Below are 57,671 nucleotides of genomic sequence, written 5' to 3'. Positions count from 1 at the left end.
TCACGCGCTTGTGGCCGGAGGTCAGCGTGCCCCCTGAGGAATGCGAAGAAGCAGTGGTGGCCATGGAGGTCTCCGGGTTTTAGAAGCTGTACTTCACGGATGTCTGGATGCGCTTGAGGTCGCCGGACCGGTCGTCTTCGAGATCGCGGCGGCCCCAGGTAAGTTCTGCACCCAGGTCGAGCTTGGGGAACGGGGAATAGATCAGGTTGGCGTGCCAGGACTGCGACCGCTCGGTCACGCCGTAGCCGGTGTACTGCGGGTCGTTGTCCAGCAGCGCGGCCGAATACATCAGATTGCCGCGCAGCTGCGGCGAGAACAGGTGGCGCCAGGCGACGTAGCCGCCATAGGCGTTTTCGACATGCAGATCGGCGTCTGCATCGAGCACGGTGTCCGGCGCCAGGCCCAGGGCCATGTAACGGCCGACGCCCTTGCCGCCATTGACCTGGAAGCGCAGGTCGTCGCGCTTGCCCATGTTGAGCTTGCCCGACACGCTCAGCGCGCCGCCGCTCTTGTCCTGGTCCAGGTACTTGAACTGCCGCAACAGGCCCGCCACGCTGAAACTGCCCCAGTCGCCCTTGGTCGCCCACTTGGCAGTCAGGTCCGGCAGCGCGTTGTCGCCGGAGTTGGAGCGCGCACCCGTCAAATAGGCGCTCATGGTGGTCTGCGGATTCTCCAGGGACATGGAGAAGCCCCCGTTGGTATAGCGCAGCTGTGCCTGGCGCACGAAGATCACGCCATCGGTGGGCCCAAGGAAGTCCACCGCGTCCGGCAGCGCCTCGGGGGCCATGAAGTTGGTCCAGGTCTGGCCGGCCAGCCAGTGGTTCCAGCTGACGTAGGCATGACGCAGGGTCAGCGCATAGGTGTTGGTCGAGGTCTCGTTGCCGGCCAGCGTGTTGCTGCCGCCACCGAACATGTCCGCCTCGATGTACGCCTTAAGCTTGTCGCCGTTCTCGGTGACGGTATCCATCGAGACGTTGAAGCGCGAGAACTGCGCGTGGAAGTCGGTGTAGCCATCGCCGCCGTCCGCGCCGGCACCGCCCACCGGAATGGAGGCCGGGACGTAGAACAGGCGGCCAGCCGAGCCGTCGGTGATGCGGCCATCGGAGGTGTCGGTGTACATGCCATCGAACTTGATGAAGCCACCGAAGGTGAAGGTGGTGTTCGGCATCGCGCCGGAGACGATGGACTGGGACTGAATCGGCGCCTTGCCGGCTGGGGCCGTGGCCACCGAGGTGCGTACCTGGTCGATCTGGGTCTGGGCCTGGGTGACCTGGCCCTGGGTCTGGGTCAACTGCGACTGCTGCTGTTGCTGCGCATTGAGCAGCGCCTGGACCTGTGCCTCGAGCTGGGCCACACGGGCCTCCAGTTCCTTTTCTTTCTTGGTGTCAGCCAATGCAACGCCAGGCAGCAGCAAGGCGATCGTCAACGCAGCCGTCAGCGGCCGGCGCGACATCGAAGCGATGCGTGTGGTCATGTCCCTTCTCTCCCAGGAAGTCCGCGTCGTACACGGTTGGAACGTCCTTTCCCCGAGGACGTGGGCGCAGACTGCGCGTGCCCCATGACCGCAACCATTCGTCTTTGGTCGAAACGCGTCTCACTTTAAGACCAAGGTCTAACGGGCTTGCTGCGTTGCGCAAACCACTGATCGGTCAAACTTGTGGACGACGAAAAGGCTGGCCGGACCCCACCCCGGCTTGTCCATATCCACCGTGTTGAGAAGGAGGTAGTTCCATGTCCGATCTGTACCCCGTCGATCCCGCATTCGCCAAGCAGGCGCTGGTGGATGCCGACACGTATGCGCGGGATTACCGCGCCTCGGTCGAGGATCCGGAGGCATTCTGGTCCAAGGCCGCCCAGCGGCTGGACTGGATGAAGCAGCCCACTCAGATCAAGGACGTGAGCTACGACCTGGAAGACTTCCGCATCAAGTGGTTCGCCGATGGCGAGCTCAACGCCAGCGTCAACTGCCTGGACCGGCAGCTGGACAAGCATGGCGACAAAGTCGCGCTGCTGTTCGAGCCGGACAGTCCGGATTCGGAAAGCTACGGCGTCACCTATCGCGAGCTGCACGCACGCGTATGCAAGCTGGCCAACGCGCTGCGCAGCCTGGGCGTGGTCAAGGGCGACCGGGTCACCATCTATTTGCCGATGATCCCCGATGCGGCCGTGGCGATGCTGGCCTGCGCGCGCATCGGCGCGGTGCACTCGGTGGTGTTCGGCGGCTTTGCGCCCAACTCCATCGCCGACCGGGTGATTGACTGCGGCAGCAAGCTGATCATCACCGCCGACGAGGGCCTGCGCGGCTCCAAGAAGATCCCGCTGAAAAGCAACGTCGATGCCGCGCTCAAGCTGCCGGGCACCAACAGCGTGGAGACCGTCTTGGTGGTCAAGCACACCGGCGGTGCGGTGGACATGCAGGCCCCGCGCGACCGCTGGTTCCATGACGTGGTCGACAGCCAGCCGGCGACTTGCGAGCCGGAGCGCATGAACGCCGAGGACCCGCTGTTCATCCTGTACACCTCCGGCTCGACCGGCAAGCCCAAGGGCGTGCTGCACACCACCGGCGGCTATCTGCTGTGGGCGGCGTACACGCACGAGGTGGTGTTCGACCTCAAGCCCGACGACATCTACTGGTGCACGGCCGACGTGGGCTGGGTCACCGGCCACAGCTACATCGTCTACGGACCACTGGCCAATGGCGCCACCTCGCTGATCTTCGAGGGCGTGCCCAACTACCCGGACAACTCGCGTTTCTGGCAGGTCGTGGACAAGCACCAGGTCACCCTGTTCTACACCGCACCGACCGCGATCCGCGCCCTGATGCGCGACGGCGAAGCGCCGGTCAAGAAGACCTCGCGCAAGTCGCTACGCCTGCTGGGCACGGTCGGCGAGCCGATCAACCCGGAAGCCTGGCGCTGGTACTACGAGGTGGTCGGCGACAGTCGCTGCCCGATCGTGGACACCTGGTGGCAGACCGAGACCGGCGGCCACATGATCACCCCGCTGCCCGGCGCCACCGCGCTCAAGCCCGGCTCGGCCACAGTGCCGTTCTTCGGCGTGCAGCCGGCGCTGGTCGATGCCAATGGCGCCGAGCTGGAGGGCGAGGCCGAGGGCAACCTGGTGATCAAGGACTCCTGGCCGGGCCAGATGCGCACGGTCTACGGTGACCACCAGCGCTTCATCGATACCTACTTCCGCACCTATCCGGGCACCTACTTCACCGGTGACGGCTGCCGCCGCGATGCCGACGGCTACTACTGGATCACCGGGCGGGTGGACGATGTGATCAATGTCTCCGGCCACCGCATCGGCACGGCCGAGGTGGAAAGCGCCCTGGTCTCCCACCCCAAGGTGGCCGAGGCGGCCGTGGTGGGCTTCCCGCACGACATCAAGGGCCAGGGCATCTACGCCTACGTCACCCTGGTGGCCGGCGAGCAGCCCAGCGAGGACCTGCACAAGGCGTTGATCGCCCACGTGCGCAAGGAAATCGGGCCGATCGCCTCGCCCGACCACCTGCAGTGGGCGCCGGGCCTGCCCAAGACCCGCTCGGGCAAGATCATGCGTCGCATCCTGCGCAAGATCGCCGAGAACGCACCGGATCAGCTGGGCGACACCTCGACCCTGGCCGATCCTTCGGTGGTGGATTCGCTGGTGTCCGAGCGCAAGGTCCAGTAGGAGGCATGGGCACCGTGGCCAGTGACGCGTCGAAAGCCGATCGCCTGGTCTGGCACTATGCCAGCCGGGCCACGTACGAATCCCCGGCGCATGCGCGCGACGGGGAGACGCACCGGCACGACCCCCACACCACGATCCCCGCTTCCATGACCACACTGCTGATTGCCGACGACCATCCTCTGTTCCGGGAAGCCCTGCGCGGCGCCGTCCAGCGCGTGCTGCCCGGCGTGCACCTGCACGAGGCCGACAGCGTCGATGCGCTGTACACCCTGGTGGAGGCCAACCCCGATGCGGACCTGCTGCTGCTGGACCTCAACATGCCCGGCGCACACGGCTTCAACGCCCTGGTCCACCTGCGCGCCCTGCACCCGCAACTGCCGGTAGTGGTGGTGTCCGCGCGCGAGGAGCCGGCGGTCATGCGCCGGGCGCTGGACCACGGCGCGATGGGCTTCATCCCCAAGTCGGTCGATTCGGACACCATCGGCGAGGCCATCGGCCAGGTGCTCGATGGGGAGCGCTGGGCGCCGGAGGAGGCGCACAACGCGCCGGCCATCGGCCGCGATGAACACGAAGTCGCCCAGCGCCTGCGCGACCTGACGCCCCAGCAGTTCCGCGTGCTGCAGATGCTGGGCGCCGGCCGATTGAACAAGCAGATCGCCTACGACCTGGGCGTGTCCGAAGCCACCATCAAGGCGCACGTCACCGCAATCCTGCGCAAGCTGGGCGTCACCAATCGCACCCAGGCTGTGCTGATGGCCGGGCGCCTGTCGGTGGATCCCGATGGCCTGATCCCGCCCCCGGAAGACCAGGAATAAGCGTTCCTCGGTGGGAGCCGCCATGGCGGCGGCGATGATGCCCTCCCGGAAACGCCCTTCGCCGCCGTGGCGGCTCCCACGAGATCTGTGGCATGGATGATGCCGCCACCTACGCCGCACTGATCGACGAGGCCTTCGCCGACTACCACGCGCGCTATGCGCGCATCACCCCGTGCTTTGCGGGTACAGAGGCCGGGAACACGCCTGTGGGAGCCGCCATGGCGGCGATGACGCCTTCCCGGAAACGCTCTTCGCCGCCGTGGCGGCTCCCACGAGGTCTGTGGCATGGATGATGCCGCCACCTACGCCGCGCTGATCGACGAGGCCTTCGCCGACTACCACGCGCGCTTTGCGCACATCACCGGGCGCGCGAAGCTGCGCTTTGCGCAGCGCGACTGGAATGGCGCGCGCGACGATGCGGTCGAGCGCATCGCGCTCTACGACGCCTGTGTGGACGAATGCCGGCTGCGCCTGCAGGCGGTGATGGGCCCGCGCGCATTCGACCGCACGCTATGGCATGCCATCCGCGAGCGCTACGCGACCCTGATCGACGCGCAGATCGACCGCGAGTTGTACAAGACCTTCTACAACACGCTGACCCGGCGCTTCTTCCGCACCCAGGGCGTGGATGCGCAGGTGGAGTTTGTGGCGCTGGACATCGCGCCCACCGAGGCCATCACCCATCCGGTCGCGCGGCACAACTATCTGGTCTCGCAGACCCGGCCGGTGGACACCTTCGCCCGGCTGCTGGGCGACTACGTGTTCGCCGTGCCCTATGCGCACCAGGCGCGCTGCGCGGCCGCCATCGCCGTACGCCTGCACGACGATCTGGCCGGCTGGGGTGAGCCGGTGCGCGCGGTGGAGCTGCTGGACACGGTGTTCTATCGCGAACGCCGCGCCTACCTGGTCGGCCGGGTGCTGGGCGAGACGCGCTTTGCGCCGTGCATGATCGCGCTGATCCACGACGAGGCCGGCCTGCGCGTGGACGCGGTGCTGACCCGGCGCGCGGACGTGGCCCAGCTGTTCGGCATCTCGCGCAGCTACTTCCACGCCGACCTGCCCACGGTCGGCGATGCGGTGGTGTTCCTGCGCACCTTGCTGCCGCACAAGCCCATCGACGAGCTGTACACCGTGCTGGGCCGCGCCAAGCAGGGCAAGACCGAGCGCTTCCGCACCTTCTACCATCACTTCGGCGATCACCCCGGCGAGCAGCTGGTGCAGGCCGAGGGCACACCCGGGCTGGTGATGGCGGTGTTCACCCTGCCCAGCTATCCGTTGGTGTTCAAGCTGATCCGCGACCGCTTCGCCGAGACCAAGCAGGTCACCCGGCAGGAAGTGCAGGAGCGCTATGCGCTGGTGTTCAACCGCGACCGGGTGGGGCGCCTGCTCGACGCGCAGCCGTATCGCGCGCTGCGCTTCCCGGTCGCGCGCTTTGCCCCGGCGCTGCTGGCCGAACTACGCGACACCTGTGCTGGCAGCCTGACCTTCGAAGGGGACGATGTGATCATCGCCCTGTGCTACGTGCAGCGCCGGCTGCGCCCGCTCAACCTGTACCTGCGCGAGCAGCCGGCCGAGGCCGCCCGCGCGGCGGCGCTGGACTACGGTCAAGCCATCGTGGACATGGCCCGCAACAACATCTTTCCTGGCGACATGCTGTTGAAGAACTTCGGCGTCTCGCGCCACGGCCGGGTGGTGTTCTACGACTACGACGAGGTGCGGCTTATCACCGACTGCCAGTTCCGCGACTGGCCCCAGGCGCAGAGCTATGAGGAGCAGATGGCCGACGAGCCCTGGTTCCATGTCGCCCCGGGCGACGTGTTCCCCGAGCGCTTCGCCCAGTTCATGGGCTTGCCCGCCGCGCTGGCCCAGGCCGTGCGCGCGGTGCATGGGCAGCTGTTCGATCCGGCCTGGTGGCGCGAATTGCAAGCCGCGCTGGCGCAGGACCGCTATCCCGACACCCCTCCCTATCCGCCCTCGCTGCGCGTAGCCTGAACGCCGCGCACACCTGCCATACACCGCCACAAAAAAGTGATTGACGCCTTTCGGATGCAGGCACAGACTGCCGCCCGCCCGGCGCAGCCACAGCGTGTCGGTTCCTTTGGTGAAGCCCCCTTCCTCATGCCCAGCGACCCTTCCAGTCGATCTTGTCTGCCGTCAACGGTGGCTGCGCGCTGAGTCCTGATCGGGTTCGGCCAGGCGGCCGTTGCGGCTGCCCAACCAGGCCGTTCCGATGAACCTGAAGCACTTCTCCTTCAAGACCACCGACGCGGTGGCCGCCCAGTTGGACGCGCTGCGTCCGCTCAACACCGCCGACGTGGTCGAGCGGCTCAACAAGCTCAAACCCGCCCTGGCCGACGCGACCTTCGCCCGCCTGTCCGACACGCGCGCGATCAATGTGCTCGAGGCGCCCGAGCTGCTGCGCGGCCCGCAGCTGCTGCAGGCCCTGCAGCGCCCGCGCCGGGCGCGCGTGCTCGAAGGCATGGCCGACGACCGCGCCGCCGACCTAGTCCAGGCGCTGGAGTTGACCGACCAGGCCGCAGCCCTGGCCGACCTGGCCGCGCGCGCGCCGGCCAGTGCGCACGCGGTGCAGAAGCTGATGCGCTACCGCCCGCGCACCGCCGGCGCGCTGATGACCACCGAGTACGTCGGGGTACCGGCCGACTGGACCGTGGCCCAGACCCTGGACCACGTGCGCGAGGTCGAGCGCAAGCGCGAGACCGTGTACGCCATCTACGTGCTGGCTCCCGGCAGCGACGTCCTGCAGCAGGTCGTGACCCTGCGCCGGCTGATCACCGGCCAGCCTGCCGACAACATCCTCACCGTGGCCCAGGTCAATCCGCCGGTCACCGTCTCGCCGCTGACCGACCAGCAGGAAGTCGCGCGCCTGATCCGCCGCCACGATCTGCTCTCGCTGGCCGTGGTTGATGAACAACGCCGCATGCTGGGCATCGTCACCGTGGACGACATCATCGACACGATGATGGAGGAAGGCACCGAGGACGCGCACAAGTTCGGCGGCCTGGAGGCGCTGGACGCGCCGTACATGCAGATCGGCTTCTGGCGGATGATCCGCAAGCGCGCGGGCTGGCTGTGCGCGCTGTTCCTGGGCGAGATGCTCACCGCCAGCGCGATGCAGCACTTCGAGGGCGAACTGGACAAGGCGCTGGTGCTGACCTTGTTCATCCCGCTGATCATGAGCTCCGGCGGCAACTCCGGTTCGCAGGCGACCTCGCTGCTGATCCGCGCCCTGGCCCTGGGCGAGCTGCGCCTGCGCGACTGGTGGAGGGTGGCCCTGCGCGAGCTGCCCACCGGCATGCTGCTCGGCGCGATCCTGGGCGTGATCGCCATCCTGCGCGTGGTGGCCTGGCAGCGGCTGGGAATCTACGACTACGGCCCGCACTGGCCGCTGGTGGCCCTGACCGTGGGTGCGGCGCTGGTGGGCATCGTGACCTTCGGCTCGCTGGCCGGCTCGATGCTGCCGTTCGCGCTGCAGCGGCTGCGCTTCGACCCGGCCAGCGCCTCGGCGCCGTTCGTAGCCACGCTGGTGGATGTCACCGGGCTGGTCATCTACTTCAGCATCGCCCTGCTGATCCTGAGCGGGACGCTGTTGTAGGCGAACCACCGTCGGTGGAGATGGGAGCCGCGATGGGAGCCGCCATGGCGGCGATGGGGCGCTACCGGTCAAGCTCCTCGCCGCCATGGCGGCTCCCACGGATGCGCTGGGCCGCCCTCGCACCGGCTTATGGGACGCCAGCGATCGGCCGCCTGATCTCAACCTCCAGCCCCGTCGTTCCCGCGTTCGCGGGAACGACGGTAAAAGTTTCGCTGGCTGGGCCTGTGGACGGGATTGCGCAGCGCGCTCGATCGCTTTGAGTGGGAGTCGCCATGGCGGCGATGAGGCGTTACCGATCAAGCCCCTCGCCGCCATGGCGGCTCCCACCGCGGCTAGCGGGGTTCTAACGAGTTCTACCAGGCCTGCGCTCGCGTAGCGCGTCATGCGAGGGCATCGCCCCGCCGTGTAACGTGTGGGGCGATGTCCCGCTTCCAGATCGCCGCTGCCATCGCATGAGCACCTACCGCCTCAAGTCCGTGTTCGCGCCGACCTCGATCGCCATCGTCGGCGGCAGCCCGCGCGATCGCTCGGCCGGGCGGGCGGTGGTGCGCAACCTGCGCGCGGCGGGGTTCCCGGGACGGATCGCCTGGATCAATGCGCGCTACAAGCGCATCGACGAGGTGGACACCGTCCCGCGGCTGTCGGACCTGGACTACGTGCCGGACCTGGTGATCGTCACCGCGCCGGCGCGGACCGTACCCAAGGTCGTGGCCACTGCGGCCGAGCGCGGCGTGGCCGCCGCGATCATCCTCACCGCCGGCCTGGGCCACGGCCCCGGTTCGCTGGCCGAAGCCACCGAGCGTGCCGCGCGCGCGCATGGCCTGCGCCTCCTCGGGCCGCATTGCCTGGGCGTGATCGCCCCGCACGCCAGGCTCAACGCCAGCATCGCCGCACACACCCCACTGCCCGGCGACCTGGCGCTGATTTCCGAGTCCTCGGCCATTGCCGCGGCGCTGGTGGAATGGGGCGTCGCACATCAGGTCGGGTTCTCCGCGGTGGTTTCGCTCGGCGACGCGCTGGATGTGGACTTCAGCGACCTGCTGGACCATTTCGCCACCGACTACCGCACCCGCGCGATCCTGCTCTACGTCGAATCCATCCGCGACGCGCGCAAGTTCATGTCCGCCGCGCGTGCGGCCGCGCGCGGCAAGCCGGTGGTGGTGGTCAAGTCCGGACGTGGGCGCGAAACGGGCGGCACGACCCACACCCAGGCCCTGGCCCGCCCCGACGCGGTCTACGACGCCGCCTTCCGACGCGCCGGCCTGCTGCGCGTGGGCGCGCTGGACGAGCTGTTCGCCGCCGCCCAGACCCTGGGTCGACTGGGCACCTTTCCTGGCCGGCGCCTGGCGATCCTGTCCAACGGCGGCGGCGTGGGCGCCCTGGCCCGCGACCAGCTCGGCGCCCTCGGTGGCACCCTGGCCGGGCTGTCGGAGGCCACCGTGGCGCGCCTGGACCAGGCCCTGCCGGACTGGTCGCGCGAGAACCCGGTGGACATCGTGGTCGACGCCGACGGTGAGCGCTACGCGGCCGCGGTCGAGGCCTTGCTCGCCGACGCGGAGAACGACGCGGTGCTGGTGGTCAACGTCCCCACCGCCTTCACCTCCTCGGCCGATGCGGCGCAGGCGCTGACCCAGGTCGTGGGCCAGCGCCCCCGCCACAGCCGGGCCAAGCCGGTGCTGGCCGTGTGGCTGGGCGGTGGCGAGGCCGCCCTGACCACGCTCAACGCCGCGCACATTCCCAACTATGCGACCGAAGCCGACGCGGTGGCCGGCTTCATGCACCTGGTGCGCTATCGCGAGGCCCAGACCGCGCTGATGGAGACGCCGCCCAGCCTGCCGCAGGATTTCGTGGTGGATGTCGGCGCCGCCCGCGCCATCGTCGAGGCGGCGCTGGCCGATGGCCGTCAGTGGCTGGACCCGATTGCCGCCACCGGCGTGCTGCGCGCCTACGGCATCCCCACCGCGCGTATCTGGGCCGCGCCCGACGCCGAGGCCGCGGTGAAGCTGGCCCAGCCATTGCTGGACGAAGGCCTGCCGGTCGCGGTCAAGGTGCTCTCGGCGGACATCCCCCACAAGTCCGACGTGGACGGGGTGCGCCTGAACCTGGTCTCGGCCGAGGCGGTGCATGCGGCCACCACCGCGCTGATCGAGCGCGCGCGCCGGCTGCGCCCGGAGGCGCGCATCGACGGCGTTGTGGTCCAGCCCACGGTGCTGCGCCCCAAGTCGCGCGAGCTGATCGCCGGCATCGCCGACGATGCGGTGTTCGGCCCGGTGATCGTGTTCGGCCGCGGTGGCACGGCGGTGGAGGTGATCGACGATGTGGCCCTGGCCCTGCCGCCACTGGATCTACGCCTGGCCCACGAGCTGATCGGCCGCACCCGGGTCTCGCGCATCCTCAAGGCCTACCGTGACGTGCCCGCCGCCGACGAGCGTGCCGTGGCACTGGTCCTGGTCAAGCTGGCCCAGCTGGCCGCCGACATTCCCGAGATCCGCGAGTTGGACATCAATCCGCTGCTGGCCGACGCCAGCGGCGTGGTCGCGGTGGACGCGCGCATCGCCGTGGCGCCCTCGCGCCAACTGCACAAGGGTCGCGGGCATCCGCGTCTGTCGATCTTCCCCTATCCCAAGGAATGGGAGCGCCACATCACCCTGTCCGACGGCAGCGAGGCCTTTGTGCGGCCGGTGCGGCCGGAGGACGACGCGCTGTTCCGCGCGTTCTTCGCCCGGGTCACCGACGAGGACCTGCGCCTGCGCTTCTTCCAGTCTGTCAAGCATTTCAGCCACGAGTTCATCGCGCGCCTGACCCAGCTGGACTACGCACGTTCCATCGCCCTGGTGGCCATCGACCCGGGCAACGGCGAGATGCTCGGCGCGGTACGCCTGCTGGCCGACGCCGACTACGACCGCGGCGAGTACGGCATCCTGATCCGCTCGGACCTCAAGGGCGCCGGCCTGGGCTGGCAGCTGATGCGGATCATGATCGACTACGCGCACTGGCAGGGGCTGCGTCAGGTCGAGGGCCAGGTCCTGCGCGAGAACCGCACCATGCTGGCCATGTGCCGGCAGCTGGGCTTCACCCTCAAGCCCGACCCGGACGATGCCTCCATCACCAACGTGACCCTGCCGATCCAAGCCGCCCGGGGGGAGCCCTGAGCGGCAAAACGGGCCCGGGGTCACCTTCCGGGCACTGGCCCCTGTCGCGGTGCATCAACCGCGCGTTAGGCTCGACCCATGCGCCGTCGGCGCGGGCTGGGCAACAGGGGGCGTGACGTGGTGCGGGTCGCAATCGTAGGCTCTGATCTCCAAACCGAAGTGGCGCTGATGCGCCGCCTGCAGCGCATTGCCGCCCTGCCCGCCAACGGCCTGACGCTGGTCCACGACCTGGACGCCTGCGATCTGCTGGTACTGCGCGAGGTGCCGGCGGCGCTACCGAACGACACGCGCCTGGCCCAGGCACGGTCCGACCGACCGCTGTGGCTGGTCGATGCCGGCGGACGCTTGTCCGACCCGAGCCAGGGAACGGCACCCCTGCACGAGCAAGCGATCCGGCAGGTGCTGCAGACCCTGCATGCCCCGCATGCCGAGACCGGCCGCACCCCGGCCGGCCCCACGCGCCCCTTCGCCGAGCAGATCCGCGAGCAACTCCGCGCCCGGTCCGCGCAGGCGGTGCTGTCCCTGGATGGCGTGGACGTGCTGCATCTGGATTTCGTCGCGGGCCAGGCCATACCACTGCACAGCGCGCGCCAGGCGGTGGACATCGTGCCGGGATTGCTCGGGCCGGGCTTCGACCGGCTGCTGCTGCGGGCGACATCGATCGCACCGGCCGATCAGGATCCAAGCATGGCGCTGACCCCGCTGCTGTGGCAGACGGCGCTGCGCATGCGCATGGTGCCGCAGCTGATCGCGCCGCTGACCGAGTCCACCGCGCTGCGCATGCGCCAGTGGCCGGACTTCCGCGTACTGGCCCATCGCCATGACGACTTCCGGCTGTGCACGCTGCTGCTGAAGCAGGCCAGTACCGCCAGCGAGGCGGCGGCACAGCTGAAGATGGATACCGGCGCGGCACGCGCCTTCTTCAACGCCGCCTACCTCAGCGGCCACGCCGTGCTGGAGGGCGAGGCGGACGCGCTTGGCGATGCCGCGGCCGATGCGCCCATGCCCCCGCCGCCCACCACCACGCGCCTGTCGCGGCTATGGCAGCGCCTGCGCGGCGGTGCCCGCCGTCGCGCCAGCGACTGAGCGCTCGGCTGCGCAGTGCAGGGTGCTGATGGCGGCTTGCCGAACGGCGCAGCAGCGGCGCGGTTGGTCTCGTTGGGCATGCCGACGGTAGAGACGTGGCGGGCGTAGGCAAATGGCAAGAAGCGCCTGACGCCATGCCCCCGGCGGGAAAGCGCCGCCGGCGTCTGCAGACATGCTTCTGCAACCCGCTGCAGCGACGCGACGCCACCCCAGCTCACGACACCTGACCGCCCCAGGCATTCACTTTGGTCTACTTCCACCGGCGGGCGCTTGGCGGGACATTTCGTTTCCGTCCAGCTCGGGAGCATCGCCTTGAACATCTCCGCCTTGTCGCGCTGGAGCGGGCTCTTGCTGCTCCTCGCCTCGACCTGGGCCGCGCATGCCGCGGATGTGCCCGACCCGCGCGTGCCGCTCAATGGCGTGCAGGTGCCGCTGTCGGCCTATGCCTCGCCCGAGGCGCGCGAGCGCCTCCAGGCCATGCTCGATGCGCACGCGCGCGGCGAGGGCCCCGGCAAGGACATCGCCGCGGCGCGCGCGTTCTACGACGCGCAGAACAGCGACCGCGTCGCGCGCATGCGCAAGCGATGGCCGGTGCGCACCAGCGAGGCGCGCTTCGACGGCGTGCTGGCCGACGTGGCCGAGCCGGCCGACGGCATCGCGCCGGCCAACAAGGCGCGTGTGCTGATCAACCTGCATGGGGGCGCATTCCTGTGGGGCGCGCGCAGCGGTGCGCTGGCCGAGGCCATTCCCATCGCCGGCGTCGGCAGGATCAAGGTGGTCTCGGTGGATTACCGTCAGGGGCCGGAGCACCGCTTCCCGGCGGCCAGCGAGGATGTGGAAACCGTCTACCGCGCGCTGCTGCGCGACCATCGCCCGCAGGACATCGGGATCTACGGTTGCTCGGCCGGCGGCTATCTCACCGCGCAGGTGGTGGCGCGCCTGATTTCGAAGAAACTGCCGCTGCCCGGTGCGGTCGGCACCTTCTGTGGATCGGTGGCCGCGCCCGATGGCGACTCCATCTACACCTCGGCCGCGCTGGAAGGGCAGCAGGTGCCGGCCGGGCCGCCCAGGCTCTCGGACTATCCCTATTTCCGCGGCGCCGACCTGTCCGATCCGCTGGTGTTTCCAGCCAATTCGCCGGCCATGCTCGCCCACTTTCCGCCCACGCTGCTGATCAGCGGCAGCCGCGACTTCGCGCTCAGCTCGGTGCTGCACAGCCACGCACTGCTCGACGCGGCCGGCGTGGACGCCGAGCTGCACGTGTGGGACGGCATGTGGCATGCGTTCTTCGTCGATCCCGAGCTGCCCGAGTCGCGCCAGGCGTACGCGGTGATCTGGCGTTTCTTCGACCGTCATCTTGGCCACGCATCGGTCGCTGGCCGCCAGGCGCGCTAGGACTTGCCCGTCGCGCCGAACGATGGGTATGGGAACTACCGGCGCATGGGACCAGTTGCCGCAGGGCGCCCGGGACGCGCAGCTGCCGGCCCATCCCGGGCAGCGCCAGGTTGGCGCCGAGCCTGCCCGTCATTGTGCCGGCGCACACCGCCTCGGCCAGCGTGGGTTTAACGCGCGGCTGCTAGCGTGGGCGGGTGATCCTTGCCGGCCCACTGGTCAGACGGCCCTCACCGCGCAACGGACACGCACTACAAGGTCCGCCGCCATGAAATCCATCGCCGTTGCCTCCCTGTTGCTGCTCTGCGCCCCGCTTGCCGCGCTGGCCCAGACCCAGCCGCTGAATCTCAAGCTCAAGGACGACACGCGCTTTTCCGGCGCGGGCGATCCGCCAGGCACCTACTACGGCGACCACAGCGGCCCGGCCGTGGAAGCCGACCCAGCCAGACCCGCTTCGGAACTGGACGATGGCAAGGCCCACCTGCATGGCGCGTTCACCACCGGGGTCGGGTATTCCAAGGGTTACGGCAGCAGCACCTACAACGCCGCCGACCTCAGCGTGGCCAAGGCCTTCACCAGCGACGAAGGCCGTACCAGCGTCATGCGCATGGACATCCACGTCAGCAAAAGCGACGGTCCCTTCGGCGGCGGCCCCTATGAGGGCTACTACGGGCGGCCTTACCCGGGCCCGCGCTCGGCCTCGGGCGCGGCGATGCGCTGGTCGGCGCAAGACGAGTCCCCGTGACAATGTGGACAGATCGGCCCCGATCTGAACGCCCCGCTCAGCCTGGGCGTTGACCCAGCGCGCGCCGCGCCGCGACAATCGATGACAGAAGGGGAGTAGCTCCCACGCGCTGAGATCGTCATGACGGGCCCTGTGCCCCGGTCCAGCGGCAACCGCGCCGTGATCCACGGCCGGCTGTGAGCGAGACCTTCGCCGCAACGGCGAAGGTGTGTGCCCCGGAACTTCCCCTTGGAAGACCTCCTCCGCGCAGACTGGCGCCCTCGCGTTCCCCCTTGGCTTACGCGTGGAGAAACGACATGCAGACGATTGCAAACCCCTGGCTCTGGGGCGGATTCGTGGTGGTGGTGATCGCCGCCCTGCTGGCCGACCTGGTGCTGATGCGCCACGGCGGGCCGCACAAGGTCACCTTCAAGGAGGCGGTGTGGTGGTCGCTGGGCTGGGTCGCCCTGGCGTTGGCCTTCAACGGCGGGCTGTGGTGGTACCTGCGCGAGACGATGGATATCGCCAGTGCCAACCGCATCGGCCTGGAGTTCCTGACCGGCTACCTGGTCGAGAAGTCGCTGGCGGTGGACAACATCTTCGTCTTCCTGATGGTGATGAGCTACTTCGCCGTGCCCGAGGAGCAGCGCCAGCGCGTGCTGGTGATCGGCGTGCTGGGCGCCATCGTGCTGCGCGCGATCATGATCTTCGCCGGCGCGGCGCTACTCAACCAGTTCCACTGGCTGCTGTACGTGTTCGGCGCGTTCCTGCTGTTCACCGGCATCAAGATGTGGTTCTCGGCCGGCAGTGAGCCGGACCTGGAAACCAATCCGGCGCTGAAATTCATGCGCAAGCACCTGCGCCTGACCGATGGCTACGAAGGCAACGCGCTGTCGGTCGTACGCGATGGCCGGCGCTGGTTCACCCCGATGTTCGCGGTGCTGATCCTGATCGCGGTGACCGATGTGATCTTCGCGGTGGACTCGATCCCGGCGATCTTCGCCATCACCACCGACCCGTTCATCGTGCTGACCTCCAATGTGTTCGCGGTGCTGGGCCTGCGCGCGATGTTCTTCCTGCTGGCCGGCATGGCCGACCGCTTCCACCTGCTGCCCTACGGGCTGGCGGTGATCCTGGTCTACATCGGCACCAAGATGCTGGTCATCGACCTGATCAAGATCCCGGTGCTGGTCTCGCTGGGCGTGGTGTTCGGCATCCTGGCCATCACCGTGTGGCTGAGCCTGGCACGGCCGCCGAAGCCAGCATCGGAAAACTGAAAGCGGGTTTGATGCACACGCATCGCGTTGCGACGTTCCATGGACGGGAACGTCGCAACGCTTGTTTTCGGCCCAGGTTGCCGCCATCGAAGCGGGCATGGACGCCTACCATCCCGATGATCCGCGCCACGATGCGGCTGCCCAGGCGCGTGCCGACCGGCGGCGCCTGCTGCGTGCGTTCAATGCGGCGCTGGCCTTCGTGGCGTTGCTGGTCCTGGCGTACTCGGCGCAAGGCAGCTTCGACTGGCGCCCCTATGCCATCGCGCCGCACAGCGCGCAGGGGCTGATCGGCATCCTTACCGCGCCGCTGCTGCATGGCTCGGTCGAACACATCACCTCCAATGCGATTGCCCTGCTCATGCTGGGCACGCTGGCGGGTAGCGTGTATCCCAAGGCCACCTTGCGCGCGATTCCGTTGTTGTGGCTGGGCGCGGGCCTGGGGGCATGGTGGCTGGGCCAGGCCGGGACGCGCCATCTGGGCGCCAGCGGCCTGGGTCACGGGCTGATGTTCCTGGTGATCGGGTTGGGGGTGCTGCGCCGCGACCGCGCCGCGATCGCCACCGGCTTCATCGCCTTCCTGTTCTATGGCGGCATGCTGTTGACGGTGCTGCCGCGCGAACCGGGGGTGTCCTGGCAGGCCCATCTGGGGGGCGCGGTGGCCGGGCTGCTGGCGGCCTGGTGGTTCCGTCGCGCCGACCCACCCCTGCCCCGCAAGCGCTACAGCTGGGAGCTGGAGGAAGAACAGGTGCTGGCTGACGAGGCCGACATGCTGGAACCGCCCTCGCCACGCGACGTGCCCGTGCTGTGGGAACGCCCGACACCGCCGCGTGGCGTGGTGCTGCCGTTTCCTGCGCCGACCACGCCGCGGCACGCGCCGGATGACAGACCACCGCGGCTGGACTGACCTGGCTTGGCAGACTGCGTTCAACCCGCGCACGATGCGGGCCGCATCTTCCTGTCGCGCAAAGCGCGTCTCAATCCATATTGGGGATTCGACTGCTTTCCGGGCGGCTCATCGGCAAGGCTCCAGCGGAGCAAGCTCCGCTCTCCATGACATGCGATGGCAGGAACCTGTCAGGAAGCGCACAACACCCTCTAGACTTGCCGGCGTGCTTCTTGCCGGTCTTTGACGATGATGCTCCGCTACCTGGGCTGGATTGCGGCCCTGCTGATCCTGGTCCTCAGCGTGATGCTGGCGATGCATTGGCCAGGATGGTGGTGGGTCGCCGCCATTGCCGCCGCGCCCAGCGTGCTGGGACTGGTCGACGTACTGCAGCGGAACAGCACCTTGCGCCGCAACTATCCGGTGTTGGCCCATTTCCGCTATGGACTGGAGTCGATCGGGCCGGAGATCCGCCAGTACTTCGTGCAGAGCGACCTGGACGATGTGCCGTTCTCGCGCCAGCAGCGCGCGCTGGTCTATCGCCGGGCCAAGAACGTCATGGACGTGGTGCCCTTCGGCACGCTGCGCAGCACTTACGCCCCGGAATACGAATGGATCAACCATTCGCTGGCCACCACCGACGTGCATCACCACGACTTCCGCGTGACCATCGGCGCGGGCCGACCCAAGCCGTACTCGGCCAGCGTGTTCAACATTTCGGCGATGAGCTTTGGCGCGCTGTCGGCCAACGCGATCCGCGCGCTCAACACCGGCGCGGCGCGTGGCGGCTTCTACCATGACACCGGGGAAGGAGCGATCTCGCCCTACCACCGCGAAGGCGGTGGCGACCTGGTGTGGGAGATCGGCTCGGGCTACTTCGGCTGCCGCGACGCGCACGGCCAGTTCGACGCGGAGAAGTTCACCGCCAATGCCACCCTCGAACAGGTGCGCATGATCGAGATCAAGCTCTCCCAGGGGGCCAAGCCCGGCCACGGCGGGGTGCTGCCGGCGGCCAAGGTGACCCAGGAAATCGCGGACACGCGTGGCGTCGCGATCGGCCAGGACTGCGTGTCGCCCTCACGTCACTCGGCGTTTTCCACGCCGCTGGAGCTGCTGCAGTTCGTCTCGCGCCTGCGCGAGCTGTCCGGTGGCAAACCGGTGGGCTTCAAGCTGGCCATCGGCCACCCCTGGGAGTGGTTCGGCATCGCCAAGGCCATGCACGAAAGTGGCCTGCTGCCGGATTTCATCGTGGTCGACGGGGCCGAGGGCGGCACCGGTGCGGCACCGATGGAGTTCGTCGACCACATGGGCGTGCCGATGCAGGAAGCGCTCATGCTGGTCCACAACACCTTGGTGGGCCTGTCGCTGCGCGAGCAGGTCAAGGTCGGCGCGGCCGGCAAGGTCACCAGCGCCTTCGACATCGCCCGGACCCTGGCCATGGGCGCGGACTGGTGCAACGCCGCGCGCGGCTTCATGTTCTCGCTGGGCTGCATCCAGTCGCTGAGCTGTCACACCGATCGCTGCCCGACCGGGGTGGCCACGCAGAACCCCGCGCGCTGGCGCCACCTGGACGTGCCGGACAAGGCCACGCGCGTGCACCAGTACCACACCAACACCTTGCGCGCGCTGGCCGAACTGCTGGGGGCGGCCGGGCTGGAAGACCCTGCCGAACTGGGCCCGGAGCACATCGTGCGTCGCGTCTCGGCCGTGGAGATCCGCGCGCTGTCGTCGCTGTACCGTTTCCTGGCGCCCGGCGATCTGCTGGGCGGCAACCTGCCCGAACACTCGGTGTTCCAGCAGTTCTGGCCCGATGCGCGCGCCGACTCGTTCCAGGCCCCGGCCCGCATCCGCGACCTGCGCCTGAGCAAGTCGCGTTGAACCCATCGACCTCCCTCCCGGCACGCTCGTTGTCCCTGCCCCGCCAACCCTCGCCCCACCACCGGAGATCCCCCCTGTGACCGCAGCCTTGCGCGCGGCCGTGCTGGCCGTTGTCCTGATCGCCCTGTCCGCCTGCACCAGCACGCCGCCGCCGTCGGCCCCGGCACGACCGATCAAGTTGATCGGCTATGTGACCAATGGCAAGACCCTGCCGCCGATCAGCGCGCGCAAGCTGGACGTGATCAATTTCGCCTTCGCCGTGGTCGATGCGCAGCATCGCGTGCACCTGCCCGATGCCGACGGCCCCCGCACGCTGGACGGGCTGGTCAAGCTGCGCGGCGACAACCCCGAGCTGAAGATCGTGCTGTCCATCGGCGGCTGGAGCGCGGGACATTTCTCCGAGGCGGCCGCCACGGCGCAGTCACGCCAGGTGTTCACCGACACGGCCATGGCCCTGCTGCGCGCCCATGACCTGGACGGCCTGGACATCGACTGGGAGTACCCAACCCTGGACGATGCCGGCATCAGCGCCAGCCCCGACGACACCGCCAACTTCGCCGCGTTGCTGGGCCGGCTGCGCGAGGCGCTGGACGCCGAAGGGCGCGCGCGCGGGCGCCACTACGTACTGAGCATCGCCGCGGCCGAGGGCCGCTTCGCCTCCGGCCTTGACCTGCCGCGGATCACGCCGCTGCTGGACTGGATCAACCTGATGACCTACGACTTCCACGGCAGCCTGACCCCGACCACCGGCCACGCCGCGGGCCTGGGCGCCTCGACGCTGGACCCGGCCCATGCGCGCAACGGCATCGCCGCGGTGCAGGACTTCCTCGATGCCGGCGTGCCGGCCGCCAAGCTCAACGTGGGCATGGCGTTCTACGGGCGCCGCTTCGGCGAGGTGGAGCCGGCCCAGCACGGGCTCTACCAGCGCTTCGCCAGCGATGGCGGCTTCATATCCTACCGGGAGATCGTGCAGGGCCGGCTGACCGAACACGGGTTCACTCGCTACTGGGATCCGGACGCACAGGCGGCGTGGCTGTGGAACCCAACCACCCGGCAGATGATCAGCTACGACGACCCACAGGCGCTGCGCGCCAAGGTGCGCTACGTGCGCGCGCATGGCCTGGGCGGGCTGATGTACTGGGACTACCGCGAGGACGACGGCGAGGCCCTGCTGGACGTGGTCCGCCAGGCCATCGACCAGCCGGCACCGTAACAGCGGGGCGCTCGTCAAGGGCGGCCTCGGCCTCACGCCCCCCTGAACGGAGGCCCGGTAGGGTAGGCCGCCGCCCGGCCGCTCCCGGAGCCCCCTTTGGCCCTTTTCGAAACCCTGGTCGTGTTGCTGTTTGGCGCCGCGCTGCTTTCGCAGCTGGCGCGGCGACTTGGCCTGCCCTATCCGACCCTGGTCGCGGTCGCCGGCACCGCGGCCGCGGCGCTGCCATGGGTGCCGCAAGTGGGCATCGACCCGCGCCTGGCCCTGGTGCTGTTCATCGCGCCTGCGCTGCTATCGGCCGCCTATGACACCTCGCCCCACGAGCTGCGGCACAACTGGTTGCCGCTGACGGCACTGGCGGTGTTCGCCGTGCTGCTGACCACCTTGGCAGTCGCTGCGGTCGCCGTGCATCTGGCCCAGCTGCCGTTGGCCGCGGCGATCGCGCTGGGTGCGGTGGTGGCGCCACCGGATGCCGCCGCCGCGCAGGCGGTGCTGGGCCGGATGAACCTGCCGCGCCGCACGATGGTGATCCTGCAGGGGGAAAGCCTGTTCAACGACGCCATCGCGCTGGTGCTGTTCGGTGGCGCGGTGGCGGTGATGCAGGGCACTGAGCATCCGGTGCTGTTCGGCGCCACCCTGCTGCTGGAAGTCCCTGGCGGCGTGTTGCTGGGCCTGGCGGTGGGCTGGGTGTATGCGCGGGCGGGCCGGCTGTGGTCGGGCAGCCAGAGCGCGACGATCTTCGAGTTCACCGGCACGTTCCTGGTGTGGATGGCCGCCGATCGGCTGCACGTCTCGCCGGTGCTGGCGGTGGTGGCCTACGCGATGCTGCTGGCGCGCTCGGCGCCGCAGCGCCAGCGCGTGCGCGACCGCATGCACTCCTATCCCATCTGGGATTCGGCGGTGTTCGTGCTCAACGTCATCGCCTTCCTGCTGATCGGCCTGCAGGCCCGCGGCATCGTCGCCGACCTGCCACGCCCGCAGCTGTGGAAGGCGCTGGGCACGGCCGGGGCGGTGCTCGGCGCGGTGGTCGCCGTGCGACTGGTGTGGGTGCTGGTCTATCCGGCCCTGCTGCGACGTTTGATCCGCGGCCATACCGACGAAGGACACGGCAAGACCCGGGTGCGGCTGGTGGTCGCCTGGTCAGGCATGCGCGGCGTGCTGACCCTGGCCACCGCGTTGTCGCTGCCGCATGCGTTCCCTGGCCGCGACCTGATCGTGCTGTGCGCCCTGGCCGTGGTCTTGGGCACGGTGATCCTGCAGGGGGCCACGCTGGGCGCGCTGATCCGCTGGCTGCGGATCCCGGGCGACTCCACCACCGATCGCGCCATCGATCAGGCGCGCACGCACATGGAACAGGCCGGGCGAGAGGAACTCGAACGCATGGTCGCCGACCACAAACATCCAGAAGCCCTGCGGCGGGTGCGCGAGTGGTACCGCACCCGTCCCGACCCGGCCGAAATCACCGCCAAGCGGACCCTGGTCCAGGCCGAGCGCCGTGCACTGAACGACCTGCATGCGCGAGGCGACCTGCCGGAAGACGCCTTCCAGTCGCTGCAACAGGAATTGGACCTGCGCGAGCTGAGCCTGTCCGAGCCCGGCGCGCGCCGGATCGAGGAGGTCTGAAGGCCGAACGCCGCGCGATCGCGGCGCCTGGACCCTCAGTTATAGACTTCCTCGATTTCGCTCACCTTGCCATCGTGGAAGATGATCTGGATGGTCTTGCGCAGCTGGTAGTACTCCCAGCGCTCGCCGACGTTGGCGCTGTAGTCGTTCTCCAGCTGGACCACGCGATCCGGCTTGCCAGCCACCTGCATCACCCGGCCCGCACCGTCGCCGGTGGTGACCAGCTTGTTGCCGAAACGCACGCTGCCCTGCGCCATCGCCGCGCCGGCCAACAGGCACAGCGCCAAACCCAGCAGCCTCCTGTTCATTGCGCATCTCCCTGCGATGTGTCGTGACCGGACCATCATGCGCCAGATCTCGCCGCAGAACCACGCCGGCAACGGGCGAGGTCCGGCGCGATTCCACCTGGCCGGATCAGGCCTTGGCCGGCAGCGCGGGCGCGGCGGTCGGCCGGCCCAGCGGGTCCAGGGCGATCATCACGAAACGGCCGCGCGTGCACAGCTTGCGCTCGCCGCTCAGCAGGTCCTCGGTGATCACTTCCACGTCCACGTTCATCGAGCTGCGGCCGACCTTGACGATGGTTGCGATGACCTCCACCAGGTCGCCCTTGCGGATGGGCTGGTTGAAGTCCACCTGCTCAGAGCGCGCGGTGACCACCGTGGTGCGCGCATAGCGCGAGGCCACGATGAAGGCGGCCATGTCCATCCAGGCCAGCGCCTGGCCACCGAACAGGGTCCCCAGATGATTGGTGTGGTCGGGAAAGACCATGTGCAGCAGGCGGGCTTCGGTCGGGCGCGGCTCGCCAGCGGGGACTTCGGACATCGGTGGGGCTCCTGGTGGGGTGGGACGCCCCATTGTCACCCAGGCTCAGCTGGCGCAGGCCTAGGCCGGCGCGGCGGCCGTGCCCGCCGGAGCCACCAGCACGCGGTTTCGACCTTGGCGCTTGGCCCGGTAAAGCGCGTCGTCGGCGCGCCGCAACAGGTCGGTCGGCGACTCGCCCGGCTCCAGCCAGGCCACGCCGACCGAGCAGGTCACCGTCAGGCTCCGCCCATCGATGGCCAGCGGACGCGCGCCGACTGCGTCGTGCAAGGCCTGCAGGCGCTGCGACGCAGGGGCCACCAGGCCGGGCATGACCGCGAGCAGTTCTTCGCCGCCATAGCGCCCGATCGTGTCCGACCCGCGCATGTTGCGCGCCAGGCGATCGGCCACGCCGGAGAGCACCGCGTCGCCGACCAGATGGCCATGGGTGTCGTTGACCAGCTTGAAGTGGTCCAGGTCCAGCAGCGCGATCGCCAGCGGCAGGCCCGCGCTGTGCGCACGCGCAGCCTCCAGCGCCAGCTGTTCGAGAATGGAGGTGCGGTTGCGCAGTCCGGTCAGGCCATCGTGGGTGGCCTGCTCGTGCAGGGCGGCGCGAGCCAGTTCCAGCGCGCGCTTGTCGGCCTCCAACTCGGCGGTACGCGCGGCCACCAGGCGCTCCAGGGCGCGCTTGCGCGCCATGATCGCGCGCATGCGCCAGTGCCAGACCGCCGCGATCACCCCGGCAAACAGCGCCAGCCACACGAGCAGCGCCGGCGCGCTGCGCCACCATGGCGGGCGCAGCTTGAAGGCAAAACTCGCCACCGGGGACTGCGTGCGGCGGGCCAGGTCGATCGCCTGCACCTCGATCACCTGCTCGCCATCCCCCAGGGCGGGAAAGTCCAGGGTGCGCGAGCTGGTCTCGATCCACGCATCCTGGCGCCCGCGCAGGCGATAGCGGAAACGCAGCAGGTCCGGCCCTGCCATGCTGCCGGGCGTGGACAGGGTCACGCGCACCGGCAGCTGGCCCCAAGGCAGGGTGGCGCCCGGCGTCACGCGAGCACCGCCCCGCTCGACCCGCGCGATGCGCAGGGTCACCGGGCGCTGCGCAAGTAGCCTGTCCGGTTGCAGGAGATGGCTCACGCCGCGCGAACTGCCGACCCAGACCGAACCATCGGCGTCCTCGAAGAACGCGCCTTCGGAGATGTCCTCGCTGATCAGGCCATCGGTCTCGCTCAGGCCGGTCCAGTGGCCGTCCTCCAGCACGTTCACCCCGGAACTGCCCCCGACCCACAGCCGACCCTGACGGTCGTGGCGAATGAAGTACGGCAGCGAATCGCGCAGCAGCGGGTCGTCCACCGCGGTGAGCTGCAGGGTGTCGTCGTCGCGCATTGGGCCGCGGAACAGGCCGGCATCGTCCACCGCCGCCCACAGCACCCCGTCGCGGCCGATGGAGAGTTTGTCGAACAGCAGGTTGGGCATCTTTCCGCTGATCCGGATCGGGATGACGGTCTGCCCATCCAGCCGCATCAGCCCGCTCTTGCCGGCAAACCACAGGCGCCCGCGCGCATCCTCGGCCACGTCGCCGAAGCTGACCTGCGGCAGGTCGGTAAAACGGCGCGGCTGCGGATGGGCCGGATCGTCGATGACGTAGACCCCTTCGGTGGTGCACAGCCACAGCCGCCCCTGCCGGTCGAACAACATCCTGCGCAAGCGTTGCGGCAACGTCGTCACGATCGTCACTCGCCCGTGCGCCAGGCGCAGCAGGTCGCCTCGGTACAGCGCGACCCACACCGCGCCATCGGGCCCCAGGGTCAGGCCGAACACGTCGCGGATCGGCGTCTGCAGCGCGGTGGCGACCGGCTCGATGGTCGCAGCGCCCGGCGCCAGGCGATAGATGCCGCGCTCGTTGCCAAACAGCATGCCGCCCTGCCGGTCACGGACCAGCGCCCAGTTCGGCAGGCCCTTCAGGCCATTGGCGGGGCTCCAGTTCTCGCTGGCGCCGTAACCGCGCCAGCGCAGGATCCCAAGGCCGCCGTAGGACACCCACAGCGCACCATCGGCGCTGGCGAGCATGGCATTGGGCGGCATGTCGGGCAGGCCGTTACGCGTGTCCAGCGTGTCCCAACCGGCACCATTCCAACGCAGGATGCCGGCGTCGCTGCGAGTCAGGACGCGGCCCAGGCTGTCTTCGGCCAGGTCCAGATGGCGGGTGGTGGTGGCCATTACGGCCGGTGCGGGGGCGGGATGGTCGACGAAGCGGACCGCCCCGGGCGCCAGCGACAGCACGTGCAGTGGGCTGCGCGCCCACAACACACCGTGCCGATCGCGCAGGAACGTGGTCCATGCATCCTGGGGCACGCCATCCTCGGCGGTGTAGAGGCGCACGGTGCCATCGGGGCCGCGTCGGCAGATCGTCTGCCCGCATCCCAGCCACAGCGTGTCCTGGTCCTGGTAGACCGCGCCCAGGTCTTCCAGCTCGGGCCAGCGCTGCGCGATCTGCGGCGTGAACAGCGCCGTGGCCCGCCAGCCACCTCCCGGCGCGGCGCCGATGCGCCAGGCTCGTCCCTTGCTCAGCGCCACCGCGCCGTCGTCGAAGGCGGCCACCATGTGACCGGGGGCGAAGGGCATGGGCGCGCCCTGCGGATCGGTGATCCGCGCGGCCGCCTGGCCATCCCAGAAATACAGGTTGCCGGCCGTGGTCACCCACAGCCCGTTGCCAAGGGCCGTGGGCGCGGCGTTCATCACATAGGCGTCGTCCAGCCCGGCGTCCGCCCCCACCCGTTCGAAGCGCTCACCCTCGTAGCGGTACAGGCCGCCGTAGGTGCAGGCCCAGACATTGCCGCGGGCATCGTCCACCAGGCAGTCGGCGCCCAGGCTGCGAAGGCCTTCGGCGGTGCCATAGGTGCGCAGCGAGGCGACTTGCGCCAACGCCGATCCGCTCGCCAGCAGGCACAGCGCTCCCGCGGCCGCGCGCCGGAGGCGATCAATGGCGGTGGCACGCGCCGGGGCGCGAGGGCAACGCATGACGGGCATGCAAGGTCCGGAAGGACGGATGTCCTTCCTCTAACGGCCCACCACGAGCGGACTTGAGCGCGCCAGTTCGCGCAAGCCGATGATTTGGCAGCCTTTCCCCTGTTCAGCTACGCCAGCCGCGCCTGGTCAGAACGCGTGGTCGAAGCCCACCTCGCCCTGCACGCCGACCTGGTAGGACGACACCCGGCGCTCGAAGAAGTTGGTCAGCTCCTGCACATCCTGCAGCTCCATGAAAGGCAGCGGATTGCGCACGTTGTACTTGCGCGCCATACCCAGCTTGGCGAAGTGGTTGTCGGCGCAGTGCTGCAGGTACTGGCGCATGTCGCGGGTGGAGATGCCCGCCACGCCACCAGACAGCACGTCCTCGGCGAACTGCAGCTCGCACTCGATCGCCTCTTCGAGCATGGCGTAGACCTGCTGCTTCATTTCATCGTCGAACAGGTCCGGCTCTTCCTCGCGCACCACGCGCACGCCCTCGAAGGCGAAGTTCATGTGGCAGCTCTCGTCGCGGAACACCCAGTTGGTGCCGCTAGCCAAGCCCGGCAGCAGCCCGCGCGAACGGAAGTAGTACACGTAGGCGAAGGCGGCGAAGAAGAACAGGCCTTCGATGCAGGCGGCGAAGCAGATCTGGTTGAGCAGGAACTGACGGCGGTGTGCGCGCGTCTCCAGCTTGCGCAGGTCCTGGATGGTGTCCATCCACTTGAAGCAGAAGTCGGCCTTCTTCTTGATCGAGGGGATGTTGTCGACCGCGGCGAAAGCCTTGGCACGCTCGCCCGGGTCCGGCAGGTAGTTGTCCAGCAAGGTCAGGTAGAACTGCACGTGCAGCGCTTCTTCGTAGAGCTGGCGCGACAGGTACATGCGCGCTTCGGGCGCGTTGAGGTGCTGGTACAGGTTGAGCACCAGGTTGTTGGACACGATCGAATCGCCGGTGGCGAAGAAGGCGACCAGGCGGTGGATCAGGTGACGATCGGCCGGGGTCATCTTGTCGTGCAGGTCGGTGATGTCGATCTGGAAGTTGATCTCGTCCACCGTCCAGCTGTTCCTGATGGCGTCGCGGTACATGTCGTAGAACTGCGGATAGCGCATCGGGCGCAGGGTCAGTTCAAAACCGGGATCGAGCAGCATCTGGCGGGGTTGGGCGGACATGGCAATCTCGTGATCGGTGGCGGCCCCGCCTTGTGGGCAGGGCCGCGATGGAAAGGAAGGTCCGCGCCGCACGCGGACCGGTGGCACCTCCTTGTGCCGGGAATATCCGTATTCCTTGCGTCCAGGTCGAAGGACTTACTGGCAGGCCTCGCAGGCCTCCGGGTTCTCCAGCGAGCAGCTCACCGCCTCGGTCGGCGTGTAGGCCGGCTTGGGGGCTTCGCTGGCGCCCTGGCTGAGGGTGGCCTTGGCGATGCGCGTGGCCGGACGCGAGCGCAGGTAGTAGGTGGTCTTGATGCCGCGCTTCCACGCGTACATGTACATGGACGAGAGCGCGCCGATGTTGGGGCTTTCCATGAACAGGTTGAGCGAGGCGGACTGGTCGATGAAGGCGCCGCGCTCGGCGGCCATGTCGATCAGCGAACGCATCGGCAGCTCCCACGCCGTGCGGTAGACCAGGCGCAGGGCCTCGGGGATCTGCGCCACGCCCTGGATCGAACCTTCGGCCAGCTTGATCGCATCGCGCATCTCCGGGGTCCACAGGCCCAGCTTCTTCAGCTCGTCCACCAGGTAGCGGTTGACCTGCAGGAAGTCGCCAGACAGCGTCTCGCGCTTGAACAGGTTGGACACCTGCGGCTCCACGCACTCGTAGCAGCCGGCGATGGAGGCGATGGTCGCGGTCGGGGCGATGGCGATCAGCAGCGAGTTGCGCAGGCCGTGCTGCTGGATGCGCGCGCGCAGCGCGTCCCAGCGCGCGGCGTCCTCGGGCACCACGCCCCAGGCGTCGAACTGCAGCTCACCCTGCGCGGCGCGGGTATCGGCGAAGGACGGATGCTTGCCGCGCTCGATGGCCAGCTCGCACGAGGTCTCCAGCGCGTGGAAGTAGATGGTCTCGGCGATCTTCTTGCTGATCGCGCGGGCCTCGGCGCTGTCGAAGGCCAGGCGCTTTTTGAAGAACACGTCCTGCAGGCCCATGCAGCCCAGGCCGACCGGGCGCCAGCGCAGGTTGCCGCGGCGCGCGGTCTCGATCGGATAGAAGTTCAGGTCGATCACCCGGTCCAGCTGGCGCACGGCCAGGCGCACGGTCTCGGCCAGCTTGTCGTAGTCGAAGTCGCCGTATTCGTCGAAGTGGCGGGCCAGGTTGATCGAGCCCAGGTTGCACACCGCGGTCTCCTCGGCCGAGGTGATTTCCAGGATCTCGGTGCACAGGTTGGACAGGTGGATCACGTTGCCCGCGCGCAGGGTCTGGTTGGACGCGGCGTTGCACTTGTCCTTGAAGGTCATCCAGCCGTTGCCGGTCTCGGCCAGGGTGCGCATCATCCGCGCATACAGCTTGCGCGCCGGCACCTGCTTGACCGCCTTGCCCTGGGTCTCGGCCTGCAGGTAGGCCTGCTCGAAGGCCTGGCCGTACAGGTCGGTCAGCTCCGGGGTGACCTTGGGATCGAACAAGGACCACGGCTGGTCGGCTTCCACCCGGGCCATGAACAGGTCCGGCACCCAGTTGGCCAAGTTGAGGTTGTGGGTACGGCGGGCGTCGTCACCGGCGTTGTCGCGCAGTTCCAGGAAGTCCTCGATGTCCGCGTGCCAGGTCTCCAGGTACACGCAGGCCGCGCCCTTGCGCTTGCCGCCCTGGTTGACCGCCGCCACCGAGGAATCCAGCGTCTTGAGCCACGGCACGATGCCGTTGGAATGGCCGTTGGTGGACTTGATCAGCGAGCCGCGCGCGCGCACCCGGCTATAGCTCACCCCGATGCCACCGGAGAACTTGGACAGCTGGGCGATGTCGCCGTAGCGCGCGTAGATCGATTCCAGCGAATCGCGGGGCGAATCCAGCAGGAAGCAGCTGGACAGCTGTTCGTGGGTGGTGCCGGAGTTGAACAGCGTCGGGCTGGACGGCAGGTAATCCAGGTGGCCCATGCGCTGGTACAGGGCCAGCGCCTCGGGCACGTCCTCGCTCAGCGCGCTGGCGATGCGCAGGAAGAACTGCTGCGGGGTCTCGATCACCTTGCGGGTATGCGGATGGCGCAACAGGTAGCGGTCGTACAGCGTACGCAGGCCGAAGTATTCGAACTCGCGGTCCAGGTTGGCATCGATCGCATCGTTGAGCTTGCGCGCATTGGTCTGCACGAAGCCGAGCAGGCGGTCGTTGATCAGGCCGACCTCGTGGCCGCGGCCGATCGACTGGGAAAACGCATGGATTTCCTGCCCGGAGACTTCCTTGCCGATGAAGTTGGCCAGCAGGCGCGCGGCCAGGCGGCCATACTCGGGCTCCTCGCCGATCAGCAGCGCGGCGGTGCGGATGGACAGCTCGTCCAGTTCCTGGGTGGTGGCCCCGTCGTACAGGCCGGAGATGGTGCGGGTGGCCACGCGCATCGGGTCCACCGCGTGCAGGCCTTCGGCGCAGCGCTGGATGGCGCGCACGATCTTGTTCAGGTCCACCGCCTCGTCCGAGCCATTGCGCTTGGTCACGCGCATGACCGTGGCAGTGGGCGGCGAAGTCAGCGAAAAGGCGGCATCGGCCGGGCGCGCGGCCACGGCGGCATCGGTCTGGGTCACGGTTGTGGTCTCCATGCGTGGTGCACGTCCCGCCCCCGTCCCTCGACAGGCTTGGAGCGGCGTTGGGGTTCGAGCATGGGAAGGCGGCGTCGCAAAACCCGCGACCGCGCGAGCATGCGTGGCCGGGCCCTGCTTCACCAGCCATCTCCCCCTCGGAGACTCCGCGGCCGGCACCGCGCGATGTGCTTGCGCGCGGTTCGTCGGCAGGTCTTCGGACTCATGGGCGCGAAGGCGTCTGGCCTTCTCCTAATCCGCCGCTTCCCAAGGCCGAAAAGCCTCAGTGCTGGGTGGCGGGGTCGTTCCCAAATACCGCTGCGGGGCAGTGCCGGAGTGGGCCGTCATGGCCGCACCGGCTTCCCTTTTCATCCGGGGAGTAGCGTTCCCCGGAACCGACGACCCCAAGATAGTGGGGTAGGTCCACCCCGTCAACGCCAAATATTGTGGATAACCTGTGGGAGAACGCGGCCAATACCAATGCCGACGCGGGTTTGCGCGTCTTTACGGGAGACGACTGTGGTTGACGCGGCCTTGGCGCGCGTTGCCTGATGGTCGCCAGGCACCTCACCCCCGGGCGACGGCACCCGGCGCACCCCTGCGCCCCCGCCCCCTTCAAGAGCGCCTGTTTCCATGCATGACAACGCCTTCCCGCGCGGCCCCTCGACCCTGCGTCGCGCCACGCCCTTCCTGCTCGCGCTGGTCGCGGTGCTGCTGGCCGGATGGGCGGTGCAGGCCGTGCTGGCGCGCTGGGACGAGGACGCTGGCCTGCGCCAGGCCCTGCGCGATGGCCTGATGTGCGCCGCCGCCACGGCCCTGGGTGCCCTGCCCGTGTTGGGCATCCGCCGCCTGCCGCAGCGCCTGGCCGACGGCCTGATGGGCTTCGGCGCCGGGGTGATGCTGGCGGCCACGGCGTTCTCGCTGATCGTGCCGGGGCTGGACGCCGCACGCGACCAGGGCTTTGCCGGGATCGGCGCCGGGGCGGTGATCAGTGCCGGCATCGTGCTGGGCGTGGGCATGATGCTGCTGATGGACCGCGCCGTGCCGCACGCGCACCTGGACCAGCAGGGCCACACCACCCGCCAGGTCAGCGGCCAGCTGGCCCAGTGGCTGCCGCCGCAGGTGATGCTGTTCGTCTTCGCCATCACCCTGCACAACATCCCCGAGGGCATGGCCGTGGGCGTGGCCTCCGGCTCGGGCATGCAGGGTGCGGACACCTTCAGCCTGGCCATCGCCCTGCAGGACATTCCCGAGGGCCTGGTGATCGCCCTGTCGCTGGCCACCGCCGGGGTGCATCGCGGGCGGGCGGTGCTGATCGGCATGCTCTCGGGCCTGGTCGAGCCCGTCGGCGCGGTGCTGGCCGCCCTGGCGGTCGGCGCGTTCTCCACGCTGCTGCCGTGGGGGCTGGCCTTCGCCGCCGGGGCGATGCTGTTCGCGGTCAGCCACGAGGTCATCCCCGAGTCGCATCGCAATGGCCACGAGACCTGGGCCACCGTGGGCCTGACCCTGGGCTTCTGCCTGATGATGGTGATGGATACCGGGCTGGGCTGATCAACGCCCCGGTTTCAGGGCATGCCCTAGCCCGGCGGCCCGAAGACCGTCAGCCATACCTCCCGCACCGAACGCGCGCGGCGCAGGTCGGCGAACATCCCGACCCAGGCGTGGAAGGCGATCCGCACCGGGTTGTGGCTGCGTACCGGCTCGACCAGCCCGTAGCGCAGCGGCACCTCGGGCAGCGCGCGGCGGAAGCTGCCGAACATCCGGTCGAACACGATCAGCACCCCACCGTAATTGCAGTCCAGGTACTCCGGGTTGCTGGCGTGGTGCACGCGGTGGTGCGCGGGGGTGTTGAACACGTATTCAAACCAGCGCGGCAGCGGGCCGATCAGTTCGGTGTGCAGCCAGAACTGGTAGGTCAGGTTGAGCGCCAATGCGCCCACCACCACCGGCACCGGAAAGCCCAGCCACACCAGCGGGGCGAAGCACACCGCCGCGGCGGTGATCTGCCCGGTCCAGCCCAGCCGATAGGCCGACGCCAGCGTGTACTCGTTGGGCGAGTGGTGCACGGCGTGGTTGAGCCAGAACCAACGGATGCGATGGTCGGCGCGGTGCATCCAGTAGTAGCAGAACTCCACGCCCACGAAGAGCGCCAGCCATTGCCACCATGCGTCCATGGCCAGGCTCGCCACGCGCCACTTGGCCACGGCCAACAGCACCACCCCGACCAGCCCGCCCTGCAGCACACGGCCGATCAGTCCGCGCACTAACGCATCGGCCAGCGAGGCCCAGTACGACTTCCAGTCGTACGCGTGGCCGCGGCGGATGCGCAACCAGGCCTCGATCGCGGCCAGGAGCGGCAGGATCAACGGGATGACCAGCAACCAGCGCGGGGAAGCCAGACTCAGCATGACGCGTCCCTCGGAAGGCAGGCCCGTCCTTGCGCCGTGTCAGGGTTCATTGACCGGCCTGGCGCTGCTTGAACTTCTGGCCGACCGCCTGCAGCTCGGCTTTCGACAGGCGACCGTCTCCGTCGGTGTCGATCCGGTCGAAGCCACGCTTAAGCCGTGGCAGGTTGGCCACTTCACTGCGGTCCAGGTAACCATCGTGGTTGGCGTCGGCCTCGGCCAGGCGCTGGACGACCTGCTCGGCGCTGGGCACGGTCTGGGTCTGGGCCTGGGTCTGGGCCTGGGCCAGGACCGCCACGGCCACCAGCGCCGCGGCGAGCGGGGTGCGGACAACGAGGGCATTGGGTTTCATTGAAAGACTCCTTGCGGCAAGGCCGCGGTCATCGGACCGGACCGCGCGGTGAGTTGATCGGGAACCACGGCGGGAATTCAGTGGCAGGCGATCACTTCACCCGCGGCATTGGTGCAGGTGCCGGTATGGGTCAGCTGGCCGTTGCTGTAGCTGGTCGAGCCGGCATAGCTGTTGCCGTTGGCGCCGGTGGCGTTGGTGTCGCGGCCACCGGAATAGGTGCCGTCGGCGTTCTTGGTGAAGCCGCCGGTCGAGCTGGCGCTGGCGCCGTTGGCGCCCTGGACCGACGCGCTGCTGGCGTGGCTGGCATTGCCGGCACCGTCGCGGCTGGTGCTGGAGCTGCGGCCTGCCGAGCCGTAGGCGTTCTGCACCGAGGCGCTGCTGGTCCGACCGGCGCTGCCGTCGGCGTTGCGATAGCCATTGGCCTGGGCACTGGCCGTGCCGCCATAGACGGTGCTGGCGCTGGCCGAACGGCTGGCGGCGGCGTTGCCGTTGCCATCGCTCGTGAAATCGCGGCGGCGGGCGTAGCTGCCATTGACGCCACTGCCCGAGGCCTGGGTCTGGGCGGTACGTGCCCCGTTGTGGTTGCTCATCGAATGGGTGCGGGTGCGCTCGCGCGCACCGGCCTCGGCGACGGTGCCGGCAAACAGCGTGGTGACGGTCAGGGCGGACAACAGCAGGACGGACTTGGAAGCGTGCATGGCGAAAACTCCTTGTCGTGGAAATCGCGCGGCAGCGGGATGCGTCGCGGTGAAGCCACGGTAGGTGCGCCGGCCCGGGAGGGTGTTTCGCAGGTGCCAGCAGATGTTTCAGGAGCGGTCGGTTGAAACATCTGCTTACAAGCCCGGCGCTGGCCGCATTTACGGCGCCCGGGACCGGGCGCGATAGTGCGGCACATGAACGAGAACACCGCCAAGCTGCTGCTGGTCGACGACGACCCCCGCCTGCGCGACCTGCTGCTGCGTTACCTGGAGGGCCAGGGCTTCGCGGTCAAGGGCGTGGGCGACGGCGCGCAGATGCGCCAGGCCCTGGACCGGGGCCACTTCGACCTGATCGTGCTGGACCTGATGCTGCCGGGCGAGGACGGCCTGGAGCTGTGTCGGCGCCTGCGCGGCCAGGGCGACGCCACGCCGGTGGTGATGCTCACCGCCAAGGGCGATGAGATCGACCGCATCGTCGGGCTGGAGATCGGCGCGGACGACTACCTGCCCAAGCCGGTCAACCCGCGCGAACTGCTGGCGCGGATCCGTTCGGTCCTGCGCCGCACCCAGTCCATGCCGGGCGCGCCACGGGCCGACGGGGGCGTGGTGGCCTTCGGCGCGTGGCGCCTGGACCTGGGCACCCGCCAGCTCAGCCGCGACGGCGTGCCGGTGAAACTGACCACCGGCGAGTTCGCGGTGCTGTCGGTCCTGGCCCGGCACCCGCGCCAGCCGCTCTCGCGCGACCGGCTGATGAGCCTGGCGCGCGGGCGCGAGCACGAAGCCTTCGAGCGCAGCATGGATGTGACCATCGCCCGGCTGCGCAAGCTGCTGGAAGACGATCCGCGCCACCCGGCCATCGTGCAGACGGTGTGGGGCGTGGGCTACGTCTTCGTCCCGCCCGAGGCGGTGGCATGACCGGTCCACGCAGCATGTTCGCCCAGTTGGCGCTGGTGATCGGCCTGGTCCTGGCCGGGGCCTGCGTGCTGGTGGTGGCGCTGGGCCGGGAGATGGCCGTCCGCCCGGCCGCCGACCAGCTGGCGCGGGCGATGCGCGGCTTCGCCGGGATCGCCGAGGAACTGGACCGCACCAGCTCGCACGAAGCCACGCTGCGCTACTTGCGCGATGCCGGGCTGGACGTGCGCCAGCGTCCGCCGCCCGCCGCCACGCTGCGCTGGGCGCCGTTCCTGCGCGGCCTGCACAGCCGCTCGCAGGAATTGCTGGGACCCGACCACCGCGTGGTGCTGGCGCGCGAGCCCACCGGCGACCGGATGTGGATGCAATTGCATACTCAGCCGCAGGTGTGGGTGGCGTTCTCGGCTGGCCCGCTGCGCGTGGGGCGCCGACTTTCCATCGCCGTGTTGGTGGGCTGCGCGCTGCTGACGTGGCTGGCGGCGGCCTACTTCGCCCAGCGTCTGGTCGCGCCCCTGCGCACCCTGGCCAACGCCGCGCCGGGGCTGGTACGGGGCGAGACTCCCCTAACGCTGGAGGTCGGCGGCACACGCGAGGTGCGCGAACTGGCCCAGGCGCTGACCCAGGCCAGCCGCGAGGCCCGCGCGGCTGCCGAGGAGCGTGCGGTGATGCTGGCCGGCATCTCCCACGACCTGCGCACGCCGCTAACGCGGGTGCAGTTCGCCGCCGAGCTGCTGCCGGACACCGACCCGGAGCTGCGCGCTGGCATCAGCCGCGACATCGGCGAGATCGACGCGATCCTTTCCCAATTCATTGCCTATGCGCGCGATGGCCGCGACGAGGCGGCCGAGCCGCTGGACCTGGCCGAGGTCTGCCGCAGCGTGCTCGATGCCGCACCTGGACACTGGGACATCCAGTGCCCGGAGACCGCGCCCCTGCGCGGCCGCCCGATCGCGGTGCGACGCGCGGTGGAGAATCTGGTGGTCAACGCCGCCCGGCATGGCGCTGCGCCCTTCTCGCTGCGCCTGGTCGAGGCCTGTGGCGCCTGGCAGGTCACCGTGTGCGACCACGGCATGGGCATGACGCCCGAACAGGCCGAGCGTGCGCTGCAGCCCTTCGTCCACGACCCCGCCGCTGGCGGCAGCGGCCTGGGGTTGGCCATCGTCGACCGCGTCGCCCGTCAGCACGACGGCAGCCTGGCGCTGCTGCCCAATACCCCGCACGGCCTGCGTGCGGTCCTGCGCCTGCGAGGCGCGTGAACCCCTGGACTCGACGACCATGCGCGCTGCCCACCTTGCCGGCCTGACCCTATTACTGCTTGTCCCTGCCCTGTTGCTGGCCCAGACCCGCGGCGAACGACTCGGCGAGCGCCTGCGCGAACGCCTGGCTGAGCGCCAGACCGAGGCTGCCGGGCCGGCGGCCCTGCCGGCCGGCGCCCGCGTCCTGCGCGACATCGGCTACGGCCCGGACCCGGCCCAGCGCTACGACGTCTACGCCCCGGCCGGCGCGCGCAACCTGCCGATCCTGGTCATGGTCCACGGCGGCGCCTGGCGTACCGGCGACAAGGACAATCCGGGGTTGGCCGGGCCCAAGGCCGCGTACTGGCTGCCGCGCGGCTACGTGCTGGTGGTCATCAACTACCGCCTGCTGCCCGCCGCCGCGCCGGCCGTCCAGGCAGGCGATGTCGCCACTGCCATCGCCCACCTGCAGCGCCATGCCAGCGAATGGGGCGGAGACCCGGCGCGCACGGTGTTGATGGGGCATTCGGCCGGCGCGCATCTGGTGGCGCTGCTCGGTGCGGATGTCGACGCACTGCGCGAGGCCGGCGCGCAGCGTCCACGCGCGGTCATCGCCTTGGACAGTGCGGCGATGAACGTGGTGCAGATCATGCAGGCGCGCCATTTCCCGCTGTACGACCGCGCCTTTGGCGACGACGCACAGGCCTGGATCGCGGTCTCGCCCTGGCACCACCTGTCCACCGCCTCGCTGCCGATGCTGGCGGTGTGTTCCTCGCGCCGCGACGACAGCTGCGCGCAGGCACGCGGCCTGGCGCAGCGTGCACAGCACTTTGGCATTGCCATCCAGGTGCTGCCCGAGGATCTGTCGCACATGGAGATCAATCGCACCCTGGGCGAAGCGTCCGACTACACCCGCGCGGTCGACGCCTATCTGGCCAATGCGGTGAGGTGAGGCGCCCCACGCGCGCTTCCCACACCTGACGGCGTTGCCAGCGCGCACCCTGCGGCGCGAGGTGCGCCGGTGTCACGCCATGTCGGCGCGTGGCTTGTTGGATATTTGAGAATCATTTACATTTGAGCGCTGTAGGCAGCCATCCCGGTGCCTGCCTTCGTGGTCGCCAACGACCACCGCCAGCCCGCTGCCTGGGCCAGCCTCCCACTCATCGCATCGCCGTGCGCTCGCCATTGCAGCGCGCGTCGCGCCTGCCTGTGCCTTCGAGGAATCCATGTCCACCGCTGCCGTTTCGCGTACGCCCGTCGCGCCAATCCACTCCCCGCTCACCATCGCCCTGCTGCTAGCGCTGAGCCTGTGCGCTCCGCTCGCACACGCCGCCGACGGCGAGACCGATGCCGAGGATCAGGCGCGCCGCCACGCACCCAAGACGCTGGACAACGTGCAGGTCACCGGTACGCGCGCAGTGCCGTCCACCACCACGCGCCTGCCGCTCAGCATCCAGGACACGCCACAGTCGGTGAGCGTGATCGGCCAGCAGCGGCTGGAGGACGAATCGATGTTCAGCATCAACGATGTGATGCGCAACATCACCGGGGTCAACGTGTCCTTCTACGACACCCAGCGCCCGCTGTATTTCGCGCGCGGCTTCCAGATCACCGATTTCCAGGTCGACAGCCTGCCGACCTACAGCGGCTCGACCAACCAGGAATACGACACCGCCTTCTACGACCGCATCGAAGTGATCCGGGGCGCCAACGGCCTGCTCAGCGGCGCCGGCATTCCCTCGGCCACGGTCAACCTGCTGCGCAAGCGCCCGGGCCGGGACTTCGATGCGTCGGTGACCGCCAGCGTCGGCAGCTGGGACTTCCGCCGCACGCAGGCCGACATCACCCTGCCGCTGAGTGCCGACGGTCGCTTCCGTAGCCGCTGGGTCGGTGCGTGGACCGATCGCGATTACTACTACGACCGCTACGAGGAAAACAAAAAGGCCGGCATGGCTGTGCTGGAAGGTGACCTGACCGACAGCACCACCGTCACCGTCGGCTACCAGCTCCAGGACAACAACCCGACCGGTTCGACCTGGGGCACGGTGCCCTTCTTCAGCTCCGACGGCGCCGATGCCAAGGTCTCGCGCTCGACCAACTTCTCGCCGGCGTGGACGCGCTGGCAGCGCAAGACCAGCACCGCCTTCGCGAATCTGGAGCAGCGCTTCGGCGAGGACTGGCTGCTGAAGGTCAACTACGCCCACACCACCGGCGAGGTGCAGAGCCTGCGCGTGTACGGCAGCGGCTATCCCGATCCGGTGACAGGCGCAGGCACCTATCTGCAGGTCGGCGCGGGCGAGACCAACGACAGCCGCGATGCGGTCGATGTGTACCTGTCGGGCAAGTTCGCCCTGTTCGGCCGGACCCATGACGTGGTGGTTGGGGGCAGCTGGCAGGACCTGCAGTCCACCGCGCCGGGCACCGCACTGGTGTACCCGGACGACTGGAAGACGATTGCCACGCCATACGGCGATGCGATCGGCTTTAACGTGCCCGACCTGTATCACTGGGACGGCGCCGCTGGCACGGTCACCTACCGCCACACCGGCGCCTGGCGCCAGGCCCGCACCAGCCAGCGCGGCGTGTACGCCTCGGCGCGTCTGCACCTGGCCGAGCCGCTGTCGCTGATCGCCGGCGCGCGATTGAGTTCATGGGAGACGCGCACCCGCGCCTACGACACGTCCGGCAGCTATACCGATACCAGCGGCCGTTACAAGGTCAGCGACGAAGTCACGCCCTACGTGGGCGTGGTCTACGACATCGTCCCGGACGTGTCGGTCTACGCCAGCTACACCGAGATCTTCAATCCGCAGAACTACCGGGACAAGAACAACAACCTGCTCGCGCCGGTGGAAGGCTCCAACCTGGAGGCCGGCCTCAAGGCGCAGCTGTTCGAGGGCCGCGCGCTGGCCACCGCCGCGGTGTTCGAAGCCAAGCAGGACAATTACGCGGTGCTGGACACCACCCAGCCGCCCAACACGCTGCCGGACGGCAGCTCGGCCTACGTGGGCGTCAACGGCACCAAGAGCCGGGGCTGGGAAGTGGATTTCAACGGCGAGCTGCGACCGGGCTGGACGCTCAACGCCGGCTATACCCACGTCAAGGTGACACGCGCACCGACCGATGCCATCTACGCCAATCTGCCCGAGGACTACCTGCAGCTGTCCACGCAGTGGCGCCTGCCGGGCACGTGGGATCGCCTGAGCCTGGGCGGCGGCGTGAGCTGGCAGAACAAGGTGCAGGGTTTCAACATCGAGCGGCCCAATGGCGATGGCACCACCACGCCGGTCACCGTGACCCAGAGCGCCTACACGCTGGTCCACCTCAACGCCAACCTGCGCATCAACGACCAGTGGACCGCGACCCTGTCGGTGCGCAATGCGCTGGACAAGACCTACTGGGCCAACCTGGACTACAACAACTACGGGGAACCGCGCTTCGTATCGGCCAGCCTGCGCTGGCGATTCTGAGCGCGGAGCGCGCGGGACGTGGCGAGGACGCTCAGCGCGCCAGGGCCGCCTGCAGCAGCGGCAAGCCCTGGACCGCGGTGAGCGGCCAGTGCGCATCCACCGTCTCGCTCAGCGCGCTGCGGGCCGGATTGAGTTCGACCACGTAAGCGCCCTGGCGCCGGGCCAGCGCCGGCAGCGAGGCCGCCGGCTGTACCAGCCCGGAGGTACCGACCACCAGCATCACCGCGCAACGCGTGGCGGCGACGGCGCGCTGCCAGGCGTCTTCCGGCAGGCTTTCGCCGAACCACACCACGCCTGGCCGCACATCGCCCTGGCAATACACGCAGGACGGCGGCGCGGCGCGCAGTGGGGCGGCCTCCGGCGTCAGCGGTTCCAGCAGGGCGTCATGGCCACGCCCACAGTCGAAGCAGCGCAACGCGAACAGGCTGCCGTGGACGTGCGCGGCCACCGTGCTACCGGCGCGTTCGTGCAGGTCGTCGACGTTCTGGGTGACCAGTTGCATGTCCACCGCATCCGCCATCCGCGCCAGCGCTAGGTGGCCCGCGTTGGGCTGGGCATTCGCGACGAGCGCCATGCGCCACCGGTACCACCCCCACACCAGGTCACGGTCGGCGCGCCACGCCGACTCGGTGGCCAGCGTCATCGGATCGAAGCGCGACCACAGGCTGTCGTGGGTGCCGCGGAAGGTGGGGATGCCGCTTTCGGCGGACATGCCGGCGCCGGTGACCACGGTCACCGCGCCGACCTGACCGATGCGGTGGGCCAGCTCGGTGGCCAGGGCTTGGCTCACTGAGCGGGACAGGGGCTGGCGCGCCCCATCAGCCGCTGCAGGCGCGAGGGCGCCTCGCAGGGGGGCGCCTTTGGCTGGGCCGCGGCGGCCGCGGCGGCGGCGCGCTCGTGACGCAGCTGGGCCAGGCGCGCCTTGATCTGCGGCATCGCTGCCAGCGCGGCCTTCTCACCGGCCAGGATGGCGGCGCTGCGCTGGGTGAAATCGGCCGGGCCGATGTCGCTGACCTGGGGCCGCACCACCACATCGGCGCGGGCCAGTTCCTCGCGCCCGGCGTGCTGACCCATGATGGCGATGGACTGGTTGACGATACCCAGCATGCCCTCGGGCATGATCCCGGAGGCCTTGCTGGAGATGTCCACGGCAATCACGAAGTCCGCGCCCAGCTGTTTGGCCGCGTCCACGGGCACCGGGCTGACCACCCCGCCGTCGACGTAGTGGTACTTGCCGATGCTCACCGGCTCGAACACACCCGGGATGCTGCTGGACGCACGCACCGCCTGGCCGGTGTCGCCGTAGTTGAAGAACGTGCGCTGGCCGTCCTCCAGACGGGTGGAGACGGCGACGAAGGGTTTCTTCAACTTCTGCATCGGGGTGTCATGCACCTGCGCATCCACGTAGTCCTGCAGCGCGCGGCCCTGCACCAGGCCGCCGGAGAACAGGCGCACATCGCGGATGGAGGATTCGTCCAGGGCCACGGCCTTCTCCTGCAGCTGGAACACATCCATGCCGCTGGCGTAGAGCGCGCCGACCACGCTGCCGGCGCTGGTCCCGGCCACCACGTCGGGTTTGATCCCGTTGGCCTCCAGCATCTTGATCACGCCGATATGGGCAAAGCCCTTGGCCGCCCCGCCGCCCAGGGCCAGGCCGATCACCACCGGCTTGGCCGTCACCGAAGGCGGCGGCACCACGGTGGTGGTCGGTGGCGGGGTCTTGACCTGGGCACCGCCACAGGCCGAGAGCAGGATGACGCACGCGGTGAGCAGCAGGCAGGTCAGGCGCGAAGCAGGCATGGCACGAAAGGCTGTGTGAAAGCGCTCAGCTTAGCCAGCCAAGCCCAAACGGCGGGCAACCCGGCGGTTCGCTCAGGGCCCGTCTTCGCCCGCACGGCTGCGTGCCTTGCCCGGACCGATGCCCTCGAGCCGCTTGAAGAACCGCCGGAACGCCGCCTCGCTGCGATAGCCCAGCATCTCGGCCACCGTGGCCACCGACAGGCGTCGGTTGCCCAGCAGGCGCCGGGCCTCGGTGGCGCGCCACTGGGACAGGTACTGCACCGGCGGCAGGCCGACGGTGGCGGTGAACAGCTCGGCGAACGCGGTGCGTGACATGCCGGCCTCGTGCGCCATCGACTGGATCGTCCAGTCCTGGCCTGGATGCGCATGCACTGCGGCCAGCACGCGCGCCAGGCGCACGTCTGTCATCGCCGCCAGCAGGCCACGCGGACGCTCGGTGGCGCGCACGTATTCGCACACGGCCATGGTGAACAGCGAATCGGCCAGCTTGTTCTGCACCATCTGCCGGCCCCAGCGCCGGTCGCGGCTGGTCTCGGCCAGCATCTGCGCCAGTTGGCGGAAGGCGGGGCTGCTCTGCTCGGAACGCACCACGAAGCACGCCGGCAGCGCGCCGAAGATCGGATTGTTGGCGCCGGAGACGAACTCCAGCTCGCCGCACAGCATGTTGGTATCGCCCGGCTCGTCGGCCGGCGGCAGGTGCGGATCGGGCGAGGACGAGAGCAGGTGCTGCACGCCACTCGGAAACACGATCAGGTCGCCGTGCCGCAGGTGCACCGCGTGTTCCAGCGCCTCGCCGCTGACCCAGCACTCGCCCCGGGTCAACAAATGGAATTGGCCAAAGCGCGTGGCCGGCTCGCGCTCGAACCAGGTCCCGCAGAAGCGCACGTCGGCAGTGATCTCCACGCGCATGCGATAGCCGGCCAGCACGGTCTCCAGCACGCTGTCGCGTTCTTCGTCGGTCTGCAGGGCGAGGGGGGTGGACATGGCCGCATCGTAGTCGCTCGACGATGGCCCCGACCATGCCCATTCGTCCGCCCCGGCGGTCCGCACGTCCGTGCAGCATGAGCATCGTGCCCCACGCGGACGGATGGGCATATCCGCAGAACGCGCGGGAATGGTCCGCCGCCTCGCCTTAGCGCCCAATGCGTCCACCGGCCCGCTGCCGGTCACCACCACTTACGAGGACGCCATCATGCGCAACGCCATCGCCACTTCCGGCCTGTCCCTGGCCATCGCCGCCGCCGCCCTGTTCACTGGCGCACCCGCCGCCCATGCCGCCGAGCACGGCAAGGCCGAAATGGGCCACTGCATGGGCGCCAACGCCTGCAAGGGCCAGGGCGCGTGCAAGAGCGCAGCCAATGCCTGCAAGGGCCAGAACGCCTGCAAGGGCCAGGGCTTCACCGAAGCCACCGCCAAGCAGTGCAACACCGTCGGCGGCAAGTTCGAAAAGCCGATGCCGGCGCCCAAGGCCGAGGAAAAGGCCAACAGCTGACCGTCGCATCGCCGCTCGCGCCCGGCGTGCCGCGCCGGGCCGCGACCGGCCGTTCCCCAACGAGCGCCACACGATGACTCCCCTGCACGGCTTCGGCCTGGGCCTGCGGCCCCAACACTACGGCGACCTGCTCGCCGGCGATACACCGGTGGACTGGCTGGAACTGCTCAGCGAGAACTACATGGTCGCTGGCGGCCGCCCGTTGCACATGCTCGACCAGTTCGCCGAGCGTTGGCCGCTGGCGCTGCACGGCGTGTCGCTCAACATCGGCGGCAGCGATCCGCTGGACCGCGACTATCTCGCTGCGCTGGCCCGGCTGGTGCGCCGCGCACGGCCCCACATCGTCTCCGACCATCTGTGCTGGAGTCGCCACGGTGGCGTCCAGCTGCACGACCTGCTGCCCCTGCCGCAAACCGAGGCGACGGTCCATCACGTCGCCTCGCGCGTGCGTCAGGTGCAGGACGCCTTGGGCACGCAGCTGGTGCTGGAGAACGTGTCCAGCTATGCGCGCTTTGCCGGCGACACGCTGGGCGAGGCGCAGTTCCTCGCGGCGATCGCCAGCGAGTCGGGCTGCGGGCTGCTGCTGGACGTCAACAACGTCTACGTCAACGCACATAACCACGGCCTGGACGCACAGGCCTATCTGGACACGCTGCCGCGCGATGCCGTGCGCCAGATCCATCTGGCCGGACACAGCGCCGATGCGCTGGGCAGCGGCCTGCTGGTCGACACCCACGACGCGCCGGTGAGCGAAGCGGTGTGGGCGCTGTATGCGCAGGCGCTGCGTCGCTTCGGTCCGGTACCGACCATGATCGAGCGCGACGACCACATTCCTCCGCTGGCCGAGCTGCTGGCCGAGCTCGACATCGCGCGCTGCATCGCAGCCGATGCGCTGCAGGCGCGTGCGGCATGAACGCCTCGCCTGCCTTGCTGGACCATCAGCAGGCCTTGCAGGCCTGGCTGCTGCATGGCGACGCCGCCATCGGGCCGCGAATCGACGCCACGCCGGTGCGCGGCGAAACCGTGCACGACCGCCTGCGGATCTATCGCGACGCCTATGCGCTGCGCCTGATCGAGGTGCTCGGCCAGGACTTCCCGGTCTTGAAGGCGCTCTTGGGCGAAGCGCGGTTCGACGCACTGGCCCACGCCTATCTGCACGCACATCCGTCCACGCAGCCGTCGGTGCGGCATTTTGGCGCACGCTTCGCCGGCTGGCTCGCCCAGGGCCATGACCTCGACGCTGCGGCGGTGGAACTGGCCCGGTTCGAATGGACGCAGGGCGAGGTCTTCGACGCGGCCGACGACCACGCCGTGAGCCTGACCGACATGGCCGCCGTGCCGCCACAGGACTGGCCACGGCTGCGGTTCATGCTGGCCTCGCACCTGCGCTGGCTCACGCTGTCCAGCCATGCGCCGGCGCAGGTCACCGCGCATGCGGCCGGCGACAACGTGCCAGAAATGCGCGCGGCGACGCCGGCCACCTGGCTGCTGTGGCGCGAAGCCTTCGCCGTGCACTGGCGACGGCTCGACGCCGACGAAGCCGACGCGCTGCGGTCCGTGCGGGCTGGTCAGTGCTTCGGCGATCTGTGCACGCAACTCGCGCACGCGCACGGCCCGGAGGCGCCGCTGCGCGCCGCCGGCCTGCTCAAACGCTGGATCCACGACGGCCTGGTGGCAGCGCTACGCGTCATCCCCGCCGATCACGCCCACTGAACTCATTTCTCGACAGGAGCCTGCCATGCAATCCACTTCCACCCGCCTGCGCCCCTCCGCGCTGTCCTTCCTCCAGCGCATCGACTGGCTGGGCCCGCTGCTGGTGCGGCTGGTGTTCGGCTATTTCTGGGCCGAGACCGGCTGGGCCAAGCTGCACAACCTGGAGTTCTTCACCGGCCGCTTCATGGACTGGGGCATCCCGTTCCCAGCCTTCAGCGCCGCGCTATGCGCCGGCACCGAGTTCATCGGCGGCGTGCTGATCCTGCTCGGCCTGGCCACGCGCCTGACCATGATCCCGATGATCATCAACATGCTGGTCGCGCTGATCGTCGTGGTGCTGCCCGGCATCTCCACGCTGGATGAATTCGTCGAACTGGACGAGGTGCTGTACGTCACCGTCTTCGTCTGGCTGCTGACCGCAGGCCCAGGCCGCGCGAGCCTCGACCATCTGGTCGCACGGCGCCGGTCAGACAGTCCGCGTATGCCCGACGCATCGCTCCCGGCGCGTTGAGGTCTGTACAAAAAGCACAAAGCCGCCTCCCGGCGGCTCTGTGTCATGCATGCGATCGGCGACCTCAAAAGCTGTTGTCGCCGTCCAGGATCCGTCCCAGCCCGCCCAGCACCGAGCCTTCACCGCGGTTCTGGCCTCCGCCCTGCGGAGCGGCCTGCAACATGCGTCCGGCCATGCGCGAGAACGGCAGCGACTGCAGCCACACCTTGCCCGGGCCGGTGAGGGTGGCCAGGAACACGCCTTCGCCGCCGAAGAACATGCTCTTGATGCCGGCCACACGGCGGATGTCCATGTCCACGCCGCTGTGATAGGCCACCACGCAGCCGGTATCCACGTCGATGCGCTCACCGGCGGCCAGCTCGCGCTCGACCACCGTGCCGCCGGCATGCACGAACACCCAGCCGTCGCCTTCGAGCTTCTGCATGATGAAGCCCTCGCCGCCGAACAGGCCGGTGAGGATCTTGCGCTGGAAGGCGATGCCCAGCGACACGCCGCGCGCGCCGGCCAGGAAGCTGTCCTTCTGGCAGATCAGGCGTCCACCGTGTTCGGAGAGCTTGAGCGGGATCACTGTCCCCGGGTACGGCGCGGCGAAGGCAACCTTGGCCTTGCCCGCGCCGGTGTGGGTGTACACCGTGGTGAACAGGCTCTCGCCGGTGACCAGGCGCTTGCCGGCACCCAGCAATTTGTCCATGAAGCCGCCGCCGGCGCCGCTGGTGCGGCCATCGCCGAACACGGTGTCCATCTGCACGGCGGCGTCCTTGAACATCAGCGCACCGGCCTCGGCCACCGCGCTCTCGCCCGGGTCCAGTTCCACTTCGACGAACTGCATGTCGTGACCGACGATGCGGAAGTCGATCTCGTCGCTGCGCATGCCCGCACCGGGCGGCGGCGGCACCGGTGCGGGCACGCCCGCACCGCCGAAATCGGGCAACGAACTGGCCGGCTGCCAGCCCGACAGGCCTTCGCGCCAGGCCAGCGCGGACGGATTGGCGCGGGCGAAAGCCTGCGCGGCCGCATCGTCGAACGGGCCCGAGCGGGTCTGCTCGGCGCCGGTGAGGAAGTACCAGCTGCTCATGGGGTCGCTCCAAGGACGGGGAAACAGGGGCCGAGTCTAGCTTGCGGGCATGGCCGGCCGACCCGTGCCCAAGGTCACTGTGTCCTCGCTTGCTGTCCAAGACACAGTTCTGCAACATGGCCCGCGCTCCCTCCCAGGCCCAACGCCATGTCCCGATCGCTTCCGCGCCTGCGTTGTCGCCGCGTGGCCCTGTCCGTTGCCCTGGCCCTGGCGCTGCCGCCCGCGCTGGCCCAACAGGCGCCCGCCGAGCCCGAGGCCCCGCCGCCGCCCGCGACCCTGGATACGGTCCGGGTCACCGCGCAGCGCCGGGTCGAGAACATCCACGACGTGCCGGTGTCGATCACCGCGCTGAACGCCGAGAAGCTCGGCATCCTGGGATCCGGCGGCAACGACATCCGCTTCCTGTCCGCTCGCGTGCCCAGCCTGAACATCGAATCCTCCTTCGGCCGGGCCTTTCCGCGCTTCTACATCCGCGGCCTGGGCAACACGGATTTCGACCTCAACGCTTCCCAGCCGGTGTCGCTGGTCTATGACGACGTGGTCCAGGAGAGCCCGCTGCTCAAGGGCTTCCCGGTGTTCGATCTGCAGAGCGTGGAAGTGCTGCGCGGGCCGCAGGGCACGCTGTTCGGACGCAACACCCCGGCCGGCGTGGTCAAGTTCGACTCGGTGCGCCCTTCGCAGGACGCCAGCGGCTACGTCAAGACGGCCGCCGGCAACCTGGGGATGTTCAACTTCGAAGGCGCCTATGGCGGCCCGCTGACCGAGCGCTGGTCCGCGCGCGTCTCTGGCCTGTACCAGCGCAAGGACGACTGGGTCGACAACACCTATGCCGCCGGCCCGGACCGCAGTACCGAAGGCTTCGACGAGTCCGCCGCGCGCGTGCAGTTCCTCTATCAGGGCGACGGCTTGGAAGCCCTGTTCAACCTGCACAAGCGCCGCCTCAACGGCACTGCGCGCCTGTTCCGCGCCAACATCATCCAGCAGGGAACCAACGGTTTCGTCCCGGGCTTCGACAAGGACACGATGTCCACCGACGGCCTGAACGACTCCGAGCTGGACAGCTGGGGCGGCAGCGCGCGCCTGCGCTGGCAGCTGGGGAGCGTCAACGTCTACGCGATCACCGGCTACGAGACGGTCGACTCGATCAACCGCGGCGACATCGACGGCGGCTATGGCGCGGCCTTCCTGCCGGACTCCGGTCCGGGCGTGATCCCGTTCTCCTCCGAGTCGGCCGACGGCCTGCCGCACCACCGGCAGTGGACCCAGGAGTTCCGTGTCGAGTCCAACGAGTGGGGCGCCCTGGACTGGCAGGCGGGCCTGTTCTACTTCGACGAAGACGTGCGTATCGACAGCTTCAACTTCGACTCGCTCACCCCGGGCAACCCGCAGGCCGGTCACGCGGTGCAGGCCCAGCGCAACAAGACCTGGGCGGCCTTCGCCTCGGCCGACTACGACGTCACCGCGGCCTTCAAGCTGCGCGGCGGCGTGCGCTACACGCAGGACAGGAAGGACTTCAGCGCCAGCGTGCTGGAGGCCGCGCCGTTCGGCGCCCCGGTCGGCGGTCCCTACCCGGTACACACCGATGTCGATGACGTGAGCTGGGACCTGTCCGGCGTGTACACCATCAACCCGGACATCAACCTGTACGCACGCGTGGCCAAGGGCTTTCGCGCCCCGTCCATCCAGGGCCGCCTGCTGTTCGCCTTGGCGACCGCGCCCAACGGCGGGGTGACCTCGGCCGGTTCGGAGAAGGTCATCTCCTACGAGGTCGGCATCAAGGCCGATCTGTGGGATAAGCGCGCGCGCCTGGGTTTCGACATCTTCCGCTACAACGTGGATGGCCAACAGCTGATCGCGGTGGGCGGGGAGTCCAACACCGCGCGCCTGCTCAACGCCGACAGGACCCTCGGCCAGGGCGCCGAACTGGACCTGGAGGCGTATGTCACCGACAACCTGCTGATCACCCTGGGCAGCAGCTTCAACGACACCGAGATCGACGACCCGGGCCTGGCCGTTGCGGTGTGCGGCAGCGGCATGTGCACGGTGACCGACCCCACGGTGACCCTCAACGGCGGCACCTATGCGCTGATCGACGGCAACCCGCTGCCGCAGGCGCCGCGCTGGATCCACAACCTCACCGCGCGCTGGAGCCTGCCCATGGGCGACGGCGCCGGGCTGTATGTCTACACCGACTGGGCGTATCGCAGCGAGGTCAATTTCTTCCTGTACCAGGCCGCCGAGTTCCGCGGCAAGGCTTCGCTGGAAGGCGGCCTGCGCATCGCCTACGGCTGGGACTACGGCGATTACGAGATCGCGGTCTTCGGGCGCAACATCACCGATCAGACCCGCATCGTCGGCGCGATCGACTTCGACAACCTGACCGGCTTCATCAACGAGCCGCGCACCTACGGGCTGGAGTTCACCGCTCGCTTCTGAGCGCGTTCAGAACACGGCCTTTGCCCGGCCGCCAGCGACACCATGCGCCGACGCAGCAGCGGTGGTTGGCTCACTTAGAGAGGGCTGAGGGCCATCCCTGCGTTGACCGGGGTGGCTTCCGCCATTGCGCGATAGGCTGAGGATTGTGTGGCGTGAAGTCGTGCCTGGTCCTGCGCACACGATCGTCAACGGTGCCGCAAGCAGGATCGTCCCAGCGGCAATCGGATCTGCTGGACGTACATGACAGCCGCAGCCGCTCCTTGACCGCATCGCTCAAGCCCCAAGATGGCTTCGCGTGGAACGTCTTGGATTTACGCGCCAATCAGGGCATGAAGATCGAGCGTCGTAGGAAGCGCGTAAAAAACAACGCCGCCGCCCCTGTTGACAGCGGGCGGCGGCGTGGTGCGACGGCGCGGTGGGGATCAGAAGTTCGCGCGGAACTGGGCACCGATGATGCGCGGGTCGTTGATGAACCCGGTCAGGTTGTCGAAGTCGATCGCACCGGTGGCGCGGATCTGGTTGGTGCAGTTGCGGCAGAACACCGAGGCCTCGTACTGGCCACCGTTCCAGTTGTAGCCGATCTTCAGGCCGCCTTCGAACAGCGGCTGGCCGACGAACTCACGCGACTGGTACAGGAAGAAATTGACCTCGCTGCGGTAGGACCAGTCGGTGTAGACGAAGACCTCGCCGTCGTCGCCGACCGGGATGCCATAGCGGGCGTTGACGTTGCCGATCCACTTGGCCGCCTGCGGCAGCGGATTGCCATCGATGTAGGCCAGGCCGTCGGCATTGACCGGATCGGTCACCGTGCACACCCACGGTGAGCAGGTCGAGGTGGCCAGGCCGGGGTCCTTGATCTCGGTGTGGTTGTAGCTGCCGTTGAAGCCGAAGCGCAGGTTCTCGGTGGCCAGCAGTTCGAAGTCCAGCTCGGCGCCGTAGGCCTCGCTCTTCTTGGCGTTCATCAGCTGCACGGCGTTGGACGTCCCGCCCACCGCGGTGAGCTGCTGGTCCTTGATGTCCATGCTGTAGATGTCGAAGGCCAACCGGCCGCGGCGATCCCACAGGTTGGCCTTGATGCCCAGCTCGTAGGAATCCACGGTCTCCGGGCGCGCCACGGTCACCGGCACGCCGGTGGACGGCGGACCGAAGCTGGCCCCGCGATAGCCACGCGCGGCGCGCGCGTAGAGGTTGACCGCATCGGTCAGGGCAAAGGTCGCGCTGACATCGCCGGTGACCTTGGAGCCGCTGGTGTCGCCGCCGATCGGCGGCGGCGAGCTGCGATCCCATTCCAGGATGTCGAAGGTCTTGTGATCGTGCGTGTAGCGGATACCGGCGCGCAGATTGAGCGCATCGGTGGCCTGGTAGTTGAGCGAGGCGAAGGCCGCCCAGGAGGAGGTCTTCTGGCGCGTCAGGTCATAGCCGGTCAGCGCGCCGCCAGCGAGGGTGTCGTAGTCGTAGGCCTCGCCCTGCACGTTGTCGTAGAAGTAGTACAGACCGCCCTGCCAGTTCAGCGGGCCGGCGTAGTTGGATTCGGCGCGCAGCTCCTGGGTGAACTGGTCCAGGGACTTGATGCCACCAGCGGTCTCCACCGAGAACGGAATGAAGCCGGGGCCGGAGGGCTGGGTGGGATCGGTGAACACGCCCGGGCCGTAGCCGCCGTCGATGTCGCCGCGGCTGTAGTACTTGGAGATCCCTTCGTAGCCGGTGATCGAGTGGAAGGTGACATCGCCCGAACTGAAGGTCAGGTTGGCGCTGCCGCCATAGGTGGTCAGCTCCTGGGCGTTGTGGCCATCGATGTAGGCCTTGTCCTCGTCGAAGTCATCGACCAGCTGGTTGGTGCCCGGATTGAAGATGTTGGCGCGGAACAGGCGCGCCGTGCCGTTGAGCTTGCGCGCATGGGCATTGAACAGCGCACTGAAGTCATCGCCCGGCTCGAACAGCAGCTGCAGGCGCAGAGCCGAATCGTCATAGCCTTCCAGCTTCTGGCCGGAGATCTGGCTGGTCACCCAGTCATCGCGGTGCTGCTGCAGCAGCGACAGGCGTGCGGCCCAGGTCTGGCTGATCGGCAGGTTGAGCGCGCCTTCCACCGAGGTGGTGGCATGGGTGCCGTAGGACACGCTGGCATAGCCCTGGGTCGAGCCCAGCACCGGGCGGGCCGAGTTGAACTTGACCACGCCGGCCGGGGTATTGCGGCCGAACTGGGTGCCCTGCGGGCCGCGCAGGACTTCCACACTGGCCAGGTCGAACATTGGGAAGCCCTTCAGGAAGGCGTTCTCGTAGACGATGTCGTCATAGACCAGCGACACCGGCTGGGACGCGTAGGTAGTGAAATCGGTGTTGCCGTAGCCACGGATGTAGAAGCGCGGGAACACGCGCCCGTTGGAGGACTCGACGTTCAGGCTGGGCGCCTTGCCGGCCAGCACGCGCACATCCGAGGCGCTGGTGGACAGCGCATCCAGGTAATCCGGGCGCAGCACCGTGGCCGAGACCGGCACCTTCTGGGAATCCTCGCTGCGACGGTCGGCGGTCACCTGGACCGAGTCGAGCTGCGCGACGGACGGCGAGGTGGACGCCTGCTGGGCGGACGCACCACCGACGAAGGTGGCACTGACGGCAAGAGCGAGCGCACTGCGGCGCAACGATGAGTGGACAGGCATGGGTGACTCCGCGGGGAAAGTGACGAGCGTGGCCGGGCGTGCTGCCATGCAGCACAATTAACGCAAAATACACTTTCTCGACCACGGTTTGTCAACTTCCCGGGGTATGTCGTTCCTACCAAGTGGGCGCCTGGCTCAGGCGATGGTGATGCCCGCGGCTTCCAGAGCCCGGCGCGTGGGCGTATCGCCCTCGGGAGTGACCGGTCGGGTCAGCTCCCACAGGAACCGCACGGCAAACCCTTCGGCCATCGCGTCCTGCGCGGTCCACAGCACACAGACATCGCGCGCCAGCCCGCACACGTGGACCTCGGTGATGCCGCGCGCACGCAGCCAGCCGGCCAGCCCGGTCGAGGGCCGCGTGCCGTCCGGGCCGTGGTTTTCGCGGAAGGCGCTATAGGAATCGACCTGCGCGTGCGCGCCCTTGCGCAGGATCAGGTCCGCCGGCGTCCAGTCCACGCGCGGGTCCAGCGCCGCGCCCGGGGTGCCCTGCACGCAGTGGTCCGGCCACAGCATTTGCGGCTGGCCGTGCAGGTCGATCACGTCGAACGGACCATGCCCCGGATGTTGCGTGGCGAAGGAAGCATGCGCGCGCGGATGCCAGTCCTGCGTGGCCACCACCGTGCCGTAGGCGCGCGCATCCAGCAGCCGTGCGATGCCCGGCACGATGGCATCGCCCTCGTGGCAGGCCAGCGCACCGCCGGGCATGAAGTCCGGCTGCAGGTCGACCACGATCAGGGCGGTGTCGTGGGGCATGTCGGTCATCGAAGGCGCCAGCTGCGTGGGGAAGCCGCAGCCTAGCCATGCCGGCCATCGGCCTCAAGCCAGCGCCGCTTCGACTCGCGGCGTCGCGGTCGCTGAAACGACACAGGCCCCGCCGGAGCGGGGCCTGCTTGGACGCGTCCAGCGGTTCGATCAGGCGATCGAGGCGCGGTAGATCGACTCGATGGTGCTGTCGAGCACTTCGTTGAATTCCGCATCGCTCTGCTGCGCGCTCAGGCCCTCGGTCAGGGCGCGGCTGAAGCTGGCGATGATGCCGGGGTTCTTGGCCAGCTTGGCGTTGGCCTCGTCACGGCTGTAGCCGCCGGACAGCGCCACGACCTTGAGCACGCTCGGGTGGTCGACCAGCTCCTGGAAGAAGCCGTCGACGCTGGGCAGGGTGAGCTTGAGGATCACCGGGGTGGCCGCGTCGACCTTGTCCAGGCGCTCGAGCAGGCCCTGCTTCATCGTGGCCTCGATCTGCGCCTTGTCGGCGGCCTTGATGTCCACTTCCGGCTCGATGATCGGCACCAGCCCGGCGTCCAGCACCTGCTTGCCCAGCTCGAACTGCTGGTCCAGCACTGCGGCGATGCCCTGCGCATTGTTGCCCTTGATGACCGAGCGCTCCTTGGTGCCGAACACGCCCTTGGCCTTGGCCTTGGCCAGCAGCTCGGCCAGACCCGGGATGGGCTTGAGCAGCTGCACGCCGTTGACTTCGTCTTCCAGGCCCTTGTCGATCTTCAGGAATGGCACGACCTGCTTGGTGTTCCACAGGTACTGCGCGGCTTCTTCGCCTGCGAAACGGTCGTCCAGGGTGCGCTCGAAGAGGATGGCGCCGACCACCCGCTCACCGGTGAAGGCCGGGCTGGTGACGATGCGTTCGCGCATCTGGTGGACCAGGGCAAACATCTCGGCGTCGCCCGAATAGGCGGATTCGTCGATGCCATACAGCTTCAGCGCCTTGGGCGTGCTGCCGCCGCTCTGGTCGAGCGCGGCGATGAAGCCTTGGCCGGAAGCGATCTTGTCCCGCTGTTCCTGGTTGATTGACACGGTCGGCAAGTCCTGTGGTGAAGGGGGTGACCGAGTTTACGCGGGCCGGGTGTGCATGGCGTTCGTGTAACCGTTACCGGCTCACATCGGCTTCATGCCGGGCGCGCCGGATATCCACGCACTGGGACGCCGCATGGGCGCGGGCCGTTGCTGGCCCGCGCCCACGTGGCATCCGATGCGCGATCCTCAGGCTGCCCGCGCCAGGTCCGCCCGCAGGATGCGCGCGGCCTCGACCATCTGCTCCAGCGCGTGCCGGGTTTCCTCCCAGCCACGGGTCTTGAGCCCGCAGTCCGGGTTGACCCACAACTGGGCATCGCGCAGCACCGCACGCGCCTTGCGCAGCAGGTCCACCATCTCTGCGGTGGAAGGAATCCGCGGGGAATGGATGTCGTAGACGCCCGGACCGATCTCGTTGGGATACGCGAACCGCACGAACGCATCCAGCAGCTCCATGCGCGAGCGAGAGGTTTCGATCGAGATCACGTCCGCATCCATCGCCGCGACCGCATCGATGATGTCGTTGAACTCCGAGTAGCACATGTGGGTGTGGATCTGGGTCGCATCGCCCACGCCGCTGGCGCAGATACGGAAGGCTTCGACCGCCCAGTCCAGGTAGGTGGCCCATTCGCCGCGGCGCAGCGGCAGGCCTTCGCGGATCGCCGGCTCGTCGATTTGGATGATGCCGATGCCGGCCGCTTCCAGGTCGGTGACCTCATCGCGCAGCGCCAGCGCGATCTGACGACAGGTCGCGCTGCGGGCCTGGTCGTCGCGCACGAACGACCACTGCAGCACCGTCACCGGGCCGGTCAGCATGCCCTTCATCGGCCGCGGCGTCAGTGACTGCGCATACTGCGACCAGCGCACCGTCATCGGTGCCGGGCGCACCACGTCGCCGAAGATGATCGGGGGCTTCACACAGCGGCTGCCGTAGCTCTGCACCCAGCCCAGCTTGGTGAAGACGAAGCCATCCAGCTGCTCGCCGAAGTACTCGACCATGTCGTTGCGCTCGTATTCGCCATGCACCAGCACGTCGAGCCCGATCTGTTCCTGGAAGCGCACGCAGCGCTCGGTTTCGGCCGCCAGGAAGGCGTCGTACTCGGCGTCGGAGAGCTTGCCGGACTTGTGCCGCGCACGTGCCTGGCGCACGTCCTGGGTCTGCGGGAACGAGCCGATCGTGGTGGTCGGATAGACCGGCAGGTCGAAGGCGGCTTCCTGCACACGGCGGCGCTGCGGATAGGGCGATTGCCGACGGCTGTCTTGCGGCGTCAGGCGCGCCACGCGCTGGGCTACCTCGGGGCGATGCACGCGCGGCGACTGTCGGCGCGATTCAAGGTGGGCGCGTTGTTCGGCCAGGCCGGCGTCCGCGTCTGGCACGCCGTCCAGGGCGTTGGCCAACAGGCGCAGTTCGCCCAGCTTCTGGCGGGCGAAGGACAACCACGGCTTCACTTCTTCATCCAGGGTCTTTTCCTGGTCCAGATCGACCGGGACGTGCAGCAACGAGCAGGACGGAGCCAGCCACAATCGATCGGCACCCAGCTGGCCCTGCGCGTAGCGCGCCAGGGTCAGCGCGTTGTCCAGGTTGGTGCGCCAGACGTTGCGGCCATTCACCAGGCCTGCCGAGAGCACCCGCCCGGCGGGCAACGCCTGGAGGACCGCGTCGAGCTGTTCGGGTGCGCGCACCAGATCCACGTGCAGGCCGTCGACGGGCAGTTCGGCGGCGAGCGCGAGGTTGTCGCCAAGCGCGCCAAAGTAGGTGCTGAGCATCAGCTTGGGTCGCGTGGCCTGCGCCAATCGTGCGTAGGCCTCACGCAACGCGTCTTGGACCTGCGTCGACAGGTCCAGGGTCAGGATCGGCTCATCGATCTGGATCCACTCCGCGCCAGCGGCGTGCAGGTGCGAGAGCAGCGCGGCGTAGGCCGGCAGCAGGCCGTCGAGGAGCGCGAAACGGTCGCTGCCATCCACCGTCTTGGACAGATGCAGGAAGCTCACCGGCCCCAGCAGGACCGGGCGGGTGTTGAAGCCGGCAGCCTTGGCTTCCAGGAATTCGGCGACCGGCTTGTCGCCACGTAGCGCGAACCCTTGCCCGGCCTGCAGTTCCGGCACCAGATAGTGGTAGTTGGTGTCGAACCACTTGGTCATCTCCAACGCCCGCAGGTCGACGCCATCGGTCTGGCGTCCGCGCGCCATGGCGAAATAGGCGCCAAGCGGGTCGCCATCGGCCAGGGCGCGATAGCGCTGCGGGATCGCGTCGAACAGGAAGGCGGTGTCGAGCACCTGGTCGTAGAGCGAAAAATCGTTGCTGGGCAACAGGTCGGCGCCGGCCTCGCGCTGCAGGTGCCAGTGCCTGAGTCGCAGCTCGCGTGCGGTGGCCTGCAGCGTGTCCGCGCTGTCCTCGCCCTTCCAGTGGCGTTCAAGGGCGTGCTTGAGTTCCCGGCGTGGCCCGATGCGGGGAAAGCCGAGGTTGGTGACGATGGTCATGTGGATGGATCCTCATTGCGTGTGGGCATTGAGGAACGAAGGAACCGCGCGCCACGCGTCCGGACTTCCGGCTGCGACGTGCCACGCCAGCGACCTTCGCCCCCGCGGGCGAACCGGATCCACTACGCGAAACACGCACGCTCACCCCGTCCCGCCCGCGGTCGAATGCAGGGAGCGGAGTGCCCGTGCCGCTCCCGCGAGCGGTGCCAGGTCGAAACGGAAGACCGGTCTGGGTCTTCCGGCCGGGGCCGGTCTTCGGGCTCATGGACACGGCGCGGGACGCGCCACCTACTGTCCGCCGCTTCCCGGTGTCGCGTTGAAGCGACACCAGTGCTGTTGGCGGGGTTCGTTTCCAATAACCGCTGCGGGGCAGCTCCGGAATGGGCGCGCTCAGGCGCCTTCACCGGATTCCCGTTTAATTCATCGCTCCATGGGGATGAAGCGATGAAACCTTCGGCCCGCGCACAGTATGCGGAGCATCGGTTTGCGTCAAGCCGTGGAGGGGTCGGGACGCTGGACATGAAGCCTTGCCCTCAATCTGCAACCATGAGGCTTTCCTGCGTGGGTTCGGCCGATGTCCCTGGTGTTTCTGGCCTTAGGCGCGTTGCTGACGGCCGTGCTGTTCCGCTTGCGCTGGAGGCGCACGGCAGGCGTCGTCGCAAGCTGCTGGGTGATCGTGTTCTGGCTGCTGGGCAACGGCGTCCTGGCCGGCTGGATCGTGGCCATGACCCAGGCCGGTCAACGTGATCCGGTCCGACTCGCCTGGGCACCGGATTCGGTCATCATCGTGCTCGGCATGGGCATGCAGAAATTGCCGCACGAAGGCGGCATCGAGCCGCAGTCGCTGGCCTATAGCCGGATCCTGCGGGCGGTCCAGCTCTACGAGAGCTGCAAGGCGAGCACGCGGGGCTGCCGGGTGCTGATTTCCGGAGGCGATCCCGCCGGATTGGGCAACACCGAAGCGCAACTGTACGGCTCGCTGCTGCGCGAGGCCGGCGTGCCCGCCTCGGCACTGCTGGAGGAAAGTGCTTCACGTAACACCTGGGAGAACGCGAAGTTCACCTCCCGCCTGCTGTCAGAGGTCCCTCATGGCCCGCTGGTGCTGGTCACCTCCGGCCTGCATATGCGACGCAGCCTGCTGTACTTCGCCCATTTCGGCCTCCATCCCACCCCGGCGCGCAGCGACTACACCGCGCCGTTCTCGTCCTGGCTGCCCAACAGCTACAACCTGCTCATCACCGACCTGGCCTGCGTCGAGTGGCTGGGGATCGCCCGCTACCACTGGTACAACTTCCTGGGGAGGAACGACGCTCCGGTGAAGGCGATGCCCGATCCGGTCCAGCATCCACTGGATCGCCCAGTCACGCTGCCGCCGGCGCAATAGCGTTCGCATGGCGCGCGGGACACGCTATGCGCTGCGCTGAAACGCGCCACGCTTCCCCTGTCGAGTTTAGGCATCTGCCGAAGTACCGCGGCATCACCCAGCCGCTCAGATCGCTCCTACGGACCGGAGCGCCCAGCAGTGCGTGAGTTCGAGTCGCGTGGGCGATATGCAGGCAGATTCGTCGAACTTAAGCGTAGTTGGGAGTTCCTTGTTCCTTACAAGCCAGGTAGCCGGCCCACGCACGACACTGACCCGGTGCCGCCCTTGAGGAAAGCCGCCGCCCCACGCCTGCTACCAAGCCTTCTCGACTGACGGCTCGACGACACGCTGTATCCACAGATCCTGCTTTTCTATGGGCAGCGTGGCGTAGGATCTGGTCGAGCGTGGGCCTGTAATGATCCGGTGGTTTCCTGCTCAGGTGTTTCGTTGAGACGGAGACACCACGAGCATTGTGATGGAAGAGGAAATCAAGCGTTGGCCGGCGCGCAGGAAGTCGGCGCTGGTGCTGGAAATCATCCGGGGCAAGACCACCGTGTCGGAGGCGAGCCGGCGTCGGTAAGCGCTCTGGCTCTGGCTCAAGCTTGAAGCGTTCGAAGTTTTCACGAACGTGCCTCGGCATTCTGACTTCGCCGATGTTCTGCGTTTGCTGGTTGGCGGGCCGCTTTGTACCCACGACGCAACGCTAGGCTGAAAAGTCCACCTGCGTCGCCCGGTTGGTTTCCCGTGCTGTGTCTGGCGCCGTATGTCCTGACCACGGGCGCGTTGATGGGGCAGTCGCGCAGACGAGAAGTTTCTGCGATTTGCCGAGCGGTAGGCGAAGTTCGGCGGGGCGCTGGGGATTAAGTCGCTCGGCGCCATTGGGCGTTTATCCGGTTGCGGACGGACAAAGAAAAACCCCCCAGATCTTTCGATCTGAGGGGTTTTAGGTGTAAGGCCCTGGCGATGACCTACTCTTGCATGGCTTAAGCCACACTACCATCGGCGCAACTGCGTTTCACTTCCGTGTTCGGGATGGGAACGGGTGGGACCACAGCGCTAATTTCACCAGGGAGACGGTTGGAGCGTCGCCATCCAAACAACGGATGAGGCGCACAGTCTCGCGTAGTTACTTGTGATGTAGGGAGTGTATAGATGGCATCGACGTGTTGTCGAGGCTAAGTGTGTGGTGCATCGGCGTATGCCGAAGCCACTTGAGGTTATATGGTCAAGCCGCACGGATCATTAGTATCAGTTAGCTCAACGCCTTACAGCGCTTACACACCTGACCTATCAACCACCTAGTCTTGATGGTTCCTTTAGGGGACTTGTGTCCCGGGAGATCTCATCTTGAGGCGCGCTTCCCGCTTAGATGCTTTCAGCGGTTATCGCTTCCGAACATAGCTACCCGGCAGTGCCACTGGCGTGACAACCGGAACACCAGAGGTTCGTCCACTCCGGTCCTCTCGTACTAGGAGCAGCCCCTCTCAAATCTCCAACGCCCATGGCAGATAGGGACCGAACTGTCTCACGACGTTCTGAACCCAGCTCGCGTACCACTTTAAATGGCGAACAGCCATACCCTTGGGACCGACTACAGCCCCAGGATGTGATGAGCCGACATCGAGGTGCCAAACACCGCCGTCGATATGAACTCTTGGGCGGTATCAGCCTGTTATCCCCGGAGTACCTTTTATCCGTTGAGCGATGGCCCTTCCATACAGAACCACCGGATCACTAAGACCTACTTTCGTACCTGCTTGATCCGTCGATCTTGCAGTCAAGCACGCTTATGCCTTTGCACACAGTGCGCGATGTCCGACCGCGCTGAGCGTACCTTCGTGCTCCTCCGTTACTCTTTGGGAGGAGACCGCCCCAGTCAAACTACCCACCATACATGGTCCCCGATCCGGATAACGGACCTAGGTTAGAACGTCAAGCACATCAGGGTGGTATTTCAAGGATGGCTCCACTGCAGCTAGCGCCACAGTTTCACAGCCTCCCACCTATCCTACACAGACGAACTCAACGTTCAATGTAAAGCTATAGTAAAGGTTCACGGGGTCTTTCCGTCTTGCCACGGGAACGCTGCATCTTCACAGCGATTTCAATTTCACTGAGTCTCGGGTGGAGACAGCGCCGCTGTCGTTACGCCATTCGTGCAGGTCGGAACTTACCCGACAAGGAATTTCGCTACCTTAGGACCGTTATAGTTACGGCCGCCGTTTACTGGGGCTTCGATCAAGAGCTTCGCCTTGCGGCTGACCCCATCAATTAACCTTCCAGCACCGGGCAGGCGTCACACCCTATACGTCCACTTACGTGTTTGCAGAGTGCTGTGTTTTTGATAAACAGTCGCAGCGGCCTGGTCACTTCGGCCTCCCCCAGCTATTCACCAGAAGAGGCGCACCTTCTCCCG

General features: G+C 68.3%; 42 protein-coding genes, 2 rRNA genes and 2 riboswitches (2 of these 46 running past the window's edge). Of the genes, 24 read left to right on the top strand and 20 right to left on the bottom strand.

Annotated features, from left to right (window positions below; genetic code table 11):
- Together ACORQU_RS08355 and ACORQU_RS08350 are read right to left on the bottom strand one after the other, a co-directional pair.
- A protein-coding gene (locus ACORQU_RS08355; RefSeq protein WP_491644543.1) for an MFS transporter crosses the window boundary here: on the bottom strand, window positions 1–64 show its 5' end (the start). The gene continues 1,598 nt to the left of window position 1, outside the view; 64 of the gene's 1,662 nt are visible here — the first part of the coding sequence; it begins with the start codon at window positions 62–64; its stop codon lies beyond the left edge, outside the window.
- Between the two features lie 15 nt (window positions 65–79).
- The gene (locus ACORQU_RS08350) at window positions 80–1,474 is read right to left on the bottom strand and encodes a DcaP family trimeric outer membrane transporter (RefSeq protein ID WP_491644541.1); all 1,395 of its coding nucleotides are present in this window, start codon (window positions 1,472–1,474) and stop codon (window positions 80–82) included.
- 257 nt (window positions 1,475–1,731) lie between these two features.
- Between ACORQU_RS08350 and acs the strand changes: the two genes are divergently transcribed.
- From acs to ACORQU_RS08285, 13 genes are all read left to right on the top strand, one after another.
- Window positions 1,732–3,675 carry an acetate--CoA ligase gene (gene acs, locus ACORQU_RS08345; RefSeq protein WP_491644540.1) on the top strand — a complete coding sequence of 648 codons (1,944 nt, stop codon included), beginning with the start codon at window positions 1,732–1,734 and terminating at the stop codon, window positions 3,673–3,675.
- Window positions 3,676–3,821: 146 nt separating this feature from the next.
- Complete coding sequence (locus ACORQU_RS08340; RefSeq protein ID WP_271647784.1) at window positions 3,822–4,490, top strand: response regulator transcription factor; 669 nt, start codon at window positions 3,822–3,824, stop codon at window positions 4,488–4,490.
- A 285-nt stretch (window positions 4,491–4,775) separates the two neighbouring features.
- On the top strand, window positions 4,776–6,482 hold the full coding sequence (aceK, locus tag ACORQU_RS08335; protein ID WP_491644538.1) for a bifunctional isocitrate dehydrogenase kinase/phosphatase: 1,707 nt from the start codon (window positions 4,776–4,778) through the stop codon (window positions 6,480–6,482).
- 238 nt (window positions 6,483–6,720) lie between these two features.
- Complete coding sequence (mgtE, locus tag ACORQU_RS08330) at window positions 6,721–8,103, top strand: magnesium transporter (protein WP_491644535.1); 1,383 nt, start codon at window positions 6,721–6,723, stop codon at window positions 8,101–8,103.
- Between the two features lie 452 nt (window positions 8,104–8,555).
- Complete coding sequence (locus ACORQU_RS08325; RefSeq protein WP_491644533.1) at window positions 8,556–11,255, top strand: bifunctional acetate--CoA ligase family protein/GNAT family N-acetyltransferase; 2,700 nt, start codon at window positions 8,556–8,558, stop codon at window positions 11,253–11,255.
- Window positions 11,256–11,423: 168 nt separating this feature from the next.
- Window positions 11,424–12,341: a hypothetical protein gene (locus tag ACORQU_RS08320; protein ID WP_491644532.1), complete on the top strand. Its 918-nt coding sequence runs from the start codon at window positions 11,424–11,426 to the stop codon at window positions 12,339–12,341.
- Between the two features lie 312 nt (window positions 12,342–12,653).
- On the top strand, window positions 12,654–13,736 hold the full coding sequence (locus ACORQU_RS08315) for an alpha/beta hydrolase (RefSeq protein WP_491644530.1): 1,083 nt from the start codon (window positions 12,654–12,656) through the stop codon (window positions 13,734–13,736).
- A gap of 265 nt (window positions 13,737–14,001) precedes the next feature.
- Window positions 14,002–14,478 carry a hypothetical protein gene (locus tag ACORQU_RS08310; protein WP_491644528.1) on the top strand — a complete coding sequence of 159 codons (477 nt, stop codon included), beginning with the start codon at window positions 14,002–14,004 and terminating at the stop codon, window positions 14,476–14,478.
- A gap of 296 nt (window positions 14,479–14,774) precedes the next feature.
- Window positions 14,775–15,734: a TerC family protein gene (locus tag ACORQU_RS08305; RefSeq protein WP_491644527.1), complete on the top strand. Its 960-nt coding sequence runs from the start codon at window positions 14,775–14,777 to the stop codon at window positions 15,732–15,734.
- A gap of 97 nt (window positions 15,735–15,831) precedes the next feature.
- Window positions 15,832–16,638: a rhomboid family intramembrane serine protease gene (locus ACORQU_RS08300; RefSeq protein WP_491644525.1), complete on the top strand. Its 807-nt coding sequence runs from the start codon at window positions 15,832–15,834 to the stop codon at window positions 16,636–16,638.
- A 231-nt stretch (window positions 16,639–16,869) separates the two neighbouring features.
- Entirely contained in the window at window positions 16,870–18,495 is a 1,626-nt protein-coding gene (locus tag ACORQU_RS08295) for an FMN-binding glutamate synthase family protein (RefSeq protein ID WP_491645014.1), read from the top strand.
- Window positions 18,496–18,571: 76 nt separating this feature from the next.
- Window positions 18,572–19,708: a glycoside hydrolase family 18 protein gene (locus ACORQU_RS08290; protein WP_491644523.1), complete on the top strand. Its 1,137-nt coding sequence runs from the start codon at window positions 18,572–18,574 to the stop codon at window positions 19,706–19,708.
- 96 nt (window positions 19,709–19,804) lie between these two features.
- A complete protein-coding gene (locus ACORQU_RS08285) occupies window positions 19,805–21,328 on the top strand; it encodes a cation:proton antiporter (RefSeq protein WP_491644521.1) in 1,524 nt (507 codons plus the stop codon).
- Window positions 21,329–21,363: 35 nt separating this feature from the next.
- Here the strand turns inward: ACORQU_RS08285 and ACORQU_RS08280 are convergent, their stop codons facing one another.
- The 5 genes from ACORQU_RS08280 to ACORQU_RS08260 all read right to left on the bottom strand — a co-directional run bounded on the left by ACORQU_RS08280 (window position 21,364) and on the right by ACORQU_RS08260 (window position 28,777).
- Window positions 21,364–21,636, bottom strand: a complete 273-nt coding sequence (locus tag ACORQU_RS08280) for a DUF2845 domain-containing protein (RefSeq protein WP_491644519.1) — start codon at window positions 21,634–21,636, stop codon at window positions 21,364–21,366.
- A gap of 106 nt (window positions 21,637–21,742) precedes the next feature.
- Window positions 21,743–22,150, bottom strand: a complete 408-nt coding sequence (locus ACORQU_RS08275; protein WP_271647798.1) for an acyl-CoA thioesterase — start codon at window positions 22,148–22,150, stop codon at window positions 21,743–21,745.
- A gap of 60 nt (window positions 22,151–22,210) precedes the next feature.
- Window positions 22,211–25,054: a ligand-binding sensor domain-containing diguanylate cyclase gene (locus tag ACORQU_RS08270; RefSeq protein WP_491644517.1), complete on the bottom strand. Its 2,844-nt coding sequence runs from the start codon at window positions 25,052–25,054 to the stop codon at window positions 22,211–22,213.
- Between the two features lie 231 nt (window positions 25,055–25,285).
- Entirely contained in the window at window positions 25,286–26,305 is a 1,020-nt protein-coding gene (locus ACORQU_RS08265; RefSeq protein ID WP_271647800.1) for a ribonucleotide-diphosphate reductase subunit beta, read from the bottom strand.
- Window positions 26,306–26,440: 135 nt separating this feature from the next.
- Complete coding sequence (locus tag ACORQU_RS08260) at window positions 26,441–28,777, bottom strand: ribonucleoside-diphosphate reductase subunit alpha (protein WP_491645012.1); 2,337 nt, start codon at window positions 28,775–28,777, stop codon at window positions 26,441–26,443.
- 266 nt (window positions 28,778–29,043) lie between these two features.
- Window positions 29,044–29,267, bottom strand: a riboswitch (cobalamin riboswitch).
- A gap of 218 nt (window positions 29,268–29,485) precedes the next feature.
- Between ACORQU_RS08260 and ACORQU_RS08255 the strand changes: the two genes are divergently transcribed.
- Complete coding sequence (locus ACORQU_RS08255) at window positions 29,486–30,403, top strand: ZIP family metal transporter (RefSeq protein WP_491644516.1); 918 nt, start codon at window positions 29,486–29,488, stop codon at window positions 30,401–30,403.
- A gap of 26 nt (window positions 30,404–30,429) precedes the next feature.
- Here the strand turns inward: ACORQU_RS08255 and ACORQU_RS08250 are convergent, their stop codons facing one another.
- The 3 genes from ACORQU_RS08250 to ACORQU_RS08240 form a co-directional block, all read right to left on the bottom strand.
- On the bottom strand, window positions 30,430–31,260 hold the full coding sequence (locus tag ACORQU_RS08250) for a sterol desaturase family protein (RefSeq protein ID WP_491644514.1): 831 nt from the start codon (window positions 31,258–31,260) through the stop codon (window positions 30,430–30,432).
- 46 nt (window positions 31,261–31,306) lie between these two features.
- Window positions 31,307–31,609 (bottom strand): EF-hand domain-containing protein, encoded by a 303-nt coding sequence (locus ACORQU_RS08245; RefSeq protein ID WP_491644512.1) that lies wholly within the window; start codon window positions 31,607–31,609, stop codon window positions 31,307–31,309.
- Between the two features lie 77 nt (window positions 31,610–31,686).
- Window positions 31,687–32,307 carry a hypothetical protein gene (locus ACORQU_RS08240; RefSeq protein WP_491644511.1) on the bottom strand — a complete coding sequence of 207 codons (621 nt, stop codon included), beginning with the start codon at window positions 32,305–32,307 and terminating at the stop codon, window positions 31,687–31,689.
- 195 nt (window positions 32,308–32,502) lie between these two features.
- Here ACORQU_RS08240 and ompR point away from each other — a divergent pair, with 195 nt between their 5' ends.
- The 4 genes from ompR to ACORQU_RS08220 all read left to right on the top strand — a co-directional run bounded on the left by ompR (window position 32,503) and on the right by ACORQU_RS08220 (window position 37,924).
- The gene (gene ompR, locus ACORQU_RS08235; protein WP_491644509.1) at window positions 32,503–33,222 is read left to right on the top strand and encodes an osmolarity response regulator transcription factor OmpR; all 720 of its coding nucleotides are present in this window, start codon (window positions 32,503–32,505) and stop codon (window positions 33,220–33,222) included.
- On the top strand, window positions 33,219–34,475 hold the full coding sequence (locus tag ACORQU_RS08230; RefSeq protein WP_491644508.1) for an ATP-binding protein: 1,257 nt from the start codon (window positions 33,219–33,221) through the stop codon (window positions 34,473–34,475). Before ompR ends, ACORQU_RS08230 begins: the two co-directional genes overlap by 4 nt.
- 19 nt (window positions 34,476–34,494) lie before the next feature.
- On the top strand, window positions 34,495–35,406 hold the full coding sequence (locus tag ACORQU_RS08225; RefSeq protein WP_491644506.1) for an alpha/beta hydrolase: 912 nt from the start codon (window positions 34,495–34,497) through the stop codon (window positions 35,404–35,406).
- Window positions 35,407–35,680: 274 nt separating this feature from the next.
- Window positions 35,681–37,924 (top strand): TonB-dependent siderophore receptor, encoded by a 2,244-nt coding sequence (locus tag ACORQU_RS08220; protein ID WP_491644504.1) that lies wholly within the window; start codon window positions 35,681–35,683, stop codon window positions 37,922–37,924.
- A gap of 31 nt (window positions 37,925–37,955) precedes the next feature.
- Here ACORQU_RS08220 and ACORQU_RS08215 read toward each other — a convergent pair whose 3' ends face one another.
- From ACORQU_RS08215 to ACORQU_RS08205, 3 genes are all read right to left on the bottom strand, one after another.
- Entirely contained in the window at window positions 37,956–38,714 is a 759-nt protein-coding gene (locus tag ACORQU_RS08215; RefSeq protein ID WP_491644502.1) for an SIR2 family NAD-dependent protein deacylase, read from the bottom strand.
- Window positions 38,711–39,724: a patatin-like phospholipase family protein gene (locus ACORQU_RS08210; protein ID WP_491644500.1), complete on the bottom strand. Its 1,014-nt coding sequence runs from the start codon at window positions 39,722–39,724 to the stop codon at window positions 38,711–38,713. The genes ACORQU_RS08215 and ACORQU_RS08210 overlap by 4 nt, the downstream gene beginning before the upstream one ends.
- Before the next feature lie 72 nt (window positions 39,725–39,796).
- Entirely contained in the window at window positions 39,797–40,708 is a 912-nt protein-coding gene (locus ACORQU_RS08205) for an AraC family transcriptional regulator (protein WP_491644498.1), read from the bottom strand.
- Window positions 40,709–40,838: 130 nt separating this feature from the next.
- Between ACORQU_RS08205 and bufA2 the strand changes: the two genes are divergently transcribed.
- The 4 genes from bufA2 to ACORQU_RS08185 all read left to right on the top strand — a co-directional run bounded on the left by bufA2 (window position 40,839) and on the right by ACORQU_RS08185 (window position 43,440).
- Entirely contained in the window at window positions 40,839–41,216 is a 378-nt protein-coding gene (gene bufA2, locus ACORQU_RS08200; RefSeq protein WP_491644496.1) for a BufA2 family periplasmic bufferin-type metallophore, read from the top strand.
- 73 nt (window positions 41,217–41,289) lie between these two features.
- Complete coding sequence (bufB, locus tag ACORQU_RS08195) at window positions 41,290–42,129, top strand: MNIO family bufferin maturase (protein ID WP_491644494.1); 840 nt, start codon at window positions 41,290–41,292, stop codon at window positions 42,127–42,129.
- Window positions 42,126–42,929, top strand: coding sequence for an HvfC/BufC N-terminal domain-containing protein (locus tag ACORQU_RS08190; protein WP_491644493.1), 804 nt, complete (start codon window positions 42,126–42,128; stop codon window positions 42,927–42,929). Before bufB ends, ACORQU_RS08190 begins: the two co-directional genes overlap by 4 nt.
- A gap of 25 nt (window positions 42,930–42,954) precedes the next feature.
- The gene (locus ACORQU_RS08185) at window positions 42,955–43,440 is read left to right on the top strand and encodes a DoxX family protein (protein WP_491644491.1); all 486 of its coding nucleotides are present in this window, start codon (window positions 42,955–42,957) and stop codon (window positions 43,438–43,440) included.
- Window positions 43,441–43,504: 64 nt separating this feature from the next.
- Here ACORQU_RS08185 and ACORQU_RS08180 read toward each other — a convergent pair whose 3' ends face one another.
- A complete protein-coding gene (locus ACORQU_RS08180) occupies window positions 43,505–44,515 on the bottom strand; it encodes a TIGR00266 family protein (RefSeq protein WP_491644489.1) in 1,011 nt (336 codons plus the stop codon).
- 147 nt (window positions 44,516–44,662) lie between these two features.
- Between ACORQU_RS08180 and ACORQU_RS08175 the strand changes: the two genes are divergently transcribed.
- Window positions 44,663–46,951: a TonB-dependent receptor gene (locus ACORQU_RS08175; RefSeq protein ID WP_491644487.1), complete on the top strand. Its 2,289-nt coding sequence runs from the start codon at window positions 44,663–44,665 to the stop codon at window positions 46,949–46,951.
- A gap of 422 nt (window positions 46,952–47,373) precedes the next feature.
- On the opposite strand, the gene ACORQU_RS08170 is transcribed toward ACORQU_RS08175, so the two are convergent.
- The 4 genes from ACORQU_RS08170 to metE form a co-directional block, all read right to left on the bottom strand.
- The gene (locus ACORQU_RS08170) at window positions 47,374–49,608 is read right to left on the bottom strand and encodes a TonB-dependent receptor (RefSeq protein WP_491644485.1); all 2,235 of its coding nucleotides are present in this window, start codon (window positions 49,606–49,608) and stop codon (window positions 47,374–47,376) included.
- Between the two features lie 135 nt (window positions 49,609–49,743).
- Entirely contained in the window at window positions 49,744–50,370 is a 627-nt protein-coding gene (locus ACORQU_RS08165) for a nicotinamidase (RefSeq protein WP_491644483.1), read from the bottom strand.
- Window positions 50,371–50,520: 150 nt separating this feature from the next.
- Window positions 50,521–51,414 carry a fructose bisphosphate aldolase gene (locus ACORQU_RS08160; protein WP_491644482.1) on the bottom strand — a complete coding sequence of 298 codons (894 nt, stop codon included), beginning with the start codon at window positions 51,412–51,414 and terminating at the stop codon, window positions 50,521–50,523.
- A gap of 186 nt (window positions 51,415–51,600) precedes the next feature.
- A complete protein-coding gene (gene metE / locus ACORQU_RS08155; protein WP_491644481.1) occupies window positions 51,601–53,892 on the bottom strand; it encodes a 5-methyltetrahydropteroyltriglutamate--homocysteine S-methyltransferase in 2,292 nt (763 codons plus the stop codon).
- Window positions 53,893–54,121: 229 nt separating this feature from the next.
- A riboswitch (cobalamin riboswitch) is annotated at window positions 54,122–54,363 on the bottom strand.
- 103 nt (window positions 54,364–54,466) lie between these two features.
- Between metE and ACORQU_RS08150 the strand changes: the two genes are divergently transcribed.
- Complete coding sequence (locus ACORQU_RS08150; protein ID WP_491644480.1) at window positions 54,467–55,276, top strand: YdcF family protein; 810 nt, start codon at window positions 54,467–54,469, stop codon at window positions 55,274–55,276.
- A 934-nt stretch (window positions 55,277–56,210) separates the two neighbouring features.
- Here ACORQU_RS08150 and rrf read toward each other — a convergent pair.
- Window positions 56,211–56,325, bottom strand: a 5S ribosomal RNA gene (gene rrf / locus ACORQU_RS08145).
- 151 nt (window positions 56,326–56,476) lie between these two features.
- Window positions 56,477–57,671, bottom strand: a 23S ribosomal RNA gene (locus tag ACORQU_RS08140); it runs 1,671 nt beyond the window's last position.

It is taken from the genome of Pseudoxanthomonas sp. JC1303 (assembly GCF_058448525.1).
Note: the sequence above shows the minus strand (reverse complement) of the source record. Positions and strands in the feature narration are given on the sequence as shown.

Bases quoted from the DNA above. Each gene is read 5' to 3' on its own strand.
- ACORQU_RS08350 (WP_491644541.1), bottom strand. From the start codon at position 1,474: ATGACCACACGCATCGCTTCGATGTCGCGCCGGCCGCTGACGGCTGCG.
- acs (WP_491644540.1), top strand. From the start codon at position 1,732: ATGTCCGATCTGTACCCCGTCGATCCCGCATTCGCCAAGCAGGCGCTG.
- ACORQU_RS08340 (WP_271647784.1), top strand. From the start codon at position 3,822: ATGACCACACTGCTGATTGCCGACGACCATCCTCTGTTCCGGGAAGCC.
- aceK (WP_491644538.1), top strand. From the start codon at position 4,776: ATGGATGATGCCGCCACCTACGCCGCGCTGATCGACGAGGCCTTCGCC.
- mgtE (WP_491644535.1), top strand. From the start codon at position 6,721: ATGAACCTGAAGCACTTCTCCTTCAAGACCACCGACGCGGTGGCCGCC.
- ACORQU_RS08325 (WP_491644533.1), top strand. From the start codon at position 8,556: ATGAGCACCTACCGCCTCAAGTCCGTGTTCGCGCCGACCTCGATCGCC.
- ACORQU_RS08320 (WP_491644532.1), top strand. From the start codon at position 11,424: ATGCGCCGCCTGCAGCGCATTGCCGCCCTGCCCGCCAACGGCCTGACG.
- ACORQU_RS08310 (WP_491644528.1), top strand. From the start codon at position 14,002: ATGAAATCCATCGCCGTTGCCTCCCTGTTGCTGCTCTGCGCCCCGCTT.
- ACORQU_RS08305 (WP_491644527.1), top strand. From the start codon at position 14,775: ATGCAGACGATTGCAAACCCCTGGCTCTGGGGCGGATTCGTGGTGGTG.
- ACORQU_RS08300 (WP_491644525.1), top strand. From the start codon at position 15,832: ATGGACGCCTACCATCCCGATGATCCGCGCCACGATGCGGCTGCCCAG.
- ACORQU_RS08295 (WP_491645014.1), top strand. From the start codon at position 16,870: ATGCTCCGCTACCTGGGCTGGATTGCGGCCCTGCTGATCCTGGTCCTC.
- ACORQU_RS08280 (WP_491644519.1), bottom strand. From the start codon at position 21,636: ATGAACAGGAGGCTGCTGGGTTTGGCGCTGTGCCTGTTGGCCGGCGCG.
- ACORQU_RS08275 (WP_271647798.1), bottom strand. From the start codon at position 22,150: ATGTCCGAAGTCCCCGCTGGCGAGCCGCGCCCGACCGAAGCCCGCCTG.
- ACORQU_RS08265 (WP_271647800.1), bottom strand. From the start codon at position 26,305: ATGTCCGCCCAACCCCGCCAGATGCTGCTCGATCCCGGTTTTGAACTG.
- ACORQU_RS08260 (WP_491645012.1), bottom strand. From the start codon at position 28,777: ATGCGCGTGACCAAGCGCAATGGCTCGGACGAGGCGGTGGACCTGAAC.
- ACORQU_RS08255 (WP_491644516.1), top strand. From the start codon at position 29,486: ATGCATGACAACGCCTTCCCGCGCGGCCCCTCGACCCTGCGTCGCGCC.
- ACORQU_RS08250 (WP_491644514.1), bottom strand. From the start codon at position 31,260: ATGCTGAGTCTGGCTTCCCCGCGCTGGTTGCTGGTCATCCCGTTGATC.
- ACORQU_RS08245 (WP_491644512.1), bottom strand. From the start codon at position 31,609: ATGAAACCCAATGCCCTCGTTGTCCGCACCCCGCTCGCCGCGGCGCTG.
- ACORQU_RS08240 (WP_491644511.1), bottom strand. From the start codon at position 32,307: ATGCACGCTTCCAAGTCCGTCCTGCTGTTGTCCGCCCTGACCGTCACC.
- ompR (WP_491644509.1), top strand. From the start codon at position 32,503: ATGAACGAGAACACCGCCAAGCTGCTGCTGGTCGACGACGACCCCCGC.
- ACORQU_RS08230 (WP_491644508.1), top strand. From the start codon at position 33,219: ATGACCGGTCCACGCAGCATGTTCGCCCAGTTGGCGCTGGTGATCGGC.
- ACORQU_RS08225 (WP_491644506.1), top strand. From the start codon at position 34,495: ATGCGCGCTGCCCACCTTGCCGGCCTGACCCTATTACTGCTTGTCCCT.
- ACORQU_RS08220 (WP_491644504.1), top strand. From the start codon at position 35,681: ATGTCCACCGCTGCCGTTTCGCGTACGCCCGTCGCGCCAATCCACTCC.
- ACORQU_RS08210 (WP_491644500.1), bottom strand. From the start codon at position 39,724: ATGCCTGCTTCGCGCCTGACCTGCCTGCTGCTCACCGCGTGCGTCATC.
- ACORQU_RS08205 (WP_491644498.1), bottom strand. From the start codon at position 40,708: ATGTCCACCCCCCTCGCCCTGCAGACCGACGAAGAACGCGACAGCGTG.
- bufA2 (WP_491644496.1), top strand. From the start codon at position 40,839: ATGGTCCGCCGCCTCGCCTTAGCGCCCAATGCGTCCACCGGCCCGCTG.
- bufB (WP_491644494.1), top strand. From the start codon at position 41,290: ATGACTCCCCTGCACGGCTTCGGCCTGGGCCTGCGGCCCCAACACTAC.
- ACORQU_RS08190 (WP_491644493.1), top strand. From the start codon at position 42,126: ATGAACGCCTCGCCTGCCTTGCTGGACCATCAGCAGGCCTTGCAGGCC.
- ACORQU_RS08185 (WP_491644491.1), top strand. From the start codon at position 42,955: ATGCAATCCACTTCCACCCGCCTGCGCCCCTCCGCGCTGTCCTTCCTC.
- ACORQU_RS08180 (WP_491644489.1), bottom strand. From the start codon at position 44,515: ATGAGCAGCTGGTACTTCCTCACCGGCGCCGAGCAGACCCGCTCGGGC.
- ACORQU_RS08175 (WP_491644487.1), top strand. From the start codon at position 44,663: ATGTCCCGATCGCTTCCGCGCCTGCGTTGTCGCCGCGTGGCCCTGTCC.
- ACORQU_RS08170 (WP_491644485.1), bottom strand. From the start codon at position 49,608: ATGCCTGTCCACTCATCGTTGCGCCGCAGTGCGCTCGCTCTTGCCGTC.
- ACORQU_RS08165 (WP_491644483.1), bottom strand. From the start codon at position 50,370: ATGACCGACATGCCCCACGACACCGCCCTGATCGTGGTCGACCTGCAG.
- metE (WP_491644481.1), bottom strand. From the start codon at position 53,892: ATGACCATCGTCACCAACCTCGGCTTTCCCCGCATCGGGCCACGCCGG.
- ACORQU_RS08150 (WP_491644480.1), top strand. From the start codon at position 54,467: ATGTCCCTGGTGTTTCTGGCCTTAGGCGCGTTGCTGACGGCCGTGCTG.